A 57,671-nucleotide genomic window follows, 5' to 3' on the forward strand; every position below is an offset into this window, starting at 1 on the left:
ACTGCGCCGCCGGGTGCACAGCACCGGCGACGGCGGCTTCCGCGCCTCCCGGGTGCCCTGGGCCGAGCTGACCGCGCCGCGCCGCCCCGCCGAGGCATGGACCCAGGACCACGCCGACCTGGCCGCCAGCGCCCAGCGGTGCCTGGAGGAGGTGCTGCTCGACCTGGCCCGCTGGCTGCACGGTCGCACCGGGGACCGGCTGCTGGCGATGGCCGGGGGAGTGGCCCTCAACTGCGTGGCCAACTCCCGGCTCGCCCGGGAGGGCCCCTTCGACCGGGTCTGGGTGCAGCCCGCCGCCGGCGACGCCGGGACCGCGCTCGGCGCCGCCCTGCACCTGGCGGCGGGCGGCGGCGACCGGCCCGCCCCGATGCACGGCGCCGACCTGGGCCGGGGCTGGTCCGAAGCCGAACTGGAGGCGTGGCTGAAGACCGCGGGCGTCCCCTACGACCGGCCCGCCGACATCGCCGCCGAGGTGGCCGAGGCGCTGGCCGCCGACCGGATCGTGGCCTGGTTCCAGGGCCGCGCCGAGTACGGCCCGCGCGCCCTCGGCCACCGCTCGCTGCTCGCCCACCCGGGCCACTCCGGCAACCTGGAGCGGCTCAACGACGTCAAGGGCCGCGAGCAGTTCCGGCCGGTGGCGCCGATGGTCCTCGCCGAGCGCGCCGCCGCGATCTTCGACGGGCCGCTGCCCAGCCCGTACATGCTCTTCGTGCACGAGGTGGCCCCCGAGTGGCGCGACCGCATCCCCGCCGTGGTGCACGTCGACGGCACCGCCCGCATCCAGACCGTCGACCGGCGGGCCGAACCGCTGGTCGCCCGGATGCTGGAGCGCTTCGAACGGCTCACCGGGCTGCCGGTGGTGGTCAACACCAGCCTCAACACGGCGGGGCGGCCCATGGTGGACGACCCGCGCGACGCCCTGGAGTGCTTCGGCTCCTCCCCGGTCGACCTGCTGGCGCTCGGCCCGTTCGCCGTCCGCCGGGGCCGGCTGTTCGCCGCCGCCGACCCGGCCGAGGTGGCCCGGTGACCGGCTACGCGGTGGTCATCCCCACCCTGGGCCGGCCCAGCCTCACCGGCTGCCTGCACGCCCTGGCCGCATCCACCGGGCCCCGGCCCCGGCGGGTGGTGCTGGTCGACGACCGGCCGCTGGACGACTGCCGCCCGCTGCCGGCCGCGATCCCCGAGGCGCTGCGCGACCGGACCACCACCGTGCCCGGCTGCGGCAACGGCCCGGCCGCCGCCCGCAACGCCGGCTGGCGGGCCACCGATGAGCCCTGGGTGGCCTTCCTGGACGACGACGTGCTGCCCGGCCCCACCTGGGCCGCCGATCTGGCCGTCGACCTCACGGCGGCCGGACCGCAGGTCGGCGCGGTGCAGGGCCGCATCCGGGTGCCGCTGCCGGAGGACCGCCGCCCCACCGACTGGGAGCGCGGCACCGCCGGGCTGGCCACCGCGCTGTGGATCACCGCCGACATGGCCTACCGGCGGGCGGCGCTGGAGGCGGTCGGCGGCTTCGACGAGCGCTTCCGGCGGGCCTTCCGCGAGGACGCCGACCTGGCGCTGCGCACCCTGGACGCCGGCTGGACGATCACCATGGGCACCCGGCGCACCACCCACCCGGTCCGGCCCGCCGACCGCTGGGCCTCGGTCCGCGCCCAGGCGGGCAACGCCGACGACGCCCTGATGACCCGGCTGCACGGCCACGGCTGGTGGGCCCGCGCCCAGGCCCCGCGCGGACGGCTGCCGGTCCACCTGGCCGTCACCGCCGCCGCGCTGGCCGCCGTGGGCTGCGCCGCCGCCCGCCGCCCGGCCGCCGCCCTGGGCTGCGCGGCGGCCTGGGCGCTCGGCACGGCCGAGTTCACGCTCGCCCGTACGCTGCCGGGGCCGGGCACCGCCGAGGAGGTCGCCGCCATGGCGGCGACCAGCGCCCTGATCCCGCCCGCCGCGTCACTCCACTGGCTGCGCGGCCGCCTGCGGCACCGGACGGCCGGGCCGTGGACCGCCCCGGCCGCGCCGGAGCCCCGCCGGCCCGCGCCGACCGCGCAGGATGCGCTCTGAGCTGCGGCGCGACGCCCGGCGGGGCTCCGGCGGGCGTCGGGCGGCCACCGGGGCGGCCGGCCTTGGCGGGCGCCGGGGGCGGCCATCGCCGCCGGGGCGGGTGTTTGCCGCGATACGCCCTGGGAAGGCGCGGGCCAGTGCCACCGACAAAAGGCACAAAAGGGCTGTATCGGCCGCCCTGGACGGTCGACGGCCTGCCCCGGGTCATGCGCCCGCCCACGGTGGCGACCCGAGGCCGCAGGACTGCGCCCGACCGCCCCGCCCCCGGAGTGTGCACCGCCGCAGGCTGTGCCAGGAAAGCAGGCTGCCATGACCCGTCCCGGGCCCGGCCCCGCCCGCCCCCGTCCCGGTGCGGACGGCCACGCCCCGCCCCCGGCGGGCGACCGCTCGCCGCACGACCTGCCGGAGCGGCTGGAGCGGCTGGCACGGCTGCCGGCCGGCCCGGAGCGCGACCGGCTGCGCGAGCAGGTCATCTCCTCGCTGATGCCGATGGCCCGCCGGCTCGCCCGGCGGTTCCGCAACCGGGGGGAGAGCGACGACGACCTGCTCCAGGTCGCCTCGGTGGGCCTGGTCAAGGCCGTCGACCGCTACGACCCCCGGCAGGGCCACGCCTTCGAGTCCTTCGCCGTGCCCACCATCGTCGGGGAGCTCAAGCGCCACTTCCGCGACCACGCCTGGGACCTGCACGTCCCCCGGCGGGTGCAGGAGGCCCGCAACCAGGTGCGCCGCGCCCAGCAGGAGCTGCTCCAGCCGCTGGAGGGCCGCAGCCCCACCGTCGCGGAGGTGGCCCGGCACACCGGGCTGCCCGAGGAGGACGTGATCCTCGGCCTGGAGGCGTACCAGGCGTACACGGCCGTCTCGCTGGACGCGCCGGTGCCGGGCATGGAGGCCGGGTCGCTGGCGGACACCATGGGCACCGAGGACCGCTTCCTGGACCTGGTCGTGGACCGGATCTCGCTGCGGCCGCTGCTGGAGGAGCTGCCCGAGCGCGAGCGCCGCATCCTCTTCCTGCGCTTCTTCCGCAGCATGACGCAGCATCAGATCGCGGACGCGGTCGGCGTCTCGCAGATGCACGTCTCCCGGCTGATAGCCCGTTCGTGCGCCACGCTGCGCAGCGGCATGCTGACCGGCGTCTGAGCCCGACCGCCCTCCATGCCCGACCGTCCCCCCACGCCCGACCGCCCCCCACGCCCGCCCGGACCGCCGGGAGCGCCGTACGGCCGCGACGGGCCGCCGTCACGGAAGGTGAGTGAATTGTCCAGGTTTGGTAGTGCTGTACCGGGAAAGCCGCCTGCCATGCCGATGCCGCCCGCCGCCACCGCCGCCCGACCGGTCCCCGCCGCCCCGGCACCGGCGGCCCAGCCCTGGATCTTCCCGCACGCCGCCCCCGCCGAGCGGCGACCGCCCCCCGGACCCGACCGGCCCCGGCGCCCCGGGCGGCCCGGACCCGCCGGGCGCGGCCTGCCGGACGCCGTCCTCTTCGACCGCGACGGCACCCTGGTGTTCGACGTCCCGTACAACGGCGACCCCGGCTGGGTGCGCCCGGTGCCGCAGGCCCGCGCCGCGCTGGCCCAGCTGCGCACCCTCGGCGTCCCGGTCGGCGTGGTGAGCAACCAGTCCGGCGTGGCCAGGGGCGTGCTCACCCGGCGCCAGGTCACCGCCGTCCAGGAGCGGGTGGAGCAGCTGCTCGGCCCGTTCCGGGTCTGGGCCGTCTGCCCGCACGGACCCGATGACCACTGCGGCTGCCGCAAACCCGCCCCCGGCCTGATCCTGGCCGCCTGCGGCCGGATCGGCGCCGACCCGGCCCGCACGGTGGTCATCGGCGACATCGGCGCGGACGTCGCGGCGGCGGCCGCCGCCGGGGCGCGCGGCATCCTGGTCCCCGCCCCCGCCACCCGCCCGGAGGAGGTCGACCGCGCCGGCGAGGTCGCGCCCGACCTGCTCGCCGCCGTCCGGCTGGCCCTGCACCTGCCGCCCGCGCCCACCCCGGGGAGCGCGCCGTGAGGACGCTGGTGGTCCGGTTGGACAGCGCCGGGGACGTCCTGCTGGCCGGCCCCGCCATACGGGCCGCCGCCGCCGCGTCCGAGCACACCGCCGTGCTGTGCGGCCCGCAGGGCGCCTGGGCCGCCCGGATGCTGCCCGGCGTGGACGAGGTCCTGGTGCACGACGCGCCCTGGGAGGGCCTGGAGCCGCCGCCGGTACGGACCGAGGACGTCCGTGCGCTCCTGGCCGACCTCGCCCAACGCCGCTTCGACCGCGCCCTGGTCCTCGCCTCCCACCACCAGAGCCCGCTGCCCGCCGCGCTGCTGCTCCGGCTGGCCGGCGTCCGCTGGATCGCCGCCGACAGCGAGCACTACCCCGGCTCGCTGCTGGACCTGCGGCACCGCCGCGCCCCCGGCCGCCACGAGGCCGAGGCCGCCCTCGACCTCGCGGCGGCGGCGGGCCTGCCGCTGCCGCCCGGCGACGACGGCCGGCTGCGGATCACCCCGCCGCCCGACACCTCCGGGCTCACCGGCACCGCCCCCTACCTGGTGCTGCACCCCGGCGCCGCCGTACCCGCCCGCACCTGGAGCCCCGGCCGCGCCGCCACCGCGCTGCGCTCCCTCACCCGGGCCGGCCACCGGGTCGTGGTCACCGGCGGCCCCGGCGAGGAAGCCCTCACCGCCCAGGTCGCCGCTGCGGGACCCGCCCTCGACCTGGGCGGCCGCACCGCCCCCGACCAGCTCGCCGGGATACTGGCCCACGCCGACGCCGCCGTGGTGGGCAACACCGGCCCCGCCCACCTCGCCGCCGCCGTGGGCACCCCGGTGGTCAGCCTGTTCGCCCCCGTCGTCCCCGCCGAGCGCTGGGCCCCGTACCGCGTCCCGCACGTCCTGCTCGGCCGCCCCGACGCGCCCTGCGCCGGCAGCCGGGCCCGCAGCTGTCCCGTCCCCGGCCACCCCTGCCTGGACTCGGTCACCGACGCCGAACTCCTCACCGCCGTCGCCACCCTCACCGGCGGACCGATCGGACCCACCGGCCCCGCCCCGACCCGCCGCGAGGTGACCGCGTGAACATCCTGCTCTGGCACGTCCACGGCTCCTGGACCACCTCCTTCGTCCAGGGCCCGCACACCTACCTGCTGCCGGTCACCCCCGACCGGGGCCCGGACGGCCTGGGCCGCGCCCGCACCTGGGACTGGCCGGCCAGTGTCCTCGAACTGCCGCCCGAGCGGCTGCGCACCGCCGACATCGACCTGGTCGTCCTCCAGCGCCCGCACGAGGCCGCGCTGGCCGAGGAGTGGCTCGGCCGCCGCCCCGGCCGCGACCTGCCCGCCGTCTACCTGGAGCACAACGCCCCGCACGGCGCGGTGCCCGACACCCGGCACCCGGCGGCCGACCGCGACGACCTGCTGCTGGTGCACGTCACCCACTTCAACCGCCTCTTCTGGGACAGCGGCTCCACCCGCACCGCCGTCATCGAGCACGGCATCGTCGACCCCGGCCACCGCTACACCGGCCGGCTGGCCCGCGCCGCCGTCGTGGTCAACGAACCGGTACGGCGCGGCCGCACCACCGGCACCGACCTGCTGCCCGCCCTTGCCGCCGCCGCCCCGCTGGACGTCTTCGGCATGGGCACCGAAGGGCTGGCCGGCCACCTCGGACTGCCGCCCGACCGCTGCCGCACCCAGGACCTCCCGCAGGCCGAACTGCACCGGGCGCTCGCCGACCGGCGGGTCTACCTGCACCCGGTGCGCTGGACCTCGCTCGGCCTGTCGCTGCTGGAGGCGATGCACCTGGGCATGCCGGTGGTCGCCCTGGCCACCACCGAGGCGGTGCACGCCGTGCCGCCCGGCGCCGGAGTGCTCTCCACCCGGCCCGAGGAGCTGGCCGACGCCGTACGCCACTACCTGGACGACCCGGCGGCGGCCGTCACCGACGGCTTCCGGGCCCGCCAGGCCGCGCTGGACCGCTACGGACTGAAGCGCTTCCTGGCCGACTGGAACCATGTGATCGAAGAGGTGTGCGCATGAGGCCCCTGAAGATCTCCCTCGTCTCCGAGCACGCCAGCCCGCTCGCCGCGCTGGGCGGCGTCGACGCGGGCGGCCAGAACGTCCATGTCGCCGCGCTGGCCTCGGCGCTCGCCGACCTCGGCCACGAGATCACCGTCCACACCCGCCGGGACGCCCCCGCCCTCGCCGATGACGTACCGCTGCGCGCCGGGGTCACCGTCCACCACGTCCCGGCGGGCCCCGCCCGCGCCGTCCCCAAGGACGACCTGCTGCCGTATATGCACGCCTTCGGTGAGCACCTGGCCCGCACCTGGGCCGCCGACCCGCCCCACCTGGTGCACGCCCACTTCTGGATGTCCGGCCTGGCCGCGCTGCGCGGCACCCGCGAGCTGGACGTACCGGTGGTGCAGACCTTCCACGCGCTGGGCGCCGTCAAGCGCCGCCACCAGGGCGCCGCCGACACCAGCCCCGCCCGCCGCGTCGCGCTGGAGCAGACGGTCGGCCGGATGTGCCGGCGCATCATCGCCACCTGCCGCGACGAGGTCGACGAACTGGCCGCCATGGGCCTGCCCCGCGACCGCGCCACCGTGGTGCCCTGCGGCATCGACCCGGCCCGCTTCACCCCCGACGGGCCGATCGCGCGGCGCACCGGCCGGCCCCGGCTGCTCCAGGTCGGCCGACTGGTCCCGCGCAAGGGCGTCGCCACTGCCATCACCGCGCTGGCCCGCATCCCCGGCGCCGAACTGCTGGTCGCGGGCGGCCCGCCCGCCGACCGGCTCGACACCGACCCCGAGGCCCGGCGGCTGACCGCCCTCGCCCGGGACACCGGCGTCGCGGACCGGCTGCGGCTGCTCGGCAGCGTCCCGCCCGCCGAGCTGCCCGCCCTGCTGCGCAGCGCCGACCTGGTGCTCTGCCCGCCGGACTACGAGCCGTTCGGCATCGTGCCGCTGGAGGCCATGGGCTGCGGCGTACCGGTGGTCGCCAGCGCGGTCGGCGGCCACCTGGACACGGTCGCGGACCGGGGCACCGGGCGGCTGGTACCGCCCGGGGACCCGGACGCGCTGGCCTCGGCCGCCGTCGAACTGCTCGCCACCCCGCGCGTACGGGCCGCGTACGGGGCGGCCGGGCGGCGCCGGGTGCTCGCCCGCTACAGCTGGGAGGGCGTCGCCGCCGCCACCGAGGCCGTCTACCGGGAGGTCCTGATGGCGGCCCACCGGACCGCCAAGGCCACGGCCACCGTCACCGGGGCGATCTGATGCCCCCGTCCCTGCGCTTATCGCCGTGCCGTCCGCGCCCCGTCGGCCGCCACCGCCGGCCCAGCTGAGTCCGCCACCACCGTGACAGGAGCAGCCCGATGCCCCGACTGCGCACCGCAACCGCCCCCGTCCCCCCGGCCGCCGCCACTGCCGAGGCGGCAGCCAGGGCCGCCGCCGAACACTGCCGGGCCCTCCAGGACACCCTCGCCCGGTTCCACCGGCAGGGCCTGACCCGGGTCACCGCCTGGGGCACCGCACTGGCCGCCGTCCTCCCCGGCGGCGGCCGGCTGCTCGCCGCGGGCAACGGCGGCAGCGCCGCCCAGGCCCAGCACCTCACCGCCGAACTGGTCGGCCGCTACAGCCGGGAGCGCCCCGGCTTCTCCGCCATCGCCCTGCACGCCGACACCTCCACCGTCACCGCCGTCGGCAACGACTACGGCTTCGACTCGCTCTACGCCCGCCAGATCGCCGCCCACGGCCGACCCGGCGACGTCCTGATGCTGCTCTCCACCTCCGGCCGCAGCCCCAATCTGCTCGCCGCCGCCCGGTCCGGACGCAAAGCCGGAATGACCGTCTGGGCGATGACCGGCCGCCGCCCCAACCCCCTGGCCGCCGCCGCCGACGAAGCCCTCACCATCGACGCCGCCGCCACCGCCACCGTCCAGGAGATGCACCTGGTGGCACTCCACCTGCTCTGCGAGGCGTTCGACAGCGCCCTGACCCGCGCCACCACCCCGCCCGCCGACGGCGGCGGGGACCGGACGGCGCCGGAAGAGGCGCCGTGGGAGGCGGTATGACGGCCCGCCACCCTCTTGGGGCGCGCCCGACGGGTACGGCCGCCGGGCCAGGCGATCCGCAGCGGGAGGCGACATGACGAGCCGTCACACACCCCTGGTCGTCGTCGGTGACGCCCTGCTGGACCGCGACATCGACGGCGAGGCCACCCGGCTGACCCCCGACGCGCCCGCACCCGTGGTCGACATCGCCGCCGAGCAGAGCCGCCCCGGCGGCGCCGGGCTGGCGGCGGCCCTGGCCGCCGCCGACGGCCGGGAGGTCGTCCTGGTGACACCGCTGGGCCGCGACGCCGCGTCCGGCACCGTACGGGACGCCCTGGCCGCCCGGGGCGTCCGGCTGGCCGAACTCCCGCTGCACGGCAGCCTGCCCGTCAAGACCCGGGTCCGGGCGGCCGGCCGGCCGCTGGTCCGCTTCGACCACGGCGGCGGCACCCCCGGCGGCCCCGGCGACGCGGCCCGCCGCGCCATCGACGGCGCCGCCGCCGTCCTGGTCGCCGACTACGGCCGGGGCGCCGCCACCGTACTCCGGCCGCTGCTCGCCGCCGCCGCCCGCCGCATACCGGTGCTCTGGGACCCCCACCCGCGCGGCGACGCCCCCGTACCCGGCACCCGGCTGGCCACCCCCAACGCCGCCGAGGCCCGCGCCCTGGCCGCCGCCCTGCCGGACAGCCCCAGCCCCGACGACACCTCGCTGCGCGCCGACGCCGCCCGCGCCGCGCTGCTGGCCGGGCACTGGCAGGCCGCCGCCGTCGCCCTCACCCTCGGTGAGCGGGGCGTGCTGCTCACCCGGGGCGGCAGCCCCATGCTGCTGCCGCCGCCGCAGGCCGCCACCGGCGACCCCTGCGGCGCCGGCGACTGCCTGTCCGCCGTCGCGGCCGGGGCGCTGGCCGATGGCGCCCTGCCGGAGGAGGCGCTCCAGCAGGCCGTGGCGGCGGCCGCCGCCTTCGTCGCCGCAGGCGGCGCGGGCAGCACCGCGCTGTGGCGCGACCCGGCCGGGCCCGCAGCGCCGCCCTCCCCGTCGGCGGACGCCGCCGCGCTGGCCGCCGCCGTACGGGCCCGGGGCGGCACCGTGGTCGCCACCGGCGGCTGCTTCGACCTGCTGCACATCGGCCATGTCGGGCTGCTGGAGAGCGCCCGCCGGATCGGGGACTGCCTCATCGTCTGCCTCAACTCCGACGACTCCGTACGGCGGCTCAAGGGGCCGGGCCGCCCGCTCAACCCCGCCGCCGACCGGGCCGGGGTCCTCGCCGGGCTCGGCTGCGTCGACGCCGTCGCCGTCTTCGACGAGGACACTCCCGAGGCCCTGCTGCGTACGCTGCGCCCGCATGTCTGGGTCAAGGGCGGCGACTACACCCCCGACGACCTCCCCGAGGCCGCCGCCCTCGCCGCCTGGGACGGCCAGGCCGTCGTCCTCCCCTACCTCGACGGCCGCTCCACCACCGCCCTCACCCACCGCGCCGCCCTCACCCACCGCACCACCCGGGCCCACCGATGACCCCGCCCCGCGGAACCGCCCCCGCGAGGCCGCCGGGCGGTGCGGTACGGCTGGCGGCCGGTCAGCGCGCGGCCGGGGCGGCCCGGTGACCCCCGGGGCGCGCCGCGACGCCGGGCGGGTGCTGGTGCTGCGGGCGCTCGGCCTGGGCGATCTGCTCACCGCCGTGCCCACACTGCGCGCCCTGCGCCGGGCGAACCCGGGCCGGGAGATCGTGCTGGCCGCGCCCGCCCAGCTCGCGGAACCGGCCGCCGCCACCGGCGCCGTCGACCGGCTGCTGCCCACCGAAGCCCCCGGGCGCGCCGTACCCGACCGGTTGGACTGGACCGGCCCGCCCCCCGAACTCGCCGTCGACCTGCACGGCAACGGACCCCCCAGCCACCGGCTGCTGCAACGCCTCCGACCGGGCCGACTGCTCGCCTTCGCCCACCCCGGCACCCCGGGCCTCCCCGGCCCGCCCTGGCACCCCGACGAGCATGAGCGCATCCGCTGGTGCCGGCTCCTCAGCTGGTACGGCATCCCCGCCGACCCCGACGACCTGCTGATCACCGCCCCCGCCCGGCCCTCCCCGGCGCCCGGCGCGATCGTGCTGCACCCCGGCGCGGACGCCGCCGCCCGCCGCTGGCCGCCGGAGCGCTTCGCCGCCGTCGCCGCGGCCCTCACCGCGCGGCGCCGCCGGGTGGTGCTCACCGCCGGGCCGGGGGAGGGGCCGCTCGCCCGCCGGGTCGCGGACCTCGCCGGGCTGCCCGCCCACCGGATCGTGGCCGACCCCACCTTCGCGGAGCTGGCCGCCCTGCTGGCCGGGGCCCGCGCCCTGGTGGTCGGGGACACCGGCCCGGCCCATCTGGCGACCGCCCTCGGCACCCCGTCCGTCGTCCTCTTCGGCCCGGTCGCCCCGAGCCTGTGGGGCCCACCGGACCGCCCCCGGCACCGCACCCTCTGGCACCCCGACCCCGGCTCCCCGCCCCGCCCCGGCGACGCCCACGGCGACCGCCCCGATCCCCGGCTGCTCCGGATCACCCCCACCGACGTCCTCCAGGCCCTCGCCACCCTCCCGCCGCCCACGGCCGCCGCCGGCTCGGCCCGGCCCGCACCCCCGACAAGGCCACGCCCAGTGACCCCAAGCCCAGTGACAGGGACCCACCCATGACCGACCGCCCGCCCGACCACCCGACCGACCACGACCCGGCCCGGCCCGACCCACCCCGGGTCGGAGTGGTCGTGATCACCCGTGACCGCAAGGACGGCCTGCTGCGCACCCTGGACCGCCTCGCCGCCCTCCCCGAACGCCCGCCGGTGGTGGTCGTGGACAACGCCTCCACCGACGGCACCGCCGACGCCGTACGCGACCTGCACCCCGGCGTCCGACTGCTGACCCTGGACCGCAACCGGGGCGCCGCCGCCCGCAGCGTCGGCGCCGCCCGCCTCACCACCCCGTACGCCGCGTTCAGCGACGACGACTCCTGGTGGGAGCCCGGCGCCCTGGCCACCGCCGCCGACCTGCTGGACGCCCACCCCCGGCTGGCCCTGATCGCCGCCACCACCCTGGTCGGGCCCGAGCAGCGGCCCGACCCGCTGGACGCCGTCCTGGCGGCCTCCCCGCTGGGCACCGCCGCCGACCTGCCCGGCCCCTCGGTGCTGGGCTTCCTGGCCTGCGCCAGCGTGGTCCGCCGCGAGGTGTTCCTCCAGGCGGGCGGCTTCCACCCGGTGCTGCACTTCGGCGGCGAGGAGCAACTGCTCGCCCTCGACCTCGCCGCCGAGGGCTGGGGCGTCGCCCACTGCCCGCAGGTCGTCGCCCACCACGACCCCGGCGCGGAACCCCGCCCCGGCCGCACCGCCCGGCTGCGCCGCAACGAACTGCTGACCGCCTGGCTGCGCCGCCCCTGGGGGTACACCGCTCGCGCCACCGCCCGGCTGGCCCGGGACGCCGCCACCGACCCGCAGGCCCGCCGGGCGCTCGCCTCCGCCGTCCCCCGACTGCCCGCCGCGCTGCGCCACCGCCGCCCGCTGCCGCCCTGGGTCGAGCGGTCGGCCCGCCTGGTGGCGCCCTGACCCGGGCACCCAGTCCGCCCGAGGAGCCGCCGTGCCCGACCCCCGCGTCACCGTCGTCGTCATCACCCGCAACCGCCGCGAGGAGCTGCTGCACACCCTGGACCGCCTGGCCGAGCTGCCCGAACGCCCCGCCGTCACCGTGGTCGACAACGCCTCCACCGACGGCACCGCCGACGCCGTACGCGAGCTGGACCCACCGGTCCGGCTGCTCACCCCGGGCCGCAACCTGGGCGCCTGCGGCCGCAACCTGGCCGCCCGCGAGGCCACCACCCCCTACCTGGCCTTCTGCGACGACGACTCCTGGTGGGAACCGGGCTCGCTGAGCAGCGCCGCCGACCTGCTGGACGACCACCCCACCGTGGCCACCGTCACCGGCCGCATCCTGGTCCACCGCCCGGACGCGCCGGACGGCGAGCCGCCCACCGAGGACCCGGTCGTCACCGAACTGCGCGACTCCCCGCTGCCCCGGCCCGGCTGGCTGCCCGGACCGGCCCTGGGCTCCTTCCTCGCCGCCGCCACCGTGCTGCGCGCCGACGCCTTCCGTACGGCGGGCGGCTTCTCGCCGCGGCTGTGGCTCGGCGGCGAGGAGGAGCTGCTGGCCGCCGACCTGGCCGCCGCCGGCTGGTGGCTGGTGTACGCCGAGGAGCTGACCGTGCACCACCGCCCCTCCCTGCGGCGGGACAGCACCACCCGCCGCCGCCAGGGCCTGCGGAACACGCTCTGGTTCACCTGGCTGCGCCGCCCGCTGCCCGCCGCCGTCCGCCGCACCGCCCGCCTCACCGCGACGGTGCCGCACGACGCCGTCTCGGTGCGGGCGTTCGCGGAGGCCGCCGCCGGGCTGCCCTGGGTGCTGCGCGAGCGGCGGCCGCTGCCGCCCGCCGTGGAGCGCCGCTTCCGCCTGCTGGACGGGCCGCAGCAGGCGTCGACCGCCCGCCGCTATGTCGGTTGACCCCGCCGGGCGGCCGGGCGCTGCCCACCGGCTGGTTCGGCTTTCCGCACGGCGAGGCCGCCGCCGGTGACGTACCGGCCGCCGTGCGGGTGCGGCGGGCGTTGGACTGGTCGGCCCTGCTGCCCGCCGACCGCGCGCACCCCGCCGAGCTGGACGGCTGGTGGCGCTGGTGCCTGTCCGCCGGGGCGCGAGCGGGCGCGCCGCACCGGCGTGCGGCTGCCCGGTGAGGCGTACCCGCTGCTGGACGCGCTGCCGGCGGCGCCGGACGCCCCGCCGCACGCCGGGCGGGTTTGAGCACCCGGGGCGGGGAAACCCGAAGGCCCGGTCCGCCCCGGCCGGGGCGGACCGGGCCGCAGACCGAGGAGGCAACCGCCGATGGGTGAGTCGCAGGACGTTCTGCAGGTGCTGGTGAAGGACCACCGGGAGGTGGAGCGCCTTTTCGCCGCCTTCGACGTCAGCACGGACACCGTCCAGCAGCGCGAGCTGGTGGACCACATGATCATCGAACTGGTGCGGCACACGATCGCCGAGGAGGAGTACCTCTACCCCGCCATCCGCCGGGTGCTGCCCTCCGGCGACGCCATCGCGGACCGCGAGATCGCGGAGCACGCCGAGGCCGAGCGGACCATGAACGCGCTGGACGGGATGAGCCCGGAACACGCCGACTTCCGGCCGCTGGTGGAGGCGCTGGAGGAGGAGATCCGCGCCCATGTCCGCGAGGAGGAGGACGACGTCTTCCCCCGGCTGGAGCAGGCGCTGTCGCCCGAGGAGCGCCGGACGCTCGGGCAGAAGGTGATCCGCGCCAAGGAGCACGCGCCCACCCACCCGCACCCGCACGCCCCCGACAAGCCGCCGTTCAACAAGGCACTGGCCCCGGGCGCCGCACTGGTGGACCGGGTCCGCGACCACCTCACCGGCCGCGCCAAGCGCTACTGAACCGCCCCCGCCCCCGCCCCGGCCCGTGGTCAGCGGGCCGGGGCGGGACCGTGCCGGGGCCGGGTCAGCCGGCAGCAACGGTCAGGCCAGCAGGAACACCATGGCGATCAGCATCGCCGCCACCAGCACGGCCACGCCGATCACCAGCGCCACCGACAGCTCACCCCAGGTCCGCCGGATCTCCGACGGCTCGGGGTGCGAGATCCCCGAGATACCGCCCTCGGCGGGCGGCGTCTCCCCGGGCGGCACACCGCCGCCGGGCTCCAGACCAGTGGTACTGCGGGGTTCAGGGTCGCTCATCGTCGTCCACCCTCCTCATCGGGCACCCCCTCAGCAGGCACCCCTTCGTCGCGGTCGCCGCGCGCAGCCGGTCCCCGCGCGGCCGGGGCCGTCGAGCAGTGCGTACGTCCCCGCCGTCACCAGCCCGAACGCCACATGCGGCACCACATCCGAGAGCCAGTCCACCGCCGACCAGGTACGCGGGTCGGAGATCCGCAGCACGGCCAGCGGCGTATCGGCGCCCACCATCGCGGCCACCCCCACCAGCCCCGCCCCCAGCAGCAGCGGCGGTCTGCGGCCGGCCGCCGCCCGCACCGCCCCGTACGCGGCCCCCACCGCCACCCCGGTGGCGATGCCCAGCAGCGGCCCGAGCCCCGCGATGCGGTTCTCGCGCTGCTCGCCCTCGCCCGGGATGCCGATGCCCGCCTTGTCCGCCAAGCGGGTCACCGCCTCGCCGGGGGTGTTGCTGGCGGGTCGGCCGCGACCGGCCATGTCCAGATAGGTGACGGCGTCCAGGGCCGCGGTACCGGCCGCGCCGGCCAGCGCGCCCTTCAGCATGTCGGCAATCATGGGCCCGAAAGTGCCCCCGACCGGCGGCGGCAAACCGCCGCACGACACCGAGCGGGCCGGCTGCGGGAGCGGTCAGCCGCTGTCGTGGCGCCTGGCGTCGCGCTCCGCCGTCTCGTCCTCCGGGGCGAGCGGCGGTTCCGGGTCGTGCCACTCCTCCACCCGGGTGGGGTGCCCGGCGTGGAGCTGGCCCTGCACCTCCTTCTCCATCTCGTCGTCCAGCCGGGGTCCGTGCTTGCTGCTGGCCCGGTCCACCATCACCGCCTCCTCTCCACGGAGCTGCCTCCGCCGTCGAAGGGACTTCGCCTACCCGGGCGGAAAGGGCGAAAACCGGGGCAGAGCAGGGCAGACGGCTCAGCCGTTGACGCCGGTGTACCGCCGCAGGCTCAGATTCCACAGCCGACGGGACGCGATGAAGGCGGCCAGCCCCACCAGCGGCGAACCCGCCGCCAGCCACACCGGGACCCCCAGCGACCCGCCGCGCCCGGTCAGCACCCCGGCCGGGAGGTAGGCGACGAACGCCAGCGGCAGCGCGAAGGTGAAGAGGCCGCCGACCGCCCGGGGCAGGATGTTCAGCGGATAGCTGCCGAAGGTCGCCGTCAGCTCCTCCACCCAGCTGCTCCAGTAGAAGGTCGCCGGGAAGTGCAGCGCCGCACTGGACATGGCCGTCCCCACCGCCGCCTCGACCAGCGTCCCGCCGACCACCCCGGCCGCCAGGAACGCGCAGCGGCCGGGTGTCCAGTCCAGCCCGCTGCGCCACAGGGCGGCCGCGAACATGCTGAGGGCCACCGCCAGGTCGCCGAAGCCGTTGGTGGGGAAGGAGGAGAGCTGCACCTGCCGGTAGACCGGCATCGGCCGCAGCAGATAGGCGTCGATCACCCCCTCCTGCACCAGGAACGACAGGCTGTAGACCCGGCCGAACAGCAGCACGTACAGCGCATGGCTGAACATCCGCATCCCGGCGATCAGCAGCACATCGGCGCTGGTCCAGCCGCCGAGGCCGGTGAAGCGGGTGAGCAGCACGGTGGCGAAGACGATGATGGACAGCTGCCAGACCACCCCGATGCCGATCATCATCAGGAACTCGGCCCGGTACTCCAGCTGGGCGCGGAAGTTCAGCCGGGTGATCCGCCAGGCCACCCCCCAGGCGCGGGCGGCCCGGTGCAGTCGGCCGGTGGTGGCGGCGGGCGGGCGGTCCTGACCCTGGTCCTGATCCTGGTCTTGGCCCTGGTACGGCCGCTGCGGAGTGCGGACCACGGTCACCCTCCCTGGGAGACGACCCGGCGCGCGGCGCGCCGCCACAGCCACCTGGTGAGTACGGAGAGCCCGACCACCCACAGCGCCTGGATCGCCAGCTGGCGCGGCGCGTCGGCGGGCGGGATGCGCCCGATGTAGAGCGAGAGCGGAGTGTTGAGCGTCGCCTGGAACGGCAGGAAGGCGCTCATGGTGAGGAACCAGCCGGGGAAGTACCACAGCGGCGCGAAGGAGCCGGAGAGCAGGTTCTGCGCGAACTGCAGGATGCGCAGCGCGGCGCCGTCGCGCAGTGTCCAGAAGCACATCAGGTCGATCAGCAACGTGATCTGGTGCAGGACGAGCTGCCCCAGCAGCAGCCCCGCCGCGAAGCCCGCAGCGGCGGCGGCCGAGGCCGGCGGCCCGACCACCCCGGCGGCCAGGCAGGCCAGATAGCCGGCGAGCACCCAGCCGAACCCGTAGAGCTGCTCGCCCAGGGCGCGCAGCATGTAGTAGCGGCGGGGCGGCAGCGGGCGCAGGAACCAGTAGACGATGGTGCCGGTACGCAGATGGTTGACGACCGTGTCCCGGCCGGACTGCCGGTCCAGGCCCCGGATGCGGGTGGCGAGCACCGCCAGGACGGCGTAGGTCACCGCCTGCTCGCGGTCCAGACCGGCGGCGGAGGTGGTGTGTGCGTACAGCCCCCGCCACAGGCAGACCGCCAGGAAGACCTGCACGGCCAGCCGGGCGGCGGTGGCGGTGAGCCGGGGCGGGGTGAGCAGTTCGCCCCTGGGGGTGATCATGGCTGTCCGCCAGGCCCGCAGCGTCGGCCGGTCGATGCGGGCCTGGGGTGCGGGCTGCGGCGCGGGCGGTGCGGTCGGCGCGGGGGCGGCGGTCATCGGTCAGCTGCTCCGCCCGGCGGGCACGGCGCCGTCGGTGCTGTCCCCGAGACCGGTATTCCCGAGGCCGGTGTTCCCGAGGCCGGTGTCCCCGAGGCCGGCGGCGCCGTCGTCGGTGTCGCGGCGCAGATAGGCGGCGCGCATCACGTCCTCCAGGTCGTTCTCCTCCAGGGCGAGGTCGGTGACCTGGTAGCGCTCGATGATCCGTTTGAGCGCCTCATGGACGGCGGGTGCGGGGTCGCCGTCCGGGCCGAACACCACCCGGGGCCCCTCCCGGCGCAGCACCCGGACCCCGGGCGGCGGTGCGTCGGCCGCTCCGGCGGCGGGCGGGTCGGTGAGCGTCGCGTGGATCTGCCACGTACCGCCGAACCGCCGTCGGATCTCCGCCAGCGGCCCGTCCAGCACGATCCGGCCGTGGTTGATCAGCACCACCCGCTCGGCCAGCCGGGCCACCTCGGTCATGTCGTGCGTGGTCAGCAGCACCGTACGGCCGCGCTGCTCCACCTGGTGCCGCAGAAAGCCGCGCACCTGCTCCTTGACCACCACGTCCATGCCGATGGTCGGCTCGTCCAGGAAGACGATCGCCGGATCGTGCAGCAGCGCGGCGGCCAGGTCGCAGCGCACCCGCTGGCCCAGCGACAGGTGCCGGACCCGGGTGCCCCAGAACTCCGACAGCTCCAGCAGCCCGTCGAACTCCCGTAACCGGGCCCGGTGCTCCGCCTCCGGCACGCCGTAGATGTCGCGCAGGATGCTGAACGACTCCCGGGCCGGCAGGTCCCACCACAGCTGGGTGCGCTGGCCGAACACCGCGCCGATGTTGCGCGCGTTGCGCTCCCGCTCCCGGTAGGGCACCACCCCGGCGATCCGGGCCTCACCGGTGGTCGGCGTCAGGATGCCGGTGAGCATCTTGATGGTGGTGGACTTCCCGGCGCCGTTGGGCCCCAGCAGGGCGAGCAGCTGACCGCGCCCGACGCTGAAGGAGATGTCCTGCACGGCGGCCTTGGCCACCCGCTGCGGGTCGACCAGCGAGCGCAGTGCGCCGCCGAAGCCGGGTCTGCGGACGGTGGTGTGGAAGGTCTTGCCCAGGCCGAGGGCGACGATCCCCTCGGCTGCGTCCCGACTGGCCGCCACGCTGCCCCCTCCGGACCGATGCACAGGCCGTACCCGCCTGTGTCCGGCCCCGAGGCTGCCCTAGTCGCGGCGCGGTCGGCAATCCATTTCCGGGGCGGTCGCGGGGGCGTTTCGGCCTGATTGCGGTGGTCGCGGTCACAGTGGTGGGGGCGGGCGCGTGAAGAGGCTCACAGGGGCTCGGGGGAACACTAGGGGGCGTAGTAGGGGGTGTGGGCGCCGGTGTGCCGGGGGCTGGTCCGAGAAAGCGGGCGGGTGGGTGTTTCGGTGGCCTGGTCACTGGTTTGCGCAGGTGGGCGGGGGTTTCGGGGTGGGGGGCCGGAGGGGTTGCGGGGGCTGTTCCGGGGCAGTCGGGTGGTTTTCGGGGTGGGGTGGTTTGGGGGCTTGGGTACGGGTTGGGGTAGTAGGTGGAGTGTTTGTCGGGGTTTGGGTGGGCCGCTAAGACTGGGACGAGTCCGATGGCGTCGGCGGGTTCGCATTGCTCCTGACGCTGCCACCAGGCACCAGCCGAAACCGGGGTGCCCCGGGCGCCGGGTCGAAGAGATCCGGGTCGTCCAAGCCAACCGATTGAGGTCTCAGATTTTGAAGCGCATCACCATGCCCCGTCTCCGTTCGACCGCCGCTGTCGTGGCCGCCGCCGCGTCGCTGGGTGCTGTGGCGGCGGTGGCCGCTCCGGCCGCGTCCGCCGCGACGATGAGCGCCCACCGGCTGCACCTGCACCACGTGAACCACGTGAACCACACCGCCGGCGCGCACCATGCCGCCAAGGCGGGGCTGGAGCGTTCGGCCGTGGCCGCGCCGGTGACGGCGGGCGGCGTGCGGGGCATGGCGCAGTCGATCGTGCCCGCCGGCCAGTGGGCGGCGTTCGACGCGATCGTCAGCCATGAGAGCGGCTGGAACCCCTCGGCGGTGAACGCGTCCTCGGGCGCGTACGGTCTGGGCCAGGCGCTGCCGGGCTCCAAGATGGCCGCCGCCGGGTCGGACTGGAAGACCAACCCGGCCACCCAGGCCAAGTGGGCGCTGTCGTACATGAACGACCGCTACGGCAGCCCGAACAACGCCTGGGCCTTCTGGCAGACCCACCACTGGTACTGAGCCGACCCAGGCACCACCAGCTGAGCACCGCACGCCCGGCCGGACCCGCACCCCAGCGGGTCCGGCCGGGCACATTCCGGGGCCGGGTTGCGCCGAGGGGGTTGGGCGGACGGCTCGTGCCTATGCGGTTGCGGTGGTCCATGAGACGCTTGAACCACTACACCACCCCTACTTCCCCTGCTGAGGCACGATGCGCTGCACCATCGCCGGATACTCCTTCGACCTCATCGCGAGCGAGGTGGAACGCGCCCTGCGCGGAGTCAAGCCCGAGCTGGTCTCCGGCGAGTCCGTCCGGATCGGGCGCCACTCCTATCCGATCAAGCAGGTCGGCGCCGTGATCACCCGCCAGGACCGCCGCGACTTCAGCACCGCCGAGGTGTCGCGCGCTCTGCAGCGGCTGGGCTTCGTCTGCACCAAGCCCGCCGCGCCCGAGCCGGTGGCCATGTTCGAGGATCTGCCGCTGGTCGCCCAGGCCGAGCCGGTGGCGGCTCCGCCGTCCCAGGTGGCCCCGCAGGCCGCCTCGATGCCGGCTCCGCTGCCGTCGAGCGTCGGGTTCCTCGACGCCGCCCACTGAGCGGCCCACCCCGGTAAACCGAGTACGTCCCCCGGGCCGGGGGTGGCGGGAAACGTCCTGCTTCCCCCGGCCGGTGGTGGGAAATTCACTGTCGGTGCCCGAGCAGTGCTACTGTTGATCTCAGTTGCAGTGGTTCCCAGAGATTTTTTGTGTGCGCCTGCCTGGTTGTGACCATCAGGCGCACTTCTTGTTTTCTCCGGCGTTTTCCGGACGGGTCAATCATCGCGGCCACACGCAGCACCGCACGGTGCGGAGCTGCGGCACTGCCCACCCGACCGCCGCCTTTTCGTTCTCTGCGAACGCACGTTCCACGAATGTGCTGTGTGCCCGTGATCCATCGGGCGCCCGCATCAGCTCCGCAGCACCAGGTCCGCACCGAGCCCGCCGCACCGCGGTGGCCGCCGCGACCGTCCGAGGCACTCCACGCGGCCCGCCCGCGCCCATGCTTCGCTCCACCCCCGGCTCGTTCTTGTCGAGTTCTGCGCGGCCCTCCGGCTGCGGATGCCTCCTCGATACGTGCCGCTATCGAGGAAGGGTTCCGATGAACCGCGACCGCACTCCCCGCTCCCACGACCGCTTCTCCCGCAGCCGCAGCGGCTCCGCCGGCTCCTCCGGTTACTCGGGCTCCTCCGGTTACTCGGGCTCATCCGGCTACTCCGGTTCGTCCGGTGCCTCCCGCCGCCCGGCCGCCCCGCGCCGCCGCCCGGCGCCCGCCGTGCAGGGCGAGTTCGCCATGCCGGTGAGCACCACGCCGGCCCTGCCGCCGGTGGCCGCCTTCGCCGAGCTGGAGATGCCCGCGCAGCTGCTGGCCGTCCTCGGCCGCCAGGGCGTGACCGAGCCGTTCCCGATCCAGGCCGCCACCCTGCCCAACGCGCTGGCCGGCCGGGATGTGCTCGGCCGGGGCCGCACCGGCTCCGGCAAGACCCTCGCCTTCGGCCTGGCCATGATCGCCCGTACGGCGGGACAGCGCGCCGAGCCCCGCAAGCCGCTGGCGCTGGTGCTGGTCCCCACCCGCGAGCTGGCCCAGCAGGTCACCGACGCGCTCACCCCGTACGCCCACGCGGTGCGGCTGCGGCTGACCACCGTCGTCGGCGGCATGTCGATCGGCCGCCAGGCGCAGTCGCTGGGCCGCGGCGCCGAGATCGTCGTCGCGACGCCGGGCCGGCTCAACGACCTGGTGGAGCGCGGCGACTGCCGGCTGGACCAGGTCCGCATCACGGTGCTGGACGAGGCCGACCAGATGACCGACATGGGCTTCATGCCGCAGGTCACCGCGCTGCTCAACCAGGTGCGGCCGGACGGCCAGCGGATGCTGTTCTCCGCCACCCTGGACCGCAATGTCGACCGGCTGGTGCGCGCCTACCTGAGCGACCCGGTCACCCACTCGGTGGACCCCTCCGCCGGGGCGGTCACCACCATGGAGCACCACGTGCTGCATGTCGCGGACGCCGACAAGAGCGCCACCGTCACCCGGATCGCGGCCCGCGACGGCCGCGTGATCATGTTCCTGGACACCAAGCACGCCGCCGACCGCCTGGTCCGCGACCTGCTCGCCAGCGGCGTCCGGGCGGCGGCCCTGCACGGCGGCAAGTCCCAGCCGCAGCGCACCCGCACCCTGGAGCAGTTCCGCACCGGGCACGTCACCGCGCTGGTGGCCACCAATGTCGCCGCCCGGGGCATCCACATCGACGGCCTGGACCTGGTCGTCAACGTCGACCCGCCGGCCGACCACAAGGACTACCTGCACCGGGGCGGCCGCACCGCTCGGGCCGGCGAGTCCGGCACCGTGGTCACCCTGGTCCTGCCCAGCCAGCGCCGCGAGATGACCCGGATGATGGCCACCGCCAGCATCACCGCGCACACCGCCCGGGTGCACTCGGCCGACCCCGAGCTGGCCCGGATCACCGGCGCCCGCACCCCCTCCGGCATCGCGGTCACCATCAGCGAGCCCGCCCCGGCGCCGCGCCGGTCCCGCCGCGACGCGGGCCCCGACCGCAACCGCCGCAGCCGTCCCCGCCGCCGCACCGGCAGCGACCGCACCGGCGGCGACCGCTCCGCCGCCGACCGTTCGGGCAGTGGCCGCTCCGGCGGCGACCGCTCCTCCTTCGCCGCCTGAGCACCGGACCCGGTCGGACGACCGGAGCAGCACGCCGCGCCACCCGGGGCGGACCGGTGACCCCGGCCCGCCCCGGCGCCCCACCCGTACCGCGCCACAAGCCAACCGAGGAAGGCGCCCCCGTGCTCACCATGTCCACCCCGCCGGCCCTGTCCGGCGACGCCACCGCCACCGAGGCCGCCACCCCGGCCGGCCTCCAGATCAGCGACGACGTCATCGTCGACACCGCGCTGGACATCCTGAACAGCGCCCACGTCGACTACCTGCTGGTACGCGGCGACGACGGCCGCTGCGCCGGGGTCCTCACCCGGGCCCAGCTGGCCCCGTACCGCACCCGCTCCTGGTACACCGAGCGCATCCGCGTCCGGGACATCGTCCACGACCGGGGCCCCTACCCGGGCCCCCGCACGCCGCTGGCCGCGGCGGTCGGCGCCATGCACACCCGGTCGCTGCCGGCCGTGCCGGTGCTGGACGAGGACGGCTGCGTCCTGGGCGTGCTGACCCTCGCCGTGCTGCGGACGGCCCCGGCCGCCCCCGCCGCCGGGCAGGGCGTGGCCGCGTAGCCGGGGAGCCGCACCCGGCGCGCCGGGTACGGCCGCCCGAGCCCCCGGCGGGCTCGGGCGGTCCGGCCTGCCCCGACGGCGCCGGGTCTTCGGCGGGACCTTCCGCAACTCTCCAGTAGCGTGATGGACATGAGTCACCCGCACCCCGAACTGGGACCCCCGCCCCCGCTGGCCGACGGCGCCCTGCGCATCATCGCGCTGGGCGGACTGGGCGAAATCGGCCGTAACATGACCGTCTTCGAGCACGCCGGACGCCTGCTCATCGTCGACTGCGGCGTGCTGTTCCCCGAGGAGAACCAGCCCGGGGTGGACGTGATCCTCCCCGACTTCACCGCGATCCGCGACCGGCTGGACGACATCGAGGCCATCGTCCTCACCCACGGCCACGAGGACCACATCGGCGGCGTGCCGTACCTGCTGCGCGAGCGCTCCGACATCCCCGTGGTCGGCTCCAAGCTCACCCTGGCCTTCCTCCAGGCCAAGCTGAAGGAGCACCGCATCACCCCCCGCACCGTCCGGGTCCGCGAGGGCGACCGCCGCCGGTTCGGCCCCTTCGACTGCGAGTTCGTCGCGGTCAACCACTCCATCCCGGACGGCCTGGCGGTTGCGCTGCGCACCCGGGCCGGGCTGGTGCTGCACACCGGCGACTTCAAGATGGACCAGTTCCCGCTGGACGAGCGGATCACCGACCTGCGTGCCTTCGCCCGGTTGGGCGAGGAGGGCGTCGACCTCTTCCTGGTCGACTCCACCAACGCCGAGGTCCCCGGCTTCAGCATCTCCGAGCGCGACCTCGCGCCCGCCATCGAGCAGGTGTTCCGCACCGCGCCGCGCCGGGTGATCGTCTCCAGCTTCGCCAGCCATGTGCACCGCATCCAGCAGGTGCTGGACGCCGCCCACCAGCACGGCCGCAAGGTCGCCTTCGTCGGCCGCTCCATGGTCCGCAACATGGGCATCGCCCGGGAGCTCGGCTACCTCAAGGTCCCGCCGAACCTGCTGGTCGACCACAAGGAGCTGGACGGGCTGCCCGACAAGCAGGTCACCCTGATCTGTACCGGCTCCCAGGGCGAGCCGATGGCCGCGCTGTCCCGGATGGCCAACCGCGACCACATCATCCGGATCGGCAAGGGCGACACCGTCCTGCTGGCCAGCTCGCTGATCCCGGGCAACGAGAACGCCATCTACCGCGTCATCAACGGCCTCACCCGCTGGGGCGCGCACGTGGTCCACAAGGGCAATGCCAAGGTCCACGTCTCCGGGCACGCCAGCGCCGGTGAGCTGGTCTACTGCTACAACATCATCCGGCCCCGCCATGTGATGCCGGTGCACGGCGAGTGGCGCCATCTGCGGGCCAACGCCGACCTGGCCATCCGGACCGGGGTGGAGCCCGACCGCGCGCTGATCGCGGAGGACGGCGTGGTGGTCGACCTGGTCGACGGGCGCGCCTCCCTGACGGGCAAGGTGCCGGCCGGGTACGTGTACGTCGACGGCATGACCGTCGGCGGCGCCACCGAGGCGTCGCTGAAGGACCGCCGCACCCTGGCGGAAGAGGGTGTCATCACCGTCATCGCCATCGTGGACGCCGACACCGGCGCGCTGGCCGAGGCTCCCGACTTCCTGGCGCGCGGCTTCGTCCACGACGACACCACCTTCGAGCCGGTCATCCCGGTGATCGAGAAGGCCCTGGCCAACGCCGCGCAGGAAGGGATCGGCGAGGCCCACCAACTGGAGCAGCTCATCGTCCGGGCCGTCAGTTCCTGGGCCTGGCGGGCGCACCGCCGCAAGCCGATGATCATCCCGGTCATCATCGACGCCTGAGTCCCGGGTTCGCCGGGGGCGCGCGGCTCGGTGAGGTCGGGAACCTGAGCGCACCGTCGGGTGGGCGCAGCCGGTGCCGGACGCGTCCGCCCGGCGGCCGTCACCGTGTCCGGGTGCGACACGCCCCACCGCCCGGGGGGCCGACCGTGCCTTCTGACCGGACCCGTACGGCTGTCCGCAGACCCAACCGGTCGCTCCGCCGCGCCCACCGCCGGTGCCGCCGCCCTCGGCACCGGCGGAGCGACCCACCGGCTCACCCTCGCGGCCGACGACACCGCCACCCCCCGAGGCCCAGGTGTCGGTGGGTGCGGACTCCGTCCGGGCGGCTGACCCCCACTGGGCCAACCCCTACTGGGCCGCCCTTCGCCGGGCCGGCCCGCGCGGGTCGGCCCGGCCAGGTCTCATTCCCCCGTCCGCACTATGGACAACGACCCTCCTCGGCTTGATCGAGCGCCTAGGCTGGCGGTTGCAGCTGGTTCGCCCTGTCCGCCAGGCAGGCGCGTCGCAAGAGGGAACCCGGTGGGAATCCGGGACTGCCCCGCAGCGGTGAGCGGGAACGACCGCCGTCATACGCACTGGGCCCACCGGGTCTGGGAAGCGACGGCCAGTAGGAGCCTCGACCCCACGAGACGTGCCCGCGAGTCCGAAGACCTGCCACTGCCCGCGTGCGGCCACGCACGCGGAGATCCCGGTGACCTCGTGGGCGGGTCGGCGTACACAGGCAGGGCACACCAGGCAGGGCACCCGCGCGACGCGGCCCGCCGGGTCTGCCGTTCCTTCGCACCCTTCGCGCCCTTCGAACCGACCCGGGGTCGGTAGGGAGACATGCTCGCGAAGGAGAGTCCATGACCAGCAAGTCCGCAGCCGCGGCAGCACGGGCCACCGTGTACGGCTACCCCCGCCAGGGCCCCGACCGGGAGCTCAAGAAGGCCATCGAGGGCTACTGGAAGGGCCGGCTCACCGCCGACGCCCTCCGGGAGACGGCGGCCGACCTGCGCCGGTCCAACTGGCGGCAGCTCGCCGACGCGGGCATCCACGAGGTGCCCACCGGTGACTCCTCGCTCTACGACCACGTGCTGGACACCACGGTCGCCGTCGGCGCGATCCCCGCCCGCCACCGCGCGGCGGTCGACGCCGACCCGCTGGACGGCTACTTCGCCATGGCCCGTGGCACCCAGGACGTGGCGCCGCTGGAGATGACCAAGTGGTTTGACACCAATTACCACTACTTGGTGCCCGAACTCGACCCCGACACCGTCTTCACCGCGAACCCGGCCAAGCAGGTGGGCGAGCTGACGGAAGCCCTGGCGCTGGGCCTCACCGCCCGCCCGGTGCTGGTCGGCCCGGTCAGCTATCTGCTGCTGGCCAAGCCCGCCCCCGGCGTCGCGGAGGACTTCCAGCCGCTCACCCTGCTGGACCGGCTGCTCCCCGTCTACGCCGAGCTCCTGGCCGACCTGCGCGCCGCCGGCGCCGAGTGGGTACAGCTGGACGAACCCGCGCTGGTGCAGGACCGCACCCCGGCCGAGCTGGATGCCGCCGCCCGCGCCTACCGCGAGCTGGGCGGCCGCACCGACCGGCCCAGGCTGCTGGTCGCCTCGTACTTCGACCGCCTCGGTTCGGCGCTGCCCGTGCTCGCCAAGGCCCCGGTCGACGGCCTGGCGCTGGACTTCACCGGCCCGGCCGCCGCCAACCTGGAGGACCTGGCCGCCGCCGGCGGACTGCCCGGTAAGCGCCTGGTCGCCGGCGTGGTCGACGGCCGCAACGTCTGGATCAACGACCTGGGGAAGTCGCTCGCCACCCTGGCGACCCTGCTCGGTCTGGCCGACCGGGTGGACGTGGCCGCCTCCTGCTCGCTGCTGCACGTCCCGCTGGACGCCGCCGCCGAACGCGACCTCGACCCGCAGATCCTGCGCTGGCTCGCCTTCGCCCGCCAGAAGACCGCCGAGATCGTCACCCTGGCCAAGGGGCTGACCCAGGGCACCGACACCATCGCGGCCGAACTCGCCGCCAACCGCGCCGACCTCGCCTCCCGCGCCGACTCCCCGCTCACCCGCGACCCGGCGGTCCGCGCCCGCAGCGCGGCCGTCACCGACGCCGACACCCGCCGCTCCCAGCCGTACCAGCAGCGGGCCACCGCCCAGCAGGCTCGGCTGCGGCTGCCGCTGCTGCCGACCACCACCATCGGCTCCTTCCCGCAGACCGCCGAACTGCGTACCGCCCGCGCCGACCTGCGGGCCGGCCGGATCGACGGCGCGGCGTACGAGCAGCGCATCGAGGCCGAGGTACGCGAGGTCATCGGCTTCCAGGAGAAGGCCGGACTCGACGTCCTGGTGCACGGCGAGCCCGAGCGCAACGACATGGTGCAGTACTTCGCCGAACAGCTCACCGGCTACCTGGCCACCCGGCACGGCTGGGTCCAGTCGTACGGCACCCGCTATGTGCGGCCGCCGGTGCTGGCCGGGGACATCTCCCGCCCCGAGCCGATGACGGTCCGCTGGACCCGGTACGCCCAGTCGCTCACCGACCGCCCGGTCAAGGGCATGCTCACCGGCCCGGTCACCATGCTGGCCTGGTCCTTCGTCCGCGACGACCAGCCGCTCGGCGAGACCGCCCGGCAGGTCGCCCTCGCCCTGCGCGACGAGGTGGCCGACCTGGAGGCGGCCGGTACCGCCGTGATCCAGGTGGACGAGCCCGCGCTGCGCGAGACGCTGCCGCTGCGCGCGGCCGACCGGCCCGCGTATCTGGACTGGGCCACCGAGGCATTCCGCCTCACCACCGCAGGCGTCCGCCCGGCCACCCAGATCCACACCCATATGTGCTACGCGGAGTTCGGGGACATCCTCCAGGCCATCGACGACCTCGACGCCGATGTGATCTCCCTGGAGGCCGCCCGCTCCCACATGCAGGTCGCGGACGAGCTGGCCGCCGCCGGCTACCCGCGCGAGGTCGGCCCCGGGGTGTACGACATCCACTCGCCGCGCGTCCCGAGCGCCGAGGAGGCGGCCGCCCTGCTGCGCAGGGGGCTTGACGCCATCCCCGCCGAGCGGCTCTGGGTCAACCCCGACTGCGGTCTGAAGACCCGGGGCTGGCCGGAGGTCAGGGCCTCGCTGGAGAACCTGGTCACGGCCGCCCGCGAGGTGCGGGGCGGCCTGCCGGGAGCGGACTCCTGACCCAGGTTCCTGACCCGGCGGCGGCCGGGGCGCGGCTCACCTGCGGTGTTGCGCGCCCCGGCCGCCCGGTACGGGTACGACCGGTCTGATTGACGCACCGGAGCGGCGCCCCCTACGCTCCCTGAGTAGTGATGGCATGAGGAAGCTGGTGAGAATCCAGCACGGTCGCGCCACTGTGTGCCGGTCACCCACGGTGACCGGTGAAGTCAGACACTCCTCCATCACACCGCCCATTTGATCAAGGGACGCACGATCCCCGAAGGAGGGCTCTCCGTGAGCAGCAGTGTCTCCACGCCCCGTCCGGCCGCCACACCGGTCGTCCTGCCGGTCTCCAAGTCCGTACTCTGGCTTGCCGGTACCGCGCTGATCGCGCTGATCGCCTACTACTTCATCGGTGTCGACCAGGGCGCCGTCTCGGTGTTCGGCAACGACATGCATGTGCACGAGTTCGTCCACGACGCCCGGCACTTCCTCGGCTTCCCCTGCCACTGACCGGTTCGAAGAAGGCACGGACAACTCGACATGGAAAAGAAGCTCCTCCTGCGCGGCGTACTCGCCGGCGCAGTCGCGGGCCTGCTCGCCTTCGTCTTCGCGCGGATCTTCGCCGAACCGCAGATCACCAAGGCCATCGACTACGAGAGCGGCCGTGACGCCGCCCAGGCCGTCCTGGACAAGGCCACCGGCCTGACCACGGAGGCAGCGGACCCGGACCTGTTCAGCCGCACCATCCAGGCCGACGTCGGCATCGGCGTGGGCATGATCCTCTTCGGCATGGCCATGGGCGCCCTGTTCGCCGTGGCCTACGCCGTCTGCCTGGGCCGGGTCGGCGGGCTGCGGGCGCGGCCGCTGGCGCTGCTGGTGGCCGGGGCCGGGTTCCTCGCGCTCTACCTGGTGCCGTTCGTCAAGTACCCGGCCAACCCGCCCGCGATCGGCCACGAGGAGACCATCGGCGCCCGCAGCGGCCTCTACCTGCTGATGGTGGTGTTCTCGGTCGCCTTCTCGGTCGGCGCCGTCTGGCTCGGCAGGCGGCTCCAGCCGCGCTTCGGCAACTGGAACGCCACGCTGCTGGCCGCCGCCGCGTTCGTCGTCGCGATCGGGATCGTCATGCTGATCATGCCGTCGTTCGGCCACCTGGCGTTCAACAAGGAGCACTACGGCGACCACGCCACGGAGACGCCGCTGCCGCTGACCGACGACAAGGGCGCGATCGTCTTCCCGGGCTTCCCGGCGGATCTGCTCTTCTCGTTCCGGTTCTACTCCGTCGCCGCGCAGCTGCTGCTCTGGGCGGCCATCGGACTGGTCTTCGGCCCGCTGGCCGAGCGCCTGCTCCAGCCCCGGACCGCGACCGGCGCCCCCACCCGGGAGCCGGACCCGGTCGGCGCATGACCGCTTCCGGCCCTGACGGACCGGCGTCGAGCGCGGTGATCGAGGAGATCACCGCGCTCGGGCCGTTCTTCGCCCTGCACACCCACCCGGCGGGCTCGGCGCCGACCCCGCCGTGGCGGCCCATGTCCGAGCTGGTCCGCGACCCGGCCGTCCCGGCGGCCCGGGTGGCGGCGGTACGCGACTGGCTGGCCCTGGCGGGCGGTCAGGCCGCGGACGCGGTAGAGCTGCGGGTGGCCGCCTCGGTGGCCCACCTCGGGCTGGCGGCCCGGCTGCTGTCCCCGGCGCTGGCCGCCGCCGTGCTGCACGGCCGGCTGCTGGCGCCGGACCTCGGCACGCTGTGGTGGCAGCCCGTCCTCGGCGGACCCGTCCCGCTCTCCGCCCCCGACGGCCCGATCGCGGAGCGGCGCACCCCGGAACAGCTCGCGGAGCTGCTGGGATGCAGGCTGCTGGACACCGGCCTGGCGGAACTGGCCGCCGCCTTCCGGCCGTTCTCGGTCTCGCCGCAGATCCTGCACGGCAATGCGGCTTCCGCCGTCAACGGCGCGGCCGACATGATCGCGTCCGCCCGCCCGGCCCTGGCCGACCGCGTCCGTACGCTCGCCGCCCTGCTGCTCGCCCGCCCCCCACTGCGGGCCGCGAGCACCACCACCCCCACGGGGGCGTTCCGCCGCCGCAGCTGCTGCCTCATCTACCGCGCCGCCCCCGACACCCGGGGCCCCCTCTGCGGCGACTGCGTCCTCACCCGCTGACCCCCACCCCGCCCTGACCTGCACTTCACCCCCCGTTCGGCAACCCTGCGCCTCCCCAGGGGCGCGGGGTACTGCGCGAATGACCCCGCCCTGACCTGCACTTCGCCCCCGTTCGGCAACCCTGCACCTCCCAGGGGCGCGAGGAACTGCGCGAATAACCCCGCCCTGACCTGCACTTCGCCCCCGTTCGGCAACCCTGCACCTCCCAGGGGCGCGAGGAACTGCGCGAAAAACCCCCTTCGCACCTGCAACTCACCGCCGTACGGACCCCACTACCTCGGTGGTCGGCCGGCCGCGCAGTTCCTCGCGCCCTGGTGGGGCACGTGCCCGTCACTTCCCCGCGCCCCCCGCCAGGGGCGGCGCACGTGCCCGTGAGCCCGTACGAAATGGCCAAAGTGACCTCCTGCGTTCAGGACGTCGGCATAATCGTGCCAGAGTGATCACGCCGCGCGTCGCCTCGCCGACGGCACCGACCTGCCCCGCGGCACCCACCCGGCCCCCGACCCTAGGCAAACCCCGATGATCCCGATAGACGTGGCTGTCGTCGCCGCGACAGCCGCCGTCGGCGCCGCCGGAGGCGCGGCAGCCATGCGGCCCGCGCTGACCCGGCGCCGACGCGAGACCACCCAGGCGACCACCCGCGCCGAGACCGCCGAAGCCGAGGCGGTGAAGCGGCAGCACGAGCGCGCCCGGAGCGACACCGAAGTCCGCAGGGCCCGGGAGCGGGCCGAGCAGGCCGCCACCCGCGCCCAGCAGGCCGAAGCCCTGGCCGCCGACGCCGACCAGCGCGCCGAACAGGCGCGCCGGGAGTTAGCGGACCTCACCGCCGCGTTACGCGAGTTCGCCGAGGTCCGCCTGCCCGCCGCCGCCCGCCGCGCGGCGCTGCCGTTCTCCCGTGACCCCGGCCTGTCCGACAGCCGTTTACCCGGCAGTGAGCCCGCCGACCTGCTCCAGCAGTGCCTGCACCAGGTCGAAGAGGCGGTGCTGGCCGAGCAGGCCCGTACCGAGTCCGGCGCGGCGGCGGTGCTGAGCGGCGCCACCCGGTCCATGCAGGTCGCCCTGTACGACACCCAGAGCCGGCTGCGCACCCATCAGATGCGGTTCTCCGGCCGGGAGATGGCCGAGGCCAACGCGGCCCTGCGCGAGCTGGACCACACCAATGAGCAGCTGCTGCGCCTGGTCCAGGAGTTGGCGGTACTGTCCGGGTCGTGGCCGGGAGTGGTCCGCGAGGTCGCCCACCTGGCCGACATCGTCAGCGGCGCCGGTTCCCGGCTGAAGCAGGTGGACCGGATCAGGGCGGTGCACCGGGTCGCCACCGGCACCGCCGTCGCCGCGCACGCCGTGGAGCCGCTGGCGATGGTCCTCACCGCGCTGATCGGCAACGGACTGCGTTTCTCACCGCCGGACAGCGCACTGTGGATCACCACCGAGTCGGCGCACAACGGCGCGGTCGTCACCATCGACGATGCCGGGGTCGGCATGACCCGCGAGGAGCGGGACCGCGCGATGGCGGTGGCCGGCGGCCACCTCCCGGTGCACTTCTCCGACCTGGGCGACCCGCCCCGCCGGGGACTGGCGGTGGTCGGCCGGCTGGTGAGCGAGTACGGCTTCGGGGTGAACCTGGGCAGCCCCTCCCCGTACGGCGGGGTTCGGGTCGTGGTGTTCGTCCCCACCGCGCTGCTGACCCGGCTGGACGAGCGCACCCACCCGCTGGACGCGGCCACCCCCCGGGCGCACTCCGGGCGGATGGACATCCCTCCGCCCGTCGGCCCGGAGGGCCTGCCGCAGCGCCGCCGCCGCACGGCCGCCACCCCCGCCCCCGCCCCCGTGGCAGCCCCCACCGCCGCCGCGTCCCCCGAGGCCGCGCGCGGCCCCCGACCCGAGCCGGACTGGGCGGGCTTCCAGCGTGCCGTAGAGGCATCCGACTTCCCCGAGAGGACCGGCGAATGATGGACCACGAGAAGAACTGGCCCCTTCAGGCCATCCTGGACGAGGTGTCCGACGCCCGCACGGCCCTGCTGGTGGCCGACGACGGCCTGGTCACCCAGTGGGCCGGCGCCGGTCTGGACCGCGACGAGGCCGACCGGGCGGCGGCCGTCGCCAGCTCCGCCAAGGGCGCCTGCGCGGCGATGGCCGCCGTGTTCGCCGGGGTGGAGGCCGCCTCGCTCCAGGACGTGGTGGTGCGCACCGCCGACAACGGCTACATCCTGCTGACCCCCACCGGCCGCAACAGCACCCTCGCCGTCCACGCCGGTCCCGGTGTCCGCCTGGAGCAGCTGGCGTACGTGGTGCGCGACCAGATCGGCCGGCTGGCCGGCAAGACCATGGCCGCCCGGGTCCGCACCGGTGACGCCCGGTCATGACCGCCCGTTCCCGGGGCCGCCCGCTGGTGCCGCCGTACGCGGCACTGGCCGGCACCTCGTCCGCGAAGGGCGTACGGCTGGACCATGTGGCGCTGCTGCGGGTCATCAGCGCCGCGCCGCCCGAGCTGCCCGCCGGGCAGTGGGCGGTGATGGACGTCCTGGCGGACGGCCCGCTCACCGTCGCCGAGACGGCGGCCGCCCTCGCCCTGCCGATCGCGGTGCTGCGCGAACTCGCCGGCGCGCTGGTCGCCGCCGGGCTGGTCACCTACGCCAACCCCACCGCCGCACCTCCCGACCTGTCCCTGCTACAGAAAGTCGCCGATGGGCTCCGCGCACTCAAGGGCTGACCCGCAGCCCGGTGCCGCCGTCGCGCCGGTCCACCGGGTGAAGATCCTGGTGGCCGGCCCGTTCGGCGTGGGCAAGACCAGCCTGATCGGGTCGGTCTCCGAGGTCGCGCCGGTCAGCACCGAGGAGCGGATCACCCAGGCGTCCGAGGGCGTGGACGACCTGGTCGGCATCGGTGCCAAGACCGCCACCACCGTCACCCTGGACTTCGGGCGGCTCAGCCTCGGGGACGGCATCGTGCTGTACCTGTTCGGCACCCCCGGCCAGGAGCGCTTCCGCCCGCTCTGGCAGGACCTGGCCGTCGGCGCGTGGGGCGCGCTGGTCCTGGTGGACGTACGGCGGCTGGAGGCCAGCTTCGACGCGCTGGCCCTGATCGAGGATCTCGGTCTGCCGCATGCCGTGGCGGTCAACGCCTTCCCTGACAGCCCAAGGCACAGCGAGGGCGCGCTGCGCGGCGCCCTGGACCTGGAGGACCACACCCCGCTGGTGGTCTGCGACGCCCGCGAGACCGACTCCTGCGTGGACGCCCTCCTCGCCCTCATCCACCTTCTGATCTCAAGGGCAGCCCTATGACTCCCGAGCCGGTCCCGCTGTGGGACGAGGCGTACGCCCGGCGTCCCGAGGACGCCTACGCGCGGCTGCGCGCGCACGGTCCGGTCGGCCTGGCCGAGCTGAGCCCCGGCATCACCGTCCATGTGGTCACCGACTACCGGGCGGCGCTCGACCTGCTGCACGACACCGGTACGTGGTCCCATGACCCCCGCCCGTGGCAGGAGACCGTCCCCGCCGACGCGCCGGTGCTCGGCATGCTGCGCTGGCGGCCCAATGTGCTGTTCAACGACGGGGAGCTGCACTTCCGCTACCGCACCTCGCTGCTGGACGCCTTCGCCAACCTCCCCGCCCACGACCTGCGCCGCCGGGTCGAGGACGCCGCCGACACCCTGATGCGCGCCTTCGGGCCCACCGGGGAGGCGGACCTGGTGTCCGGCTTCAGCGCGCCGCTGATGGGCATCGTCTTCAACTCGCTGTTCGGCCTGCCCGCGGACTCCGCGCACCGGCTCAACGACGCGGTGTCCGCGATGATGGAGGGCGGGCCCGGCTCCGCCGCCGGCGAGGAGGCGTTCGGCGCGTACGTGATGGACCTGGTGCGGGCCAAGCAGCGGCGGCGCGGCCAGGACCTGACCAGTTGGCTGCTGGACCACCCGGCCCGGCTCACCCCCGACGAGGTCACCTGGCAGGTCTTCCTCACCCTGGGCGCGGGCTACGAACCCACCGCCAACCTGGTCGCCAACGCCCTCTCCCGGGTGCTCAGCGACCCCGCCTACCACGCCACCCTGACCGACGGCGCCCGGCCGGTGGGCGAGGCGGTGGCCGATGTGCTGCTGCACGAGACCCCGCTCGCCAACTACGGCATCCACACCCCGCGTTCGGACACCGTGCTGCACGGGGTGCCCATCCCGTACGGCAGCGCCGTGCTGATCTCGTACGGCGCGCAGGCCGAGGCCCGCCGCCACGACCTGCGGCCGCGCTCGGCCGACGACGCCTCCCACCTGTCCTTCGGGGCCGGGCCGCACACCTGCCCGGTCAAGCACGAGGCGGTACTGATCGCCACCACCGCCATCACCCGCCTGCTGCAGTGGATACCGGACCTGGCGCCGACCCGGCGCCGTGAGGAGCTGGACTGGCGCCTCGGCCCGTTCCACCGCTCCCTCGCGGCCCTGCCCGTCCGCTTCACGCCCGTATCTCCGCACACCCCAGGAGCAGCCCCGTGGACCAGCGCCCCGCGTACCGAGTCGACCCCGCCGGAGCCGACCTCGCAGCCGAGATCCGCGACCTGAGGGCCGCCGGCCCGGCCGCGCGGGTGGAGCTGCCCGGCGGGGTGCCGGCCTGGGCGGTCACCGACCACGCCGTGCTCAGGGAACTGCTGGTCGGGCCGGAGGTGTCCAAGGACCCCAATCTCCACTGGCCGGCCTGGCCCGCCATCGCGCAGCGGGCCCCCTGGCTGCTCAACTGGGTCGGCCCGATCAACATGCTCAACACCTACGGCGTGGACCACGCCCGGCTGCGCAAGCTGGTCGCCCCGGCGTTCACCGCCCGCCGCACCGAGGCGATGCGGCCGCTGATCACCGAGACCGCCACCCGGCTGCTGGACGGGCTCGCCGCCCGCCCGGTCGGCGAGCCGGTCGACCTCAAGGCCGCATACGCGCACGCCCTGCCCATGGAGATCATCTGCTCGCTGTTCGGCGTACCGGTGGAGCTGCGGGCCGACGCCGCCCGTCTGATCGAGGACATCGTCGCCACCGACGGCACCCCCGAGCAGGCCCAGGCCGTCCTGGCCGAAGTGCTGGCGCTGCTCACCGCCCTGATCGACCGCAAGCGCGAGACCCCCGGCGACGACCTCACCAGCGCGCTGATCGCCAGCCACGACGACGAGGCCGGCCGGCTCACCCACGAAGAGCTGATCTACACCCTGCTGCTGGTCATCGGGGCGGGCTTCGAGACCACCGTCAACCTGATCGCCAGCACCGTCCACGCCCTGCTCACCCACCCCGAGCAGCACCGGCGGCTGCGCGACGGCGAAGTCGGCTGGTCGGCGGTGATCGAGGAGGGGCTGCGCTGGGCCCCCTCGATCGCCACCATCCCGCTGCGCTACGCCGTCACCGACCTGGCCCTGCCGGACGGCACCGTCATCCGGGCCGGTGACGCGATCCTCGCCCACTTCGCCGCCGCCAACCGCGACCCGGCCGTCTACGGCGCCGACGCCGACGCCTTCCGCCCCGGCCGCGCCGCCGAGGACCACCTCGCCTTCGGCTACGGCATCCACCGCTGCATCGGCGCCCCGCTGGCCCGCGCCGAGGCGGACACCGCGCTGCGGCTGCTCTTCGACCGCTTCCCCGACCTGCGGCTCGCCGTCGCCGCCGACACCCTGCTCCCCGTCCCGTCCTTCATCGCCCACGGCGTCCGGGAACTCCCCGTCCTGCTGCACTGACCGGCCGCCGCCGCGCTGTTCGGGCGGATCGGACGAGGGCGGTCCTATGACGGGACGTATGGCAACCACCTCCCATCCGGATATCGTTCACACGGCCTGCATGGCCTGCACAGAAGTACCGCAATCAGAGGCGGGGACGTGCCACGGGAATGTCCGAAAGCATGACCTGACTGGCCATCAACAGCGCCTGATAACCTGGATGACACCCCATTCGCCCCCCTGAGCGCCCCGCGACACCCGTACCACCCTGGAGTCCTCCGTGCACGTCCCCGAGCAGTCGCCCGCACCCGGCGGGGTCGGGGTGCGCCTGCCCAGCTCGCTGGAGGAGGTGCCGGCGCTCACCGAGGGCGGCGTGCTGCTGCGCCGGCCGCTGCTCCAGGACGCGGACGCCCTGGTGGCGGGCAGCCGCGATCCGGTGGTGCGGGAGTTCATGCAGGGCGTGCTCCCGCACCGGGACCGGGCGGCGGCCGAGCGGTGGATCACCCGGCTCGCCCCCCGGCTGTGGCAGCAGGACCTGGCGGCCCACTTCACCCTGGCGGGCCCGGACGGGACCGCGATCGGGCTGGCGGAACTGGTCGACTTCCGGCCCGAGGAGGGCGCGGCGGAGGCATCGCTGTGGCTGCTTCCGCACGCCCGCCGAATGCGGACGGCCACCACCGGATTCCGCCTGCTGTGCCGGTTCGGCTTCGACGTCCTGCGACTGCGCCGGATCGACGCCTATGCGGCGGTCGACAACATGCCCGTCCAGGTGGTCGGCGCCGCCATCGGCTTTCGCCGCGCGGGATTCCGCCCGGCGCTGTTCCGGAGTTCCCGGACGCATCAGCTGCACGATGCCGTCTATGCGACGCTTGTCCCCGACGATCTGTGCTGACGGTCCATCACCGGACCCGGCACACCACAGACTTACCGTACGACCCAGCACCGGAGAGGACCCGCATGCCGGACAACGAGAGCCATCGCGGCGCGGTCGGAACCGCCCAGGTGTCGGGGGTGCGCCTGAGCATCGAGGCCGACGGCCCGTCCGGCGGCCGGACCGAGCTGTTCATCGCCCCGGAGGGCCCCCTCTGGGCGCAGCGGCCGACCCCGACCGGCCCGCAGAGCCGGTCGGGCAGCGTCGACCCCGCCGTCCTGGCCCGGCTGGCCGCCCTGCTCGCGGAACCCGGCGCCCCGGCGGGCGACGGCGGCACCCGGCGGCGGCTGTCCGTCCACGGGCTGCTGCCGTCCGGCGACGCCGTGTGGGGCGAGGGCACGGACGGCCCGCCCCCGGCGGCGGTGCGGCTGCTGGAGGCGCTGGTCGACCAGGTGTTCGCGGGCGGCCGCCCGGGGGCGCTGCCCGAGGCCGCACTGCTGCTGGACCCGGACGAGGACGCGGACGAGCCGGCCGCCACCCCGTACGCCCCCGCGGGCGCCGAGCCGCAGGCCGACCCCCGCGCGGCGGCCGCCTTCGGCACCGTCGGCGGCCGGGCCGCCTACGCCCTGGCCGAGCAGGGCAAGGGCTTCGGCCTGTACGCGACGCTCGACCAGGAGCTGCTGGGCTCCTCATCGGCCGAAGCCGTCCTGGTGCCCGCCGCCGTGGCGCTCGGTGCCACCGAGGGCCGGGAGCTGTTCGCCGCCGGAGACGACCGGGGCGCCGTCAAGGTCTGGGACGCGGTGACCGGCGCGGTGCTGCACGGCACCGGCTCCGCCACCGGCACCCAGGCGGTGGCGGCCGGCACCGTGCAGGGCGTGCCGCTGGTCTTCGCCGGCGGCCGCAGCGGCGACGTCCGGGCCTGGCGGGCCGACGACGCCCGCCCGCTGGGAGCGCTGGCGACCGGCGGGCGCGGCGCCGCCGTCCTGCGGCACGCCCGCTGCGCCGATCTCGACCTGCTGGCGGCGGCCGGGGACGACGCCGTGGTCCGGGTCTGGGACGTGGCGGGCGGCGAGCAGCTGCACCTGCTGGTGGGCCACACCGAGCGGGTCACCGCCCTCGCCGTGCTCAGCCTGGGCAACCAGGCGGTGCTCGCCTCGGGCGGCGCGGACCAGGAGATCCGGCTCTGGGACCTGGCGACGGGCCGCCCGATCGCCCGGCTCACCGGCCACGCGGCCACCGTGACCGGGCTGGACTTCCTGGACCTGGGCGGCAGGCCGGTGCTGGCCTCCTGCTCGCTGGACGGCACCGTACGCACCTGGGACGTCTACGACGGCCGGGCGCTGCACGGCTGGTCGGCCCGCAGCGGCTGGCTGACCTCGCTCGCCGCCGTGGTGGTGGACGGCTCGCCGGTCCTGGCGACCGGGGACGAGAGCGGCCTGGTCCGGCTCTGGGAGCCGCAGTCCGGTGCGGCGCTGGGCCGGCTGGGGGAGCCGGCGGACGGCCCGCAGTCCCCGGTGAACGCGCTGGCCACGGCCGAGCTGGACGGCGCCCCGGTGCTCGCGGCCGGCCACGGGGACGGCACGCTGCGGGTGTGGGAGCCGGCCGGGGGCGCGCTGCTCCACGAGCTGGCCGAGGACGGCGGCCCGATCGCCTCGCTGGCCGTCACCGCCGGGGACTCCGCCGGGCCGGTGCTGGTCTGCGGCACCGCCGCCGGGGTGGTCCGCTGCCACACGCTGCGCGACGGCGCGCCGCTCTCGGTGCCGGGGCCGCACGTCGGCCGGGTGGCGGCGCTGTCCTTCGCCCCGTCCGGTGTGCTGGTCTCGGGCAGCGCGGACGGCACCGTGCGGACCTGGGACCCGCTGGACGGCACCCCGCTGCTGCGGCTGCGGGCCCACCCGGCGGGGGTGACGGCGGTGGCGGCGGGCGAGGTCGGCGGCCATGCGTTGCTCGCCACGGCGGGGGAGGATCGCAGCGTACGGCTCTGGCACGGGCTCAGCGGTCTGGCCGGGCCGGTGCTCTCGGGGCTGGCGGCGCCGGCCCATGCGCTGGCGTTCGCCGTGCTGGGGGAGCGCGGGGTGGTGGTCGGCGGCGCGGCGGACGGCTCGGTCGTGCTGTGGGACGTCGCGGACGGCCGCCGGATCTCGGTGCTGGGCGGTGGCGGTCCGGCCGTGCGCAGCCTGGTCTGCGAGGAGTTGGAGGGCGAGGTGCTGGCCGCCGTCGGTGACGCTGGGGGCACGCTGCGGCTCTGGCATCTGGCCGGGGGCGCGCTGCTCAACGAGGTGGCGGTGGGCACGGTGCCGCTGGCGGTCTCCTTCAGCGACACCGGGCTGCATGTGGCGGGGGCCGGTGGTCTGACCACGTTGTGATGGTGTGTCACCCCAAGGGGTCTGTACAAGTTTTAAGTAATCTGGCTTCATCGGGGGTCCGGGACGGCAGTCGGCCCGTCGCCCCGGTGTCATATGCATGACTACTGGGGGAGTACCAGTTGGGCAGCTCGTCGTTTCAGATCGACCTCACCGAGGTCCGGACCGCCGCGCGCACCATCCGCCGCGCGGTGGACGACCTCGACCTCGCCACCCGCAACCTGGAAGCGGCCGTACAGCGGGTCTCCGCCGCCCACTTCGGCACCGACCCGCTCGGCAGGGCCCTCCAGGGCGAGAGCTCCGGCGTCGGTGGCCTCCTCCAGCACCAGCAGCGGGTCGTCGAGGGCATCCGCACCTATCTGCGCAACTCCTCGAAGCTCTCCGACAACCTGATGCTGATGTGCGACCGGCACGCCGAGAACGACGCCGCCACCGCGTCCGAGCTGCGCCGCATCGAGGGTGACGCGCCGTCGGAGCCGATGCAGCCCCTCCTCGCGGGCGTCCGCGCACCCGGTCCCGAGTTCGACGCGGTGCGGCCGACGCCCAGGATCGGAACGGTCGTCACCGACACCCCGGTCACCGAGGCGCCGACCGGGACCGAACCCGAACTGACCGCCTACCACGACCCCGACACACCCGATCTCGACTACAACCGGCCCCCGGGGCCGTTCATCGTCGGCCGTGCCGTCGGCAGCAGCCGCCGCGAACTCTGAGCGCGCCGTCCCACCGTCGAGAAAGTGACACATCGTGATCGAGCTCCCGCCCGACCTGGCCGAAGTACTCAAGATCGTGCAGAGCAACAAGCACGGCGCGGGCATCGCCTGGCCGAACGGCGACGAGGACGCTCTCGCTGAGCTGGCCGACGCATGGGACACCTGGAACCGCGCCGCCGCCACCCACACCGAGGCCATCGTCACCGGTGCCGCCCACGCCCGGCAGAACATGGACGGCGAGGCGGCCGACCAGTACGAGGAGTACCTGCGCAAGTACGCGGTCCGCGAGGACTCCCACGTCGGCACCACCCTCGATGCCGGGGTCGCGGTCGCGCAGTCCCTCAAGGGCGCCACACACGCGGTCACCCAGACCAAGCAGGAGATGACCCGCGAACTCCAGTACGCCAAGGACTACATCGCCAGCCATCCGGGCGGCAAGCACGGCGACGTCGCCCAGTCCAAGGGCGTGATGCAGGCCGCCGACACCTACCAGAGCTACATCGGTGAGGCGTCGCACAGCATCGACACCATGCTGCGTCAGGGCTCCACCCACGTCGACCGGATGGCCAACGCCGGGCAGGCCGCCACCCTCCCCGGCGCCGACGGCACCGTGACCGTCTCCAGCGCGGGCCCGCTGCTGCCCAACCGGCCCTCCTCCTCGGTGGCCGACCCCCGGTACGGCGAGTCGACCGACGGCACGGACCAGCAGGGCGCGGCCACCGGCCGCAGGGCGGCCGAGCTCGGCCTCGACCCGAGGTTCACCGCTCTCGGCCTCGACGCGGACGGCCTCGACGCGGACGGCCGGCCGCTGACCGGCGCGCAGGCCGGGGCGTACGACCCGCAGGGCGCCGGCGGCGCGGACGCGGGCGGCTATGACGCGCGGAGCGCCGTCGCCACGCCCCGGGAGTGGAGCGGCCTCGACCAGGGCCAGGCCGACTTCGGCGGCAGCGGCAGCGGCGGTGGCAGCGGTTCCGACATCGCCGCGCCCCGGACCGTGTCCGCGCTCCAGCCGTTCAGCCTGCCGCAGGCGTCGTACACCCCGTCGGGGGTGGAGGGGTTCGGCGGTTCCGGCGGCTCCGGCGGCGGGTCGCCGGTCTTCGACACCTCCTCGCCCGCCATGCCCCGACTCCAGCTCTCCGGCCTCGGTGACCTGGGCGGCGGGGCCGTCGGAACCGGCGGCACCCTCGGAACCACGTCCGCGTTGGCCCCGTGGACGGTGTCGAGTTCCGGCGGCAGCACGCTGCCGTCCTTCTCGCTGCCCAGCGCCTCCTTCGGCGGCTCGTCGGGTCTGGGCTCGTCGGGTCTGGGCTCCGGCGGGTTCGGCGGTTCCGGCTCGGGCTGGTCGACCGGCTCGGGGGCGGCCTCCCGGGTGGGTGGTGCGGGCGGCGGGGCCCGGTTCGGCGGCTCGGGCTCGGGGCTGGGCGGTGGGCTCGGCGGGCGGGCGGCGGGCGGTGGGCTCGGCGGGCGGCTGGGCTCGGGCGGCTCCGGGTATGGCGGGGTCGGCCGGACCGCCGGCGTGGGCAGCCTGGCCGGAGAGGGCGGCGCTGCGGGCTCCCGGGGCACGGTGTCGGGGTCGGCCGGGGGGCGCGAGGGCGGCGTCGGCGGGTCGGCCGGCACCCGTACGTCGGCTGCGGGCGGGGCCGCGGGCGGCGCCGGCGGGGCTCGGTCCGGTGGCGGCCTCGGCGGTGGCGGAGGCCACGGCGGCGGAGGCGGGCGGGCCGCCAATCGCAGCGGGCGCCGCTATGTACGGGCGACCCCGCTGGGTGACGAGGAGTTCGACGACGAGGACGGTCGGCTCACCGACGCGGGCGTCACCGGCGACGCGGTGGCGGCGCCCACCGGTGACCGGCACTGGCAGCGGATGCGCCGCCGCTGGATGGACACGGCCAGGAGCGAGGCCGCCGAGCCCTCGGGCGCGGACGGCGGCAGCGGCCCCGCCCGTACCGCCGAGGCGGGCGGCGCGGCGGCGGCGCCGGACGCCACCGAGGGCGACGACCTGCTGATGCAGCTCCGCTCGGCGGTCCTGGGCCCCGAGCCCGGCGAGGGCGCCGGGACGCCGCCGACCGGCGGCGAGGCGCAGCGGCCGACCGAGCCCGCCACCGGCACGCCGGAGGCCGACCACCTCGACCGGTCGCGGGCGGTCGCGGCCCGGCGCGGGCTGCCCGACGGCGGCGCCGGTACGGGCGCCGCGGCGGCGGGCGAGCCGAGGACACCGCCTCCGCTGCGGCAGGAGGAGGGCTACGCGGTGCCCAGCCCGTTCCTGCGTACGGCGCTGTCCCGGATGGCCGCGTCCGGTGCCTTCGAGAACCGGGCCGCCGGTGCGGGCGCCGGGGCCGGCGCCGGTCAGGCGGGCGGCGCTACGGCAGGCGGTCCAGAGCGGTGACCGGGTCCGGCGGGCAGCAGCGCACCACCGAAGTGAGGAGACGTCATGGATGAGTTCGCCCGGGAATGGGTCGTCCCCGACGAGCCGGCCACCGCCCGGGAGGATCTGCGGGTGGGGAGGGTGCTGCCCGACAGCGCCACGGAGCCGGCCACTCTCCGGGAGGGTCTGCGGGTCGGGACGGTGTTGCCCGACCGCGCCACGGAACCGGCCAGCGCGATGGAACCGCAGACCGCGATCCAGCCCAGCCTCCCCACGCAGACCGGCGTCAGCGGCTCCGCAGGCAGCGGGTTCCGGGTGACCGCCGACCAGTACGCGGCCGCGGCCGGCCCGCTGCTGGCGGTGGCGGACCAGCTCAGCGAGCTGTACTCCAGCCTCAACGGCTTCCTCTCCGGCCTCCAGACCCCCTGGGGCGACGACCACGCCGGGCACCAGTTCGCCGACGGCGACCAGGGCTACATCAAGTACTCCGCCGACACCCTCACCGGGCTCCAGACCCTGCCCGAGGGGCTGCGCAACGTCGCCGAGGGCATGAAGGCGATGGCGCAGAACTACAGCAGCGTCGAGGAGGCCATCGCCTCCGGCATGACCGACCAGGACGCCGAACTCCAGTCGAGTCAGGGCACGTACTGGTCACCCACCTCGTTCTCCGCCGCCCTCCCGCGTACGGAGTCGGTCGCCCGCCTGACAACAGAACGCGGCAATACCAGCGGAAGGCACTGAACCACCATGGCAGTCGAGGTACCCGAGCCCCTTCAGTGGGTCCTGATGCTGCTCTCCGGCACCCGGTGGCCGGAGGGTGACGAGGACCAGCTCCGCGACATGGCCGCCCGCTGGCGCCAGGCCGGTGAGCAACTGGAGGAGGCCGGCCGCGCGGCGGACTCCACCGTCCAGCGGGCGCTGGATGGGCAGCAGGGAGCGGCGGCGGACGCGCTGGCCACCTACTGGAGCGCGTACACGTCCGGCGCGGACGGCGCCCCCGGGTACTTCCCCGGCACCGCGCAGGCGTGTGCCGGGCTGGGCGACATGCTGGAGCAGATGGCCAACTCGATCGAGACGGCGAAGATCCAGATCATCGCCCAGATCGTCATCCTGGCCTTCGAGATCGCGACCGCCGAGGCCGAGGCGCCGTTCACCTTCGGCGCCTCGCTGGCCGAGATCCCCATCGCGGTCGGGATCAGCCGCACGGTGGTGCAGCAGATCCTCAAGACCCTGCTCAAGGAGGCCCTCCAGCACGCCGCCAAGCAGGCGGCCATCATGGGCGGCGTCAACCTGATGGCGCAGACCATCGAGGTCGCCGAGGGCCACCGCAAGAGCATCGACCTCAAGGAGCTGGGGCAGAACATCGAGGGCGGCGCCGTCGCGGGCGCGCTCGGCCACGGCCTGGGCAAGGGCGTGGGCGCGGCGGGCTCCAAGGTGGGTCTGGGCAACGCCATGGGCAGTCTGCCGGGCCGGGCGGCGACCGGCGCGGCCGTGGGCGTGGGCACCGATGTGGGCACCCAGCTGATCACCACCGGCGAGGTCGACAGCGACAGCCTGCTCGGCTCCGGGCTGAACGGCGCGGGCGGGGTCGGGGCGCACGCTGCGGCGGGCGCGGCGAAGACCCACTTCTCCGGGCCGCCCAAGGTGGACATGCCGAACGTCGGGAGCGGGGCCGCCGGCGGCGGCAAGACGATCTTCTCCGACCCGGCCGGCGCGGGCTCGGGCTCGGCGTACAAGGGGCTGGGCACGGATGGCGCGCCGCCGGTCTCCGGCGAGACGGGCACCGGTGGCCTGGTGCCCTTCGGCTCGACGCCCGACGGGAGCGCATCCCTGGCATCCGAGTACGCCGGGCCGGACTCCACGACCGCCGGCGGCTCCTCGTCGGCCTCGCTGCCGTTCACGGACACCTCCCTGCTCGGCGGGGCGGGGCCGTCCGGGGGTCGGTCGTTTACGGACCCTTCCTTGCTCGGTTCGGATGGGCCGTCCGGGGCTCGGTCGTTTACGGACCCTTCCCTGGTCGGTTCGGATGGGCCGTCCGGGGCTCGGTCGTTTACGGACCCTTCCCTGGTCGGTTCGGATGGGCCGTCCGGTGTGCGATCGGATGCCGCCACGTGGGCCGGCGGTACGGAGCCGGGTCGGTCTGCCGAGGCAGCCGTACCGGCCGGCGGTCCCACTGCTGAGCGGGTGGACGGCTCGTCCGGGGTGCGGCCGGACAGTTTCCTGGCGACGGGCGGTACGGAACACCACGGCCCCACCGCGACGGAGACCACCCTGGAGCAGTCCGCGGGCGCGGGTCGGCCCCCGGCCTCGGAGGCGCACCCGGTCGTCGAGGCGTCGGTGCATACCGATCCGCCCGCCGGCCACTCCTCGGAGGCGGCCCCGGCCCCGGTCGCCGCACATCGCGAGACCACGACGGCCGACTTCACGGCGCCGCGTACCGAGCCCCAGCCCGCGGCCCGGTACGCGGACGGCGGAGCCTCGGCGCATATCGTCCCCGAGACCGGGACCGCGCCCCGGGCCGCGGAGGCACCGACGCAGCGGGTGCACGACCCGGACGCCATCCGGGTGGGTACGGCCCGACTGGACACGGTCGAGGCCGGACCGTCCACCAGCACGCCGCCCGTGTCGGCCCCGGCGGCCGAACCGCCCTCCGGCACACCCGCACCGGCGCCCGCGTCCCCCAACTTCCCGTCCGGCAGCGGGGAATCCATGGCCGCCGGCTCGCAGGGCGCCGGCCCGGGGGCGCATTCCGCCCCGCTGCGCCCGTCCCCGGTCCAGGGACCGGCTGCCCCGGGCCCGGCGGCGGCCTCGACGCCGTCCCCGGGTGGCTTCTCGGGACGTACGACGCCGACCCCGTCGGCCGTACCCAACCCGTCCTCCCCGGCACCCTCGCCCACCCGGCAGGCGCCGCCCGCCGTGCCGACCCCGCCGCCTGCCCCGGCCGCGTCCACTCCGGTCCAGTCCGCCCCGTCCACCACCCGGCCCTCCTCGCCCGCCGCGTCCTCGACTCCGCCGCCCAGCACCGCCACCACCCCGCCCACCCGGCAGGGCCCCACCAACCCCACCACCCCGACCACGCCCACCCCGACCACACCCACGCCGACCACCCCCACCCCCACCGCCCACCCCACGCCCAGCACCACCACCGAGCCCACTCCCCGGCCGGGCAGCGAGGGTGCGGCCGTGGGCGCGATCGGCGTCGTCGGGGCCCGCCCCGGGGGCGCGCGCCCGGGGCGTGGCGAGCAGCAGCCCGCCGCCGCATCCGGCGGCGACCGGCGGGAGGACCTGGCCACCCGTCAGCAGCGGGAGCGGCAGGCGGAACTCGACCGCCTGCGGGCCACCGGCCAGGTCAGGGAGACGGCAGCGGCCCTCGGCCACGAGCAGCGGCATGTGGTCACCAAGCCACCGCACGCCGAGGAGCTGGTCCGCGACCTGCCCGGCATGTCGCCGCAGGAGCGCGCGCAGACCCTGGACTCCCTCAAGCCGGAGTACCGGCGCTGGCTGGCCAAGGACCCGACCCTGGTCGACGGCCTGCGCAACGGCCTGCCGCCGCGCGACTTCGCCGAGACCGCCGCCCAACTGCTCGTCCACGTACCCGAAGGAGCCCACCAGCCCGCCTCCGCACGGCAGGAGGCACAGGCCCAGGTGTCCCGGATGCTCCAGGACCCCGACACCACCGCCCGGCTGCTGAAGAACGGCGCGCAGGTGACGGTGGTGCCCAAGGACGTCCGGATGACCGATGTCCCGGCCTTCCACAACCTGCGCGGCACCCACGCTGTGGGCGCCGCCGGTGCCGGGCGCGGCTGGGACGACGTACGCGGGTCCGGTGGGCGCCGCACCGCCGTGACGGAGGAGAACCTGCTCGGCGGTGACACCAGCGTCGGCAGCGGCGGCCACTACGCGGACGGCTACTCCACCACCACTCATGAGTTCGCGCACACCATCCACGGCCACGGCCTGACCCAGGAGGACCGGGCCGGCATCACCCAGAGCTTCGACACCCGGGACGGCCAGAAAGAGAAGGCCATCTGGCCCGACGGCACCAACCGCCACGACGAGCACGGCGAACTGGTCAGGAACTACTCCTCGAAGAACGAGGACGAGTACTTCGCCCAGGTCACCAACGCCTGGCTGGGGACCAACCACGGCCAGGACCCGTACACCGGCCAGGACCGCAACAACGGCGCCGACTGGGTGCGCGGCAACGTACCGGAGCTGGTGCCGCTGCTGGAGCGGCTGTACGGCCCCGACCCCACCGCCGTGCATGCCGAGCCGGCCAACCCCGTCGCGGCGGCCCGTGCCGAGGACGACATGTACGACGGGTTCCGCGAGTTCACGCAGGGCGTCGACGGGACACCGCAGGAACCCCACGTCCCCCCGGCGGACCCCCAACCGGAGACCCCCCAACCGGAGACCCCCCAACCGGAGACCCCCCAACCGGAGACCCCGCAGCCGGCAGCCCCGGAATCCCCACAGCCCACGGCCTCGGCCACCCCGCCCGGCGACGCCCCGCACCCGCCGCCCGTCCCCGGTTCCGCCGCCCCGGCGCCCCGGCAGGACCCCGCGACCGCCCGCGCCGGCGGCGAGTACGTCCACACGATCGCCGCCGAGCACGCCCTCAACGCCGTCGAGGAATTCCTCGGGCAGCCGGGAGCCGCCGAGTTCCAGGCCCAGCGGGCGAACCTGGAGGCGTACGAGCGCGCCAACCTCGCCGACGGGGACACCGCCGCGCTGCTCGCCCAGCACCAGCAGCGCAAGGAACTGCTGCTCGACGTCCTCAAGCGCAGCGGCGAGCACGACACCCGGATTCCGGACGACTGGCGCAGTGATGTCTCGCAGGTCTACGCCGACCACTTCACCGACCACCGGGCGGGCCCGCTGCACACCGACCCGCACGCCGAGAAGGTGGCGCAGACGGCGGACGCCAAGGGCAAGGTGAGCCTCAAGGACGCCGAGGTCAACCGCAACCACATCATCGCGGACACCATGCTGCACAAGTACGTCGCATCCGCCGTCTTCAAGGCCCGGACGCTGGACCCGCAGGGCCGGCAGCAGGCGGAACACGCCTTCGCGGAGTTCAGCGGCACCGTCCCGGCGGACCCGCACCGGGTGCTGAGCGGCGCCCGGGTCCACAACGCGCAGAAGAAGTGGCGCAGCACCCCGGAGGCGGCGGCGCTGCTCCGCCGCGACCTCGCCGCGTACCGCGACGGCCGCCCCGACTACGACAGCCTCTACGGCCTGCCCGCCCTGGGCGGCGACCTCGCGGCGGGAAAGCAGTCCGCCGATGCCGCCTCCGCCCAGCACTCGTACGACTCGGTGCGGGACGCACTGGCGGGCAAGGGCCTGGACGGTCCGTTGGGGCCGCAGCTCGCGGACGTACGGGCGGCCGTCGACCGGCTCGGCTCCGGCGACGCGGACCTCACCGCCGTCCACGACGGCTTCGACCGGCTGGAGCAGGCGGTCCGTGGCCAGGCGCTGGACGATCTGGCGCTGGTCAACGGCGTCACCGGCCACCGGGAGCTGGACGACACGGCGGCGGCGCTCGACCGCGCCGCCGACTACGCCGACCTGGGAGACCCGGCGACGCGGACCGCCCTCGCGGACCGGCTCGACGGGTTGGCCGGTACGTTCGACCGGGTCGGCCACACCCCGGCCGGCGATGTGCACGACCGGCTGACCGGGCACGCCACGGCCCTGCGGGACGGCTCGGCGCCGCCACCCACCCGGGATGAGCTGCGGCAGCTCGCCGCCGACCTGGGCGGCGAGCGCGACGGGCTGCACCGGGCCGACCTCGACCACACCGAGCAGCTGGCGGGCCGGGCCATCGCGGACTTCGACGCCCGGACGGGCCTCGGGGTCAAGCCCGCCCGTGCCGCCGCCGACGCCGCGCGCAACCCGGCGGCCGTCGCCTCCGGCAAGGCGGCGGGGCTGGAGTCTAGGCTTGCCGACCAGGGCGCGGCCGACGTACGGCTGGTCGGTGAGCAGAGCGGCGGCCACACCGCCCGCTCCGGCCCGGGTGCCAACCGCCCGGAGGCGCTGTTCGCTGAGGCGATGACGCTGCCGGCCGCCGAGCTGCCCGCCCGGATCGCGGAGATCACCGACCTGCTGTCCAACAACTCCTCCAACCTGCGGTTCGGGGACGACAAGATCAACCAGTGGATTCAGAACTTCCTCGATCCGCAGGTCACCAGGGACCCCGACCTGCTCACTGGGGTCTCCCACGGGCAGCTGCCGCCCGAGGCGCTGTACACCCCGCACACCCAGGACGTGCTGCGCGGCGTCGGCGTGCTGGAGGCGGCGGGCCTGGTCCCGCCGGGGCTGGCCGAGATGATGGCCCCCAAGACCGAGGCCGAGTTGGACGGTCGGGGTGCGAGCGAGAGCGCCAACCGGCTCCAGGTGCCCGGCCCCGGGGAGGGCCGCATCCCGGTGTCGTCCTCCGGGGACCTCACCCAGCGGCCCGGCACCGTCCGGCTGGGCGATGCTCAGGTACGCGTCGAAGAGGGCGCGATGGGCCGTACGCCGGAGCCGGCAACCCCGGACGGCGACCCGATGGACGTCGACAGCCAGCCGCCCTCCCGGCCGCAGACACCCGACCCTCAGGCGCCCGACCCGCACGCCCCCGGCCCCCGGATGCCCGCCCCCCAGGCGCCCGGCCCGCACACCCCCGACCCGCACCGGGGCTCGCAGGGCGAGCCGATGGAGCTGGACGGGCCGCCCACCGCCGAGCCCGCCCCGGCCGGCGGCGGGCTGAAGCGGCAGGCCCCGGACGATGAGCCGGGCGGCTCCCAGCAGCCCGGACCGTCCGCACCCAAGCGCTCCCGCGCCGACGACGCCGACGTATCGCCCCCGCCGCCGCCCCCGCTGCCCCCGGTCAGGGAGCACCGTCCGGCCGCCCCGCAGGTGTCGCCCCCGCCGCCCGTCGAGGCGACCCGGTCCGGCAGCACCCCGCCCACCCGTCAGCGCGGCCCGAAGGGCACGCCGTCCGACGCGCCGCTGCGCCTGGTGCGGACCAGGGCCGGCAAGTGGCAGGAGCTGCCCGCCAAGGGCAAGTTGGGCGGCCAGACCCCCTGGGACACCTGGAAGGAGCTGACCGGCGCCGACCGTGGCAGCACGACGGCCTCCGCCGTGGCCGAGGAGATGTCGCAGCACGACCTGCACCACCTGGTCGACCACCTCGCGAGCACCGGCCACGCCGACCTCGCGGACAAGCTGAACACCCGCGCCGAGCAGCTGGACGCCAAGGCCCGCGCCGCCCTGGGGGAGGACCCCGCCGCCCGGAGCGACCAGGTCATCTGGACCGGGGAGGACATCCGGACCCGCTCGCAGCGGCTGGAATCCGACCTGGCCGACCTGGAGCGGGAGTACGCGGCGACCGGCGCCGCCCGCAGCGACGAGCGGCTTGCCGAACACGCCGCCCGGGTCCGCCGCTCCGCCGACGAGCTGTCGACGGCACTGGGCGGGTACGTCAAGGACGCCGCCGCCTTCGGCGGCACCTACGCACTGCGGGATGCGCACGCCCCGCTCGCCTCCGCCGCCCGCAACCTCGCGGACACCGTCGATCGGTCGCTGAACGGCGAGGACGGGCAGTCGGGGCCCGGCAAGCCGGTCAGCCCGGACACCCTGCGGTCGCTGGGCGACGCGGCCCGGCAGTTCCGGGGCCGCAAGGCGTACGCCGAAGTACCGGCGGGCGAGCAGTGGAAGAGCGTGATCCCGGACCTCGACAGCCTCACCCCCGAGCAGCGCACCTCCTTCGTCCGCGACCTCTCCCGCCGCAATGTGGACAACCTCCGCACCGACACCCGTGACCTGCTGGCGCAGCCGGAGTTCCGGTCGCTGTACGAGCGGCTGCTTGACCTCCCGTACCGCCTCAAGCACGCCACACCGGCCTACCACGCCATCGCCAACAGCGGCGTGATGTCGTCGCAGGGCGACCTGGCGCGGCGTGGAGCGCGCTTCCTGGCGTCGGGCAAGAGCAGCGCCAGCAACACCTCCAGCCTGGGCAACGACGACTTCGTGTTCTTCCGGGTGGAGGCCAACGACAAGCCGATGCAGACCCGCTACGGGCCGACGACCATCATCTTCGGCATCGAGGAGCTGGAGCGGCTCGGCGGCTGGGTCTCCCTCCACGACCAACTGCACCCGCTGGACCGCCCCACCATGCAGGCGCTGCGTCAGCCGGGGGAGGAGGAGCCGGTACGGACCGCCGCCTACGCCCCCGGTACCGGCGGGGCGGGCTCCCGTTCCCGGTGGACCCACACCTATCCCGGGGTGACCGGCGAGGCGCGTACCCACGAGGTCTCCTTCGAGCAGGAGGTGTTCCACGGCGCTGACGTCCGGGAGGGCATCGCGCTCTCGGTGGTACGCGAAGTGGCCCGGATCGGCGGCGACTTCCAGCAGCGGGCGCTGCGCCAGCACGACGCCGACGCCCTCTCCGACCTGGTGTCCAGCCTGTACCGGCCGGAGGCGAAGTTCGGCTCGGGACTGCCCGTCGACCTGTCCCCGGAGGGCGGCACCCCCACGGGCTGGCCCCGGCCGAAGGCCGTCGTCAACCCGGACGGCGACGGACGGTACCGCCCCGACGGGACCGTCGACCCCGCCGCGCTGGCCGCCTCCAAGGAGTCGGACCTGGCGGACGACCGGCGCCGCCAGGCCGACAACGCCGAGGAGATCCACCGGAAGATCCTGGAGGGCATCCCGCCGACCGCCACCCCCGCCGAACGGGCCAAGCGGGAGGCCGACGCACTGACCCATCGCCGCAGGGCGGAGGGCTTCCTCAAGCCCGCCCTGAAGTCCGCGACCGCCGCCCGGGAACTCACCGAGCGCTTCCAGCAGGGCGCCACCGGCGACCGCCAGGCACTCGCGGCACACCTGCTGGAGGAACGCCGCCGCAGCGAGAGCGAACTCCAGCAGCGCCTCACGCACCTTCAGCAGTCCCTGCGCGCCCCGGCGAACCCCACGGCGGACCCGAGCCCCAGCACCGGCCTCGACTCCGCACCCGCCCAGTCCGGGGCCGCGCCGCAGGACACCGAACCGGGCGCCGCCCGCCCGCTGGACGCACCGGCCGACCCGGCCGGCTGGGCGCACCGCCGGATCGAGGCACCCTCCGTCGGCCTGCGCGGCGACCGCCCCGGTACGGGGACCGGCGGCCCGACGCTGGTCCGCGCGGCGGTCCGCCGTCTCCAGGCCGACGACGGCCGCTGGGTCCGCGACTTCACCGTGACGCTCCCCTTCGAACTGGCCCCGGGCCTCACCCCCGCGCGGCTGGCCGAGCTGCGGGCCAGGGTGCAGAGCGCCCTGGACGGGCAGGTCAACGCCGGCTACGCCCTGCCGCGCTCCGGGGACCAACTGCATGTCACCGTACGGATGGTGCACGCCGAGGGCCACGCGGAACGCATCACCCTCACCGCGACGGCCGAGACGGCCACCCCCGGGGCCGCCGACCAGCGCCACTGGGACCTCGCCCACGACGACGCGGCGCTGACCCACCAGACGCTGCGCTACCTCGGCCTGCCCGACGGCACCACGACCGCCCCGCTCACGACAGCCCATCTCGCCGCCATCGAGGACACCTGCGACTCCGGCACCACACTGCGCCACCATCCCCTCCCCTCTCAGTAACCAGACCCGGGGGACACGGGCCGGGATCTCCTCCGGCCCGCACCCCCGGGCCTGCGGTCAGGTGAGCCGGCCTCGGATGCGCCAGAAGCAGAGGGCTGTCAGCGCGGCGGCGGCTGCGGTGAAGATCCCGGACTCGTACCACTGGAAGCTCCAGTAGCGGTCGGCGGGCTGCTCCGTCACCTCCACATGCAGGTCCGCCTTGGCCAGGCAGGCGAGCATCGCGGACTGCACCGAGTTGTCGATGCAGTCGGCGTACATGGCGCTGTGGCCCACGTCCCGCCCGGCGGAGTCCAGCATCGGGCTGGTCGACACCACCCAGTCTCCGCTGGGCACCTTCAGCCCGCCGATTGCCCCGTACTGCCCGAGGAAGTCCAGCGTGCCGAGCGCCGCCGGGGTGAGCCGCACCGAGGAGCTGACCGGCGCGACGATGCCCGGCCGGACCAGGGCGGGCATCATGATCTGGACGACGGCGAACACCACCAGGGTCAGCGCCATGGCCGGCAGCGTACGGCGGACGAACAGCCCCAGCGCCACCGCGAGGACGAAGGCGAAGGCGGCATACGCGACCGGCGCGATGTTGCGCGCACCGAACAGCATCGGCGTGAACCGGTCCGCCTGGACCTGGTCGAACGGGCTCGCCGCCCAGGTGAGCAGCAGGCTGAGCACGCCGGTCACGGCCATGGCGCCCAGGCCCACCAGCCCCAGCTTGGCCGCCAGCCACCGCCGGCGGGTCACGCTCTGGTTCCACACCAGGCGGTGGGTGCCGAGCTCCAGCTCGCGGGTGATCAGCGGGGCGCCCCAGAACATGCCGATGATGCCCGGCACGATGATCAGAAGATACCCGAGCAGGGTGACCGGAAGGTGGTACTGGCTGGTGAAGGAGGCCAGCAGGCTCGGGCAGTTGCCATGGCTGCGGCACTGGGCGAGCACCCGGTCGTGCTCGCGGTGGATCTGCACCCCGAGCGTCACCAGATAGCTCCCGAGCAGCAGCACGGCGGCCAGCGCGGCCAGCGCCTGGGTACGGAACTGGCGCCAGGTCAGCCAGATCATCGCGGCACCTCCGAGCGGGTCGAGGTGGGACGGGCGGCCGGACCGCCCGCCCGGGACATATAGGCCAGCACCAGCTCCTCCAACCCGACCTCCTCGACCAGCAGGCCGACCGGCGGCAGCGGCCGGTCGGCGCGCACCACCAGACTGCTGCCGTCCGGGGTGCGCTCCGTCTGGATGACCTCGACCCCCGGCGGCAGCTCGGCCAGATCGCCACGACCGCCGGTGAACCGGCGGTGGCCGGCCAGCAGGTCCCGCACCGGACCGGCGACCTGCACGCGGGAGTCGGACAGCACGACCAGGTAGTCGCAGACCCGCTCCACATCGGCGATCAGATGGGAGGAGAGGATGGCGCCGGCGCCGAGATCGGCGACGGACTCCATCAGGTTCTCCAGGAACCCGCGCCTGGCCAGCGGGTCGAGCGCGGCGGCGGGCTCGTCGAAGATCAGCAGCTCCGGCCGCTTGGCGGTGGCGAGGGTCAGGGCGAGCTGGGCCCGCTGACCGCCGGAGAGCCGGCCCGCCTTCTGCGCCGGGTCCAGCCCGACCTGCTCGATCCGCCGCCGAGCCAGCGCCGCGTCCCACCCCGGATTGAGCCCGGCCCCGAGCCGCAGGTGCTCCGCGACCGACAGCCCGCCGTACACCGGGGTGTCCTGGGCGACGAAGCCGACCTTCGCCAGATGCGCCGAGTCGGCGGCCGGCCGGCCACCCAGGACGCGGATGCTGCCCGAGGTCGGCGCGATCAGCCCGCAGGCCAGTTGCAGCAGCGTCGACTTGCCCGCGCCGTTGGGCCCCACCAGGCCGACCACCCGCCCCTGCGGGATGCTCAGCTCGCAGTCGGTCAGGGCATGGCGGCGGCCGTACCGCTTGCCCAGCCGGTCGGCTTCCAGTACTGGAGTCATGTCTTTCCTTCGTCGGAGACCCGGTGGACCGGACCTCGGTACAGCGGTGGGAGCGGGTCGGCGCCGGGCACCGGGATCACGCCGAGCCGTCGCGCCGGCGGTCGAGGAACCGGAGCAGGAAGCGGCCGACGGTGAAGAAGACGATGAAGCAGGCGAGCACCACGACGCCGCAGAGGAGGTAGAACACCGGGCTGTAGTGCACGCCCGGCGAATCCGACGCGGCGATCAGGCCGAACGCTGGTGATGTGGTCATGGGTTCAGCCTGCGGCGCACGGCCGGACCCGACATCCACCGAAAGTACGGGCGGGCCGCGACGCGGATCGTACTTTCGGCCACTCCTGCCGCACCGGGGCGGTCACGTAGCCTGGTCCGCGTGAGCGTGAACACGGCGGATCGGCCGAACACACGGCTGTGGACAGTGGCCAACCTGGCGCTTGCCCTGGTCCTCGCCCTGGTCCTCGCCTTCTTCTCCTGGCGGATCGCCCGCGACGGCCGCGAGTGGGCGTTCGACTGCTGCGTCGGCCTGGCGGTCAGCGCGGCCGCCCTGCTCCGCGCCCGGCACCGGGTGTGGGCGGCGGTCGCCGGCATCGCGGTCGCCGCAGGTGCGGGCCTGGTCGCCAGGCTCGCGGAGCTGCCCCGCGAGCCCGGCGCGGCCGCGACCCTCGCGCTGCTCGTGCTCGGCGGCAGCGCGATCAGGACGCTGCCCCTGCGCGCGGCGGCCGGGATCACAGCGGGCGGCATCGCGGCCATGGCCGTGGACTGGCTGACCATCGAACCGGGGTCCGGGGCCTGGCACGGCCCGTTCCAACTCGCGATGCTCGGCTGGACCGTCGCGCTGACCACCGGGTGCGGGCTGCGGTTTCTCGACTACCGCCGCCACGCCGCCGCCGAGGCGGTGCGGCGCGAGGAACGGCTGCTGCTCGCCCGCGAACTGCACGACATCGTCGCCCACCACGTCACCGGCATAGTGCTCCAGGCGCAGGCCGCCCGGATCGTCAGCCGCAAGGACCCGCAGGCGCTGGACGGCACCCTCACCGGCATCGAGCAGGCAGGCACCGACGCGCTCGCCGCGATGCGCCGGGTGGTCGGCCTGCTGCGGGACACCGAGGACGGGCCCGGGATCACACCGGGGCCGGAGCGGCTCACCGAACTCGTCCGCCGCTTCGAGGGGCACGGCCCCGCCGTCCGCCTCAATCTGCCCGCCGACGCGGCGCCCTGGCCGTCGGAGGTCACCAGCACCGTCTACCGGATCGTGCAGGAGTCACTGACCAACATCGCCCGACACGCCCCGCATGCCCGGCTGGCCACCGTCGACGTGGACCGCGACCCGCTCGGCATCACCGTGGCGATCACCGACGACGCCGCACCCGGCGCGGCCCGCCACCTGCACCGAGGGGGCTTCGGCCTGATCGGGATGCGCGAGCGGGTCGAGGCGCTCGGCGGGACACTGCGGGTCGGCCCACGCCCCGACACCGGCTGGTCCGTCCTTGCCACCCTGCCCGTCGCGGCGGGGGAGCACCGGTGACCATCAGGGTCCTGATCGCCGACGACCAGGCGATCGTCCGCAGCGGACTGCGCCTCATCCTGGAGGACCAGCCCGACATCACCGTGGTCGCCGAGGCGGCCGATGGCGCCGAGGCCATCGAGGCCGCCCGCCGGTTGCGCCCCGATGTGTGCCTGGTCGACATCCGGATGCCCCGCCTGGACGGCATCGAGGTCACCCGCGCCCTGGCCGGCCCCGGCGTCGCCCATGCGCTGCGGGTGGTCATCGTCACCACCTTCGACCTGGACGAGTACGTCTACGGCGCGCTGCGCTCCGGGGCGGTCGGCTTCATCCTCAAGGACGCGGGCCCCACCCTGCTGGTCGAGGCGGTACGGGCCGCGAGCACCGGCGAGGCGCTGATCTCCCCGTCGGTCACCGTCCGGCTCCTCCGACACCTGGCACCGGCCAAGCCGTCGAAGGCGTCCCGCCCGGCCAAGCCGCTCTCCGAGCGGGAACTCGAGGTCATCAGGGCCATCGCCCGGGGCCGCACCAACCAGGAGATCGCCGCCGAACTCTTCATCTCCCTCAGCACGGTCAAGAGCCACCTGGCCAGCGCCCAGGCCAAGCTCGGCGCCCGCAACCGGGTCGAAATCGCCGCCTGGGCCTGGGAGAGCCGCCTCATCCACTCCGCCTAGCGGGCGGCACCGGGCCCGTCGAGCCCCGGACGATCAACTCCGTGGCAAGCTCGACGTGCAGGGTTTCGACGGCATGCCCCTCCATCAGGCGCATCAGCAGACTGACGGCCATCCTGCCCAGCTCGCCCAGCGGCTGGCGGACGGTGGTGAGCATCGGCACGGTGCTGCTGCTGAGGTAGACATCGTCGAAGCCGGCGATCGACAGCTCCTCGGGCACCCGCAGTCCACGGTCGTACGCCGCGCGCAGCGCTCCGACGGCGGCCTTGTCGTTGAAGGCGATCAGGGCGGTGGGGCGCTGGGGCAGGTCAAGCAACCGCGCGGCGGCGCTGTAACCCCAGTCGGCGGTGGGCTCGACACTGCTGCACAGTTCGGGCGACGGCAGCACCCCCACCTCGGAGAGGGCGGAGGCGTGCCCGGCCAGGCGCGACCGGCTGGCGAGCCATTCGCCGGGGCCGCCGATCATCCCGATCCGCCGGTGCCCGAGGCCCACCAGGTGCGCGGTGACGCTCCGGGCGCCGGAGAAGTGCGCGGCGGACACGGCGGCGATGTCGCGCGGCAGCGGCGTCCGGGGATCGACGACCACAAACGGGAAGTCCCGGCGGCTGAGCGTCTCCAGCGAGTGGGCCGGCTCGGGCGGGATGATCAGGATCGCGCCGCCCAACTGCGCCCGGTCGGGAAGCCCGGTGAGGACATCGGAGTCCAGCACGGCGTCACCGGCGTTGAGGATCACCTGCCGGCCGTACAGCTCCAGGGTCTCGGCCACGGCGGAGACGATGATGCCGAAGTAGTCGGTGAGCAGGTAGGGGCAGCGGACGAACACGTCGCGCCCCGGCCTGCCGGAGGTACGCCCGCGTGCCTGCGGGGCGCCGAGGCGCTCGATCGCACTCTGCACCGCCTCCCGGGTCTCGGCGCTCACGGCGGTCCGGCCGTTCATCACCCGCGAGACGGTGGCGATCGAGACCCCCGCCGCAGCGGCGATGTCCCGGACCGTCACCTTCGACGACCTCGGCCTACCCATTTGTTTCACCCTTTTTGTTTCATGACTTCATTGCCGAACGAGAGCGACAGGGCCATGGTTTCGGCGTTCAATCCCTTGACACTACGTCAACTAAGCCGTTTCCTATGACCGACCGAGAGAATCCCAAGAAATTGTTACATTAAGTTTCATGTGATCGGCACCGGTAGCACCGACGCCTGATGGAGCCTCGCGGACATCCGGCCCTACGACTGAGGCTCCCCTCACCCCCCGCTAGGAGCCGCACCATGCACGGATTCCGTCGCTCCCGTACCCACCGGGGCAGGCTGGCCGCCGTCGCGGCCACGCTCGCCCTGGCCGGCGCCGGCCTGGCCACCGCCGGCACCGCGCACGCCGCCGACACCACCGCCCAGGTCTGGATCACCACCGCCGACGGCAGCAGCAAGCTCGCCCGCAGCGCCGACGCCGCCTTCTCCTCGGGCAGCCCGCAGAGCACCGACATCAGGATCGACGCCTCCGACGTCCAGCAGCCGCTGGTCGGCTTCGGCGCGTCCTTCACCGAGTCCGCCGCCCATCTCGTCGCGGGCCTGAACTCAGCCACCCGCGCCACCCTGATGAACGACCTGTTCAGCACCGGCAGCGGCATCGGCCTGGACTACCTGCGCCAACCGCTCGGCGCCTCCGACTTCATCGCCCAGCAGCCCTTCTACTCCTACGAGGACACCCGGGGCTCCTTCAGCATCGCCCGCGACCAGCGCGAGATCCTGCCCGCGATCACCCAGGCGCGCGGAGTGAACCCCGCCATCCGCATCATGGGTACGCCATGGTCCGCACCCGCCTGGATGAAGGACAGCAACTCGCTGAACGGCGGCAGCCTCAAGCCGGCGAACTACGGTGACTTCGCCGACTACCTGGTCAAGGCCGTCCAGGCGTACCAGGCGGCGGGCGCACCGATCACCGACCTCACCGTGGCGAACGAGCCGAAGTTCCAGACCGGCTACCCCTCCATGGGCATGACCGCCAACCAGCAGGCCGACTTCATCAAGGTCCTCGACACCAAGCTCACCGCCGCCGGTCTGCCCACCAACATCTTCGCGTACGACCACAACTGGGACGACACCAGCTTCCCGCTCTCCGTCCTCTCCCAGGACAGCGGCATCGCCCGCCTCAAGGGTGCGGCCTTCCACTGCTACGGCGGCCAGCCCGAGGCCGAGCAGTCGGTGGCGAACACCGGCAAGGCCGTGATGTTCACCGAGTGCTCCGGCACCGACTCGGCGAACAAGGCCGCCACCTTCGCCGACACGCTCAAGTGGCAGACCGAGAACCTGGTCATCCGCAATCTGCGCAGCGGTGGTCAGAGCGTCGTCCTGTGGAACCTGGCGCTGGACGCGAACGGCGGCCCGCAGTACGGCAACTGCGGCACCGCCTGCAATGGCGTCGTCGAGATCTCCAACGGTACGTACACCAAGAACGCCGAGTACTACCTGCTCGGCCAGATCTCCAAGTTCGCCCGGCCCGGCGCCCACCGGATCGGCTCCACCAGCCAGGGCAGCGGCGGGCTGCAGAACGTCGCCTTCCTCAACGCCGACGGCTCCCGTGGCGACCTGGTCCTCAACGCCACGTCCTCCGCCCAGCACTTCTCCGTCACCGAGAACGGCCGCTCGCTGAGCTACGACCTGCCGGCCGGCGCCGTGGCCACCTTCACCTGGCCGGGCGCCCCCGCCACCGGCCCGACCACGCCGCCCACCCAGCCCGGCGGCCCGATCAGCACCGCCGCCTGGTACAAGATCACCAACGCCAACTCCGGCAAGTGCCTGGACGCCGCCGACTGGGGCACCGCCAACGGCACCGCCGTCCAGCAGTGGGCCT

The 57,671-nt window shown here is 75.0% G+C and carries 48 protein-coding genes and 2 riboswitches (2 of these 50 cut by a window edge); of the genes, 38 read left to right on the forward strand and 10 right to left on the reverse strand.

Features of this window, described 5'->3' with window-relative positions; translation table 11 throughout:
• The 14 genes from ACIQGZ_RS09045 to ACIQGZ_RS09110 all read left to right on the forward strand — a co-directional run.
• A protein-coding gene (locus ACIQGZ_RS09045) for a carbamoyltransferase (RefSeq protein WP_402600348.1) crosses the window boundary here: on the forward strand, window positions 1–1,027 show its 3' portion. 641 nt of this gene lie to the left of the window's left edge; 1,027 of the gene's 1,668 nt are visible here — the last part of the coding sequence; its start codon lies off the left edge, out of view; it ends in the stop codon at window positions 1,025–1,027.
• Window positions 1,024–2,058: a glycosyltransferase family 2 protein gene (locus ACIQGZ_RS09050; protein WP_402600349.1), complete on the forward strand. Its 1,035-nt coding sequence runs from the start codon at window positions 1,024–1,026 to the stop codon at window positions 2,056–2,058. The genes ACIQGZ_RS09045 and ACIQGZ_RS09050 overlap by 4 nt, the downstream gene beginning before the upstream one ends.
• Before the next feature lie 309 nt (window positions 2,059–2,367).
• Window positions 2,368–3,195 (forward strand): SigB/SigF/SigG family RNA polymerase sigma factor, encoded by an 828-nt coding sequence (locus ACIQGZ_RS09055; RefSeq protein ID WP_402600351.1) that lies wholly within the window; start codon window positions 2,368–2,370, stop codon window positions 3,193–3,195.
• 159 nt (window positions 3,196–3,354) lie between these two features.
• Window positions 3,355–4,062, forward strand: coding sequence for a D-glycero-alpha-D-manno-heptose-1,7-bisphosphate 7-phosphatase (locus tag ACIQGZ_RS09060; protein WP_402600353.1), 708 nt, complete (start codon window positions 3,355–3,357; stop codon window positions 4,060–4,062).
• Window positions 4,059–5,111 (forward strand): glycosyltransferase family 9 protein, encoded by a 1,053-nt coding sequence (locus ACIQGZ_RS09065; protein WP_402600355.1) that lies wholly within the window; start codon window positions 4,059–4,061, stop codon window positions 5,109–5,111. Before ACIQGZ_RS09060 ends, ACIQGZ_RS09065 begins: the two co-directional genes overlap by 4 nt.
• A complete protein-coding gene (locus ACIQGZ_RS09070) occupies window positions 5,108–6,070 on the forward strand; it encodes a glycosyltransferase (RefSeq protein WP_402600357.1) in 963 nt (320 codons plus the stop codon). Before ACIQGZ_RS09065 ends, ACIQGZ_RS09070 begins: the two co-directional genes overlap by 4 nt.
• Complete coding sequence (locus ACIQGZ_RS09075; protein WP_402600358.1) at window positions 6,067–7,305, forward strand: glycosyltransferase; 1,239 nt, start codon at window positions 6,067–6,069, stop codon at window positions 7,303–7,305. The genes ACIQGZ_RS09070 and ACIQGZ_RS09075 overlap by 4 nt, the downstream gene beginning before the upstream one ends.
• A 98-nt stretch (window positions 7,306–7,403) precedes the next feature.
• Window positions 7,404–8,102 (forward strand): SIS domain-containing protein, encoded by a 699-nt coding sequence (locus ACIQGZ_RS09080; protein WP_402600359.1) that lies wholly within the window; start codon window positions 7,404–7,406, stop codon window positions 8,100–8,102.
• Window positions 8,103–8,175: 73 nt separating this feature from the next.
• Complete coding sequence (rfaE2, locus tag ACIQGZ_RS09085; RefSeq protein WP_402600360.1) at window positions 8,176–9,594, forward strand: D-glycero-beta-D-manno-heptose 1-phosphate adenylyltransferase; 1,419 nt, start codon at window positions 8,176–8,178, stop codon at window positions 9,592–9,594.
• An 85-nt stretch (window positions 9,595–9,679) separates the two neighbouring features.
• Window positions 9,680–10,741, forward strand: coding sequence for a glycosyltransferase family 9 protein (locus ACIQGZ_RS09090; RefSeq protein ID WP_402600361.1), 1,062 nt, complete (start codon window positions 9,680–9,682; stop codon window positions 10,739–10,741).
• Complete coding sequence (locus ACIQGZ_RS09095; RefSeq protein WP_402600362.1) at window positions 10,738–11,643, forward strand: glycosyltransferase family 2 protein; 906 nt, start codon at window positions 10,738–10,740, stop codon at window positions 11,641–11,643. Before ACIQGZ_RS09090 ends, ACIQGZ_RS09095 begins: the two co-directional genes overlap by 4 nt.
• Before the next feature lie 31 nt (window positions 11,644–11,674).
• Entirely contained in the window at window positions 11,675–12,592 is a 918-nt protein-coding gene (locus tag ACIQGZ_RS09100; RefSeq protein WP_402600364.1) for a glycosyltransferase family 2 protein, read from the forward strand.
• Entirely contained in the window at window positions 12,589–12,819 is a 231-nt protein-coding gene (locus ACIQGZ_RS09105) for a hypothetical protein (RefSeq protein ID WP_402600366.1), read from the forward strand. Before ACIQGZ_RS09100 ends, ACIQGZ_RS09105 begins: the two co-directional genes overlap by 4 nt.
• Window positions 12,820–12,967: 148 nt before the next feature.
• Window positions 12,968–13,528 (forward strand): hemerythrin domain-containing protein, encoded by a 561-nt coding sequence (locus ACIQGZ_RS09110; RefSeq protein ID WP_402600368.1) that lies wholly within the window; start codon window positions 12,968–12,970, stop codon window positions 13,526–13,528.
• A gap of 81 nt (window positions 13,529–13,609) precedes the next feature.
• On the opposite strand, the gene ACIQGZ_RS09115 is transcribed toward ACIQGZ_RS09110, so the two are convergent.
• From ACIQGZ_RS09115 to ACIQGZ_RS09140, 6 genes are all read right to left on the reverse strand, one after another.
• Window positions 13,610–13,828: a DUF6480 family protein gene (locus ACIQGZ_RS09115; protein WP_402600369.1), complete on the reverse strand. Its 219-nt coding sequence runs from the start codon at window positions 13,826–13,828 to the stop codon at window positions 13,610–13,612.
• Between the two features lie 30 nt (window positions 13,829–13,858).
• A complete protein-coding gene (locus ACIQGZ_RS09120) occupies window positions 13,859–14,377 on the reverse strand; it encodes a hypothetical protein (RefSeq protein ID WP_402600371.1) in 519 nt (172 codons plus the stop codon).
• Between the two features lie 72 nt (window positions 14,378–14,449).
• Window positions 14,450–14,632: a hypothetical protein gene (locus tag ACIQGZ_RS09125; protein ID WP_402600373.1), complete on the reverse strand. Its 183-nt coding sequence runs from the start codon at window positions 14,630–14,632 to the stop codon at window positions 14,450–14,452.
• A gap of 96 nt (window positions 14,633–14,728) precedes the next feature.
• Window positions 14,729–15,514 (reverse strand): ABC transporter permease, encoded by a 786-nt coding sequence (locus ACIQGZ_RS09130; protein WP_402600732.1) that lies wholly within the window; start codon window positions 15,512–15,514, stop codon window positions 14,729–14,731.
• A gap of 119 nt (window positions 15,515–15,633) precedes the next feature.
• Window positions 15,634–16,407, reverse strand: a complete 774-nt coding sequence (locus tag ACIQGZ_RS09135; RefSeq protein WP_402600734.1) for an ABC-2 family transporter protein — start codon at window positions 16,405–16,407, stop codon at window positions 15,634–15,636.
• A gap of 99 nt (window positions 16,408–16,506) precedes the next feature.
• Window positions 16,507–17,634 carry an ATP-binding cassette domain-containing protein gene (locus ACIQGZ_RS09140; RefSeq protein ID WP_402600374.1) on the reverse strand — a complete coding sequence of 376 codons (1,128 nt, stop codon included), beginning with the start codon at window positions 17,632–17,634 and terminating at the stop codon, window positions 16,507–16,509.
• 594 nt (window positions 17,635–18,228) lie between these two features.
• On the opposite strand from ACIQGZ_RS09140, the gene ACIQGZ_RS09145 reads away from it, so the two are divergent.
• From ACIQGZ_RS09145 to ACIQGZ_RS09245, 21 genes are all read left to right on the forward strand, one after another.
• Window positions 18,229–18,726 (forward strand): transglycosylase SLT domain-containing protein, encoded by a 498-nt coding sequence (locus tag ACIQGZ_RS09145; RefSeq protein WP_402600376.1) that lies wholly within the window; start codon window positions 18,229–18,231, stop codon window positions 18,724–18,726.
• A gap of 190 nt (window positions 18,727–18,916) precedes the next feature.
• Entirely contained in the window at window positions 18,917–19,300 is a 384-nt protein-coding gene (locus ACIQGZ_RS09150; RefSeq protein WP_402600378.1) for an SCO5918 family protein, read from the forward strand.
• A gap of 541 nt (window positions 19,301–19,841) precedes the next feature.
• Window positions 19,842–21,416: a DEAD/DEAH box helicase gene (locus tag ACIQGZ_RS09155; protein WP_402600379.1), complete on the forward strand. Its 1,575-nt coding sequence runs from the start codon at window positions 19,842–19,844 to the stop codon at window positions 21,414–21,416.
• Window positions 21,417–21,547: 131 nt separating this feature from the next.
• Entirely contained in the window at window positions 21,548–21,979 is a 432-nt protein-coding gene (locus ACIQGZ_RS09160; protein WP_402600735.1) for a CBS domain-containing protein, read from the forward strand.
• Window positions 21,980–22,108: 129 nt separating this feature from the next.
• Window positions 22,109–23,794, forward strand: coding sequence for a ribonuclease J (locus ACIQGZ_RS09165; protein ID WP_402600380.1), 1,686 nt, complete (start codon window positions 22,109–22,111; stop codon window positions 23,792–23,794).
• Window positions 23,795–24,267: 473 nt separating this feature from the next.
• A riboswitch (cobalamin riboswitch) is annotated at window positions 24,268–24,451 on the forward strand.
• 188 nt (window positions 24,452–24,639) lie between these two features.
• The gene (gene metE / locus ACIQGZ_RS09170; protein ID WP_402600381.1) at window positions 24,640–26,964 is read left to right on the forward strand and encodes a 5-methyltetrahydropteroyltriglutamate--homocysteine S-methyltransferase; all 2,325 of its coding nucleotides are present in this window, start codon (window positions 24,640–24,642) and stop codon (window positions 26,962–26,964) included.
• 84 nt (window positions 26,965–27,048) lie between these two features.
• Window positions 27,049–27,199, forward strand: a riboswitch (cobalamin riboswitch).
• 38 nt (window positions 27,200–27,237) lie between these two features.
• Window positions 27,238–27,456 (forward strand): CbtB-domain containing protein, encoded by a 219-nt coding sequence (locus tag ACIQGZ_RS09175; RefSeq protein ID WP_402600383.1) that lies wholly within the window; start codon window positions 27,238–27,240, stop codon window positions 27,454–27,456.
• A 30-nt stretch (window positions 27,457–27,486) separates the two neighbouring features.
• The gene (locus ACIQGZ_RS09180) at window positions 27,487–28,350 is read left to right on the forward strand and encodes a CbtA family protein (protein ID WP_402600384.1); all 864 of its coding nucleotides are present in this window, start codon (window positions 27,487–27,489) and stop codon (window positions 28,348–28,350) included.
• Complete coding sequence (locus ACIQGZ_RS09185; RefSeq protein WP_402600385.1) at window positions 28,347–29,099, forward strand: (2Fe-2S)-binding protein; 753 nt, start codon at window positions 28,347–28,349, stop codon at window positions 29,097–29,099. The genes ACIQGZ_RS09180 and ACIQGZ_RS09185 overlap by 4 nt, the downstream gene beginning before the upstream one ends.
• 519 nt (window positions 29,100–29,618) lie before the next feature.
• Window positions 29,619–31,049: an ATP-binding protein gene (locus ACIQGZ_RS09190; protein ID WP_402600387.1), complete on the forward strand. Its 1,431-nt coding sequence runs from the start codon at window positions 29,619–29,621 to the stop codon at window positions 31,047–31,049.
• The gene (locus ACIQGZ_RS09195) at window positions 31,046–31,462 is read left to right on the forward strand and encodes a roadblock/LC7 domain-containing protein (protein ID WP_402600388.1); all 417 of its coding nucleotides are present in this window, start codon (window positions 31,046–31,048) and stop codon (window positions 31,460–31,462) included. Before ACIQGZ_RS09190 ends, ACIQGZ_RS09195 begins: the two co-directional genes overlap by 4 nt.
• The gene (locus tag ACIQGZ_RS09200; RefSeq protein WP_402600389.1) at window positions 31,459–31,809 is read left to right on the forward strand and encodes a DUF742 domain-containing protein; all 351 of its coding nucleotides are present in this window, start codon (window positions 31,459–31,461) and stop codon (window positions 31,807–31,809) included. The genes ACIQGZ_RS09195 and ACIQGZ_RS09200 overlap by 4 nt, the downstream gene beginning before the upstream one ends.
• Window positions 31,784–32,380: a GTP-binding protein gene (locus ACIQGZ_RS09205; protein WP_402600390.1), complete on the forward strand. Its 597-nt coding sequence runs from the start codon at window positions 31,784–31,786 to the stop codon at window positions 32,378–32,380. The genes ACIQGZ_RS09200 and ACIQGZ_RS09205 overlap by 26 nt, the downstream gene beginning before the upstream one ends.
• Window positions 32,377–33,645, forward strand: a complete 1,269-nt coding sequence (locus ACIQGZ_RS09210) for a cytochrome P450 (RefSeq protein WP_402600391.1) — start codon at window positions 32,377–32,379, stop codon at window positions 33,643–33,645. The genes ACIQGZ_RS09205 and ACIQGZ_RS09210 overlap by 4 nt, the downstream gene beginning before the upstream one ends.
• Window positions 33,576–34,796: a cytochrome P450 gene (locus ACIQGZ_RS09215; RefSeq protein WP_402600392.1), complete on the forward strand. Its 1,221-nt coding sequence runs from the start codon at window positions 33,576–33,578 to the stop codon at window positions 34,794–34,796. Before ACIQGZ_RS09210 ends, ACIQGZ_RS09215 begins: the two co-directional genes overlap by 70 nt.
• Before the next feature lie 259 nt (window positions 34,797–35,055).
• Window positions 35,056–35,667: a GNAT family N-acetyltransferase gene (locus ACIQGZ_RS09220; protein ID WP_402600393.1), complete on the forward strand. Its 612-nt coding sequence runs from the start codon at window positions 35,056–35,058 to the stop codon at window positions 35,665–35,667.
• Between the two features lie 65 nt (window positions 35,668–35,732).
• Complete coding sequence (locus ACIQGZ_RS09225; RefSeq protein WP_402600394.1) at window positions 35,733–38,012, forward strand: WD40 repeat domain-containing protein; 2,280 nt, start codon at window positions 35,733–35,735, stop codon at window positions 38,010–38,012.
• A 119-nt stretch (window positions 38,013–38,131) separates the two neighbouring features.
• On the forward strand, window positions 38,132–38,722 hold the full coding sequence (locus ACIQGZ_RS09230) for a hypothetical protein (RefSeq protein WP_402600395.1): 591 nt from the start codon (window positions 38,132–38,134) through the stop codon (window positions 38,720–38,722).
• A gap of 34 nt (window positions 38,723–38,756) precedes the next feature.
• The gene (locus ACIQGZ_RS09235; RefSeq protein ID WP_402600396.1) at window positions 38,757–41,105 is read left to right on the forward strand and encodes a hypothetical protein; all 2,349 of its coding nucleotides are present in this window, start codon (window positions 38,757–38,759) and stop codon (window positions 41,103–41,105) included.
• Between the two features lie 45 nt (window positions 41,106–41,150).
• A complete protein-coding gene (locus tag ACIQGZ_RS09240) occupies window positions 41,151–41,825 on the forward strand; it encodes a WXG100 family type VII secretion target (protein WP_402600397.1) in 675 nt (224 codons plus the stop codon).
• A 6-nt stretch (window positions 41,826–41,831) separates the two neighbouring features.
• Window positions 41,832–50,702 (forward strand): hypothetical protein, encoded by an 8,871-nt coding sequence (locus tag ACIQGZ_RS09245; RefSeq protein WP_402600398.1) that lies wholly within the window; start codon window positions 41,832–41,834, stop codon window positions 50,700–50,702.
• 57 nt (window positions 50,703–50,759) lie between these two features.
• On the opposite strand, the gene ACIQGZ_RS09250 is transcribed toward ACIQGZ_RS09245, so the two are convergent.
• From ACIQGZ_RS09250 to ACIQGZ_RS09260, 3 genes are all read right to left on the reverse strand, one after another.
• Window positions 50,760–51,752 carry an ABC transporter permease subunit gene (locus ACIQGZ_RS09250; RefSeq protein ID WP_402600399.1) on the reverse strand — a complete coding sequence of 331 codons (993 nt, stop codon included), beginning with the start codon at window positions 51,750–51,752 and terminating at the stop codon, window positions 50,760–50,762.
• Complete coding sequence (locus ACIQGZ_RS09255; RefSeq protein ID WP_402600400.1) at window positions 51,749–52,648, reverse strand: ABC transporter ATP-binding protein; 900 nt, start codon at window positions 52,646–52,648, stop codon at window positions 51,749–51,751. The genes ACIQGZ_RS09250 and ACIQGZ_RS09255 overlap by 4 nt, the downstream gene beginning before the upstream one ends.
• A gap of 76 nt (window positions 52,649–52,724) precedes the next feature.
• Window positions 52,725–52,901, reverse strand: a complete 177-nt coding sequence (locus ACIQGZ_RS09260; RefSeq protein WP_402600401.1) for a hypothetical protein — start codon at window positions 52,899–52,901, stop codon at window positions 52,725–52,727.
• 120 nt (window positions 52,902–53,021) lie between these two features.
• On the opposite strand from ACIQGZ_RS09260, the gene ACIQGZ_RS09265 reads away from it, so the two are divergent.
• Window positions 53,022–54,173, forward strand: a complete 1,152-nt coding sequence (locus ACIQGZ_RS09265) for a sensor histidine kinase (protein ID WP_402600402.1) — start codon at window positions 53,022–53,024, stop codon at window positions 54,171–54,173.
• A complete protein-coding gene (locus ACIQGZ_RS09270; protein ID WP_402600403.1) occupies window positions 54,170–54,826 on the forward strand; it encodes a response regulator in 657 nt (218 codons plus the stop codon). The genes ACIQGZ_RS09265 and ACIQGZ_RS09270 overlap by 4 nt, the downstream gene beginning before the upstream one ends.
• On the opposite strand, the gene ACIQGZ_RS09275 is transcribed toward ACIQGZ_RS09270, so the two are convergent.
• Window positions 54,810–55,844 carry a LacI family DNA-binding transcriptional regulator gene (locus ACIQGZ_RS09275; RefSeq protein ID WP_402600404.1) on the reverse strand — a complete coding sequence of 345 codons (1,035 nt, stop codon included), beginning with the start codon at window positions 55,842–55,844 and terminating at the stop codon, window positions 54,810–54,812. The two genes, ACIQGZ_RS09270 and ACIQGZ_RS09275, sit on opposite strands and share 17 nt — an antisense overlap.
• Before the next feature lie 245 nt (window positions 55,845–56,089).
• On the opposite strand from ACIQGZ_RS09275, the gene ACIQGZ_RS09280 reads away from it, so the two are divergent.
• A protein-coding gene (locus tag ACIQGZ_RS09280) for an RICIN domain-containing protein (protein ID WP_402600405.1) crosses the window boundary here: on the forward strand, window positions 56,090–57,671 show its 5' portion. Its footprint extends 338 nt past the window's final position; the window shows 1,582 of its 1,920 coding nt (coding positions 1–1,582); its start codon is at window positions 56,090–56,092; the stop codon falls past the right edge of the window.

Source organism: Streptomyces sp. NPDC092296 (assembly GCF_044755465.1).
In the GTDB taxonomy this organism is placed as follows: domain Bacteria; phylum Actinomycetota; class Actinomycetes; order Streptomycetales; family Streptomycetaceae; genus Peterkaempfera.

Excerpts from the sequence above, each read along its gene's own strand:
- ACIQGZ_RS09055 (WP_402600351.1), top strand. The coding sequence starts at position 2,368 with ATGACCCGTCCCGGGCCCGGCCCCGCCCGCCCCCGTCCCGGTGCGGAC.
- ACIQGZ_RS09060 (WP_402600353.1), top strand. The coding sequence starts at position 3,355 with ATGCCGATGCCGCCCGCCGCCACCGCCGCCCGACCGGTCCCCGCCGCC.
- ACIQGZ_RS09075 (WP_402600358.1), top strand. The coding sequence starts at position 6,067 with ATGAGGCCCCTGAAGATCTCCCTCGTCTCCGAGCACGCCAGCCCGCTC.
- ACIQGZ_RS09080 (WP_402600359.1), top strand. The coding sequence starts at position 7,404 with ATGCCCCGACTGCGCACCGCAACCGCCCCCGTCCCCCCGGCCGCCGCC.
- rfaE2 (WP_402600360.1), top strand. The coding sequence starts at position 8,176 with ATGACGAGCCGTCACACACCCCTGGTCGTCGTCGGTGACGCCCTGCTG.
- ACIQGZ_RS09095 (WP_402600362.1), top strand. The coding sequence starts at position 10,738 with ATGACCGACCGCCCGCCCGACCACCCGACCGACCACGACCCGGCCCGG.
- ACIQGZ_RS09110 (WP_402600368.1), top strand. The coding sequence starts at position 12,968 with ATGGGTGAGTCGCAGGACGTTCTGCAGGTGCTGGTGAAGGACCACCGG.
- ACIQGZ_RS09115 (WP_402600369.1), bottom strand. The coding sequence starts at position 13,828 with ATGAGCGACCCTGAACCCCGCAGTACCACTGGTCTGGAGCCCGGCGGC.
- ACIQGZ_RS09120 (WP_402600371.1), bottom strand. The coding sequence starts at position 14,377 with ATGATTGCCGACATGCTGAAGGGCGCGCTGGCCGGCGCGGCCGGTACC.
- ACIQGZ_RS09125 (WP_402600373.1), bottom strand. The coding sequence starts at position 14,632 with ATGGTGGACCGGGCCAGCAGCAAGCACGGACCCCGGCTGGACGACGAG.
- ACIQGZ_RS09135 (WP_402600734.1), bottom strand. The coding sequence starts at position 16,407 with ATGATCACCCCCAGGGGCGAACTGCTCACCCCGCCCCGGCTCACCGCC.
- ACIQGZ_RS09145 (WP_402600376.1), top strand. The coding sequence starts at position 18,229 with ATGCCCCGTCTCCGTTCGACCGCCGCTGTCGTGGCCGCCGCCGCGTCG.
- ACIQGZ_RS09150 (WP_402600378.1), top strand. The coding sequence starts at position 18,917 with ATGCGCTGCACCATCGCCGGATACTCCTTCGACCTCATCGCGAGCGAG.
- ACIQGZ_RS09155 (WP_402600379.1), top strand. The coding sequence starts at position 19,842 with ATGAACCGCGACCGCACTCCCCGCTCCCACGACCGCTTCTCCCGCAGC.
- ACIQGZ_RS09160 (WP_402600735.1), top strand. The coding sequence starts at position 21,548 with ATGTCCACCCCGCCGGCCCTGTCCGGCGACGCCACCGCCACCGAGGCC.
- ACIQGZ_RS09165 (WP_402600380.1), top strand. The coding sequence starts at position 22,109 with ATGAGTCACCCGCACCCCGAACTGGGACCCCCGCCCCCGCTGGCCGAC.
- metE (WP_402600381.1), top strand. The coding sequence starts at position 24,640 with ATGACCAGCAAGTCCGCAGCCGCGGCAGCACGGGCCACCGTGTACGGC.
- ACIQGZ_RS09180 (WP_402600384.1), top strand. The coding sequence starts at position 27,487 with ATGGAAAAGAAGCTCCTCCTGCGCGGCGTACTCGCCGGCGCAGTCGCG.
- ACIQGZ_RS09185 (WP_402600385.1), top strand. The coding sequence starts at position 28,347 with ATGACCGCTTCCGGCCCTGACGGACCGGCGTCGAGCGCGGTGATCGAG.
- ACIQGZ_RS09190 (WP_402600387.1), top strand. The coding sequence starts at position 29,619 with ATGATCCCGATAGACGTGGCTGTCGTCGCCGCGACAGCCGCCGTCGGC.
- ACIQGZ_RS09195 (WP_402600388.1), top strand. The coding sequence starts at position 31,046 with ATGATGGACCACGAGAAGAACTGGCCCCTTCAGGCCATCCTGGACGAG.
- ACIQGZ_RS09200 (WP_402600389.1), top strand. The coding sequence starts at position 31,459 with ATGACCGCCCGTTCCCGGGGCCGCCCGCTGGTGCCGCCGTACGCGGCA.
- ACIQGZ_RS09205 (WP_402600390.1), top strand. The coding sequence starts at position 31,784 with ATGGGCTCCGCGCACTCAAGGGCTGACCCGCAGCCCGGTGCCGCCGTC.
- ACIQGZ_RS09210 (WP_402600391.1), top strand. The coding sequence starts at position 32,377 with ATGACTCCCGAGCCGGTCCCGCTGTGGGACGAGGCGTACGCCCGGCGT.
- ACIQGZ_RS09225 (WP_402600394.1), top strand. The coding sequence starts at position 35,733 with ATGCCGGACAACGAGAGCCATCGCGGCGCGGTCGGAACCGCCCAGGTG.
- ACIQGZ_RS09240 (WP_402600397.1), top strand. The coding sequence starts at position 41,151 with ATGGATGAGTTCGCCCGGGAATGGGTCGTCCCCGACGAGCCGGCCACC.
- ACIQGZ_RS09245 (WP_402600398.1), top strand. The coding sequence starts at position 41,832 with ATGGCAGTCGAGGTACCCGAGCCCCTTCAGTGGGTCCTGATGCTGCTC.
- ACIQGZ_RS09250 (WP_402600399.1), bottom strand. The coding sequence starts at position 51,752 with ATGATCTGGCTGACCTGGCGCCAGTTCCGTACCCAGGCGCTGGCCGCG.
- ACIQGZ_RS09255 (WP_402600400.1), bottom strand. The coding sequence starts at position 52,648 with ATGACTCCAGTACTGGAAGCCGACCGGCTGGGCAAGCGGTACGGCCGC.
- ACIQGZ_RS09260 (WP_402600401.1), bottom strand. The coding sequence starts at position 52,901 with ATGACCACATCACCAGCGTTCGGCCTGATCGCCGCGTCGGATTCGCCG.
- ACIQGZ_RS09275 (WP_402600404.1), bottom strand. The coding sequence starts at position 55,844 with ATGGGTAGGCCGAGGTCGTCGAAGGTGACGGTCCGGGACATCGCCGCT.